The sequence below is a fragment of the Enterococcus sp. NPDC086594 genome, assembly GCF_044746145.1.
Lineage (GTDB): Bacteria > Bacillota > Bacilli > Lactobacillales > Enterococcaceae > Enterococcus_D > Enterococcus_D entomosocium.
In genome coordinates this window covers 1-57671 of sequence record NZ_JBIVBP010000015.1, presented here as the reverse complement: position 1 = coordinate 57671, position 57671 = coordinate 1, and the positions used below count along the sequence as shown (strand labels likewise).

General features: G+C 45.3%; 44 protein-coding genes and 1 riboswitch (1 of these 45 running past the window's edge). Of the genes, 36 read left to right on the top strand and 8 right to left on the bottom strand.

The features are described from left to right. The 5 genes from ACIPK1_RS15560 to thiT all read left to right on the top strand — a co-directional run. Window positions 1-333 carry the 3' end of a metal ABC transporter permease gene (locus ACIPK1_RS15560; protein WP_005230272.1) on the top strand. Its footprint begins 498 nt before the window's first position, so 333 of the gene's 831 nt are visible here — the last part of the coding sequence; its start codon lies beyond the left edge, outside the window; it ends in the stop codon at window positions 331-333. A gap of 151 nt (window positions 334-484) precedes the next feature. Next, window positions 485-1309, top strand: coding sequence for a pur operon repressor (purR, locus tag ACIPK1_RS15555; protein WP_008381701.1), 825 nt, complete (start codon window positions 485-487; stop codon window positions 1307-1309). 177 nt (window positions 1310-1486) lie between these two features. After that, on the top strand, window positions 1487-2860 hold the full coding sequence (gene glmU, locus ACIPK1_RS15550; RefSeq protein ID WP_034871957.1) for a bifunctional UDP-N-acetylglucosamine diphosphorylase/glucosamine-1-phosphate N-acetyltransferase GlmU: 1374 nt from the start codon (window positions 1487-1489) through the stop codon (window positions 2858-2860). 116 nt (window positions 2861-2976) lie between these two features. Then, a complete protein-coding gene (locus ACIPK1_RS15545) occupies window positions 2977-3951 on the top strand; it encodes a ribose-phosphate diphosphokinase (protein WP_008381705.1) in 975 nt (324 codons plus the stop codon). A 181-nt stretch (window positions 3952-4132) separates the two neighbouring features. Further along, a riboswitch (TPP riboswitch) is annotated at window positions 4133-4234 on the top strand. Window positions 4235-4286: 52 nt separating this feature from the next. Continuing rightward, window positions 4287-4859, top strand: coding sequence for an energy-coupled thiamine transporter ThiT (thiT, locus tag ACIPK1_RS15540; protein WP_008381706.1), 573 nt, complete (start codon window positions 4287-4289; stop codon window positions 4857-4859). A gap of 55 nt (window positions 4860-4914) precedes the next feature. Here thiT and ACIPK1_RS15535 read toward each other — a convergent pair whose 3' ends face one another. Further along, complete coding sequence (locus tag ACIPK1_RS15535; protein ID WP_005232973.1) at window positions 4915-5703, bottom strand: hypothetical protein; 789 nt, start codon at window positions 5701-5703, stop codon at window positions 4915-4917. Between the two features lie 231 nt (window positions 5704-5934). On the opposite strand from ACIPK1_RS15535, the gene ACIPK1_RS15530 reads away from it, so the two are divergent. The 18 genes from ACIPK1_RS15530 (at window position 5935) to gor (ending at window position 26001) form a co-directional block, all read left to right on the top strand. Next, the gene (locus tag ACIPK1_RS15530) at window positions 5935-6651 is read left to right on the top strand and encodes a class A sortase (RefSeq protein ID WP_194188618.1); all 717 of its coding nucleotides are present in this window, start codon (window positions 5935-5937) and stop codon (window positions 6649-6651) included. A gap of 75 nt (window positions 6652-6726) precedes the next feature. Further along, the gene (locus ACIPK1_RS15525) at window positions 6727-8391 is read left to right on the top strand and encodes a patatin-like phospholipase family protein (protein ID WP_301388512.1); all 1665 of its coding nucleotides are present in this window, start codon (window positions 6727-6729) and stop codon (window positions 8389-8391) included. Next, on the top strand, window positions 8384-8599 hold the full coding sequence (locus ACIPK1_RS15520) for a YdbC family protein (RefSeq protein ID WP_005230288.1): 216 nt from the start codon (window positions 8384-8386) through the stop codon (window positions 8597-8599). Before ACIPK1_RS15525 ends, ACIPK1_RS15520 begins: the two co-directional genes overlap by 8 nt. A 27-nt stretch (window positions 8600-8626) precedes the next feature. After that, entirely contained in the window at window positions 8627-9511 is an 885-nt protein-coding gene (locus ACIPK1_RS15515; protein ID WP_301388513.1) for a YicC/YloC family endoribonuclease, read from the top strand. Between the two features lie 13 nt (window positions 9512-9524). Then, window positions 9525-9806 carry a hypothetical protein gene (locus ACIPK1_RS15510; RefSeq protein WP_005230307.1) on the top strand — a complete coding sequence of 94 codons (282 nt, stop codon included), beginning with the start codon at window positions 9525-9527 and terminating at the stop codon, window positions 9804-9806. A gap of 124 nt (window positions 9807-9930) precedes the next feature. Continuing rightward, entirely contained in the window at window positions 9931-10545 is a 615-nt protein-coding gene (gene gmk, locus ACIPK1_RS15505) for a guanylate kinase (protein ID WP_005230308.1), read from the top strand. A 5-nt stretch (window positions 10546-10550) separates the two neighbouring features. Further along, window positions 10551-10856, top strand: coding sequence for a DNA-directed RNA polymerase subunit omega (gene rpoZ / locus ACIPK1_RS15500; RefSeq protein ID WP_005232977.1), 306 nt, complete (start codon window positions 10551-10553; stop codon window positions 10854-10856). A gap of 128 nt (window positions 10857-10984) precedes the next feature. Next, on the top strand, window positions 10985-13387 hold the full coding sequence (priA, locus tag ACIPK1_RS15495) for a primosomal protein N' (protein WP_400451288.1): 2403 nt from the start codon (window positions 10985-10987) through the stop codon (window positions 13385-13387). A 10-nt stretch (window positions 13388-13397) separates the two neighbouring features. Then, window positions 13398-13889 (top strand): peptide deformylase, encoded by a 492-nt coding sequence (gene def, locus ACIPK1_RS15490; RefSeq protein WP_005230314.1) that lies wholly within the window; start codon window positions 13398-13400, stop codon window positions 13887-13889. After that, window positions 13882-14835, top strand: a complete 954-nt coding sequence (gene fmt / locus ACIPK1_RS15485; RefSeq protein ID WP_042890360.1) for a methionyl-tRNA formyltransferase — start codon at window positions 13882-13884, stop codon at window positions 14833-14835. The genes def and fmt overlap by 8 nt, the downstream gene beginning before the upstream one ends. Next, a complete protein-coding gene (rsmB, locus tag ACIPK1_RS15480; protein ID WP_086332808.1) occupies window positions 14825-16183 on the top strand; it encodes a 16S rRNA (cytosine(967)-C(5))-methyltransferase RsmB in 1359 nt (452 codons plus the stop codon). Before fmt ends, rsmB begins: the two co-directional genes overlap by 11 nt. 14 nt (window positions 16184-16197) lie before the next feature. Further along, window positions 16198-16938: a Stp1/IreP family PP2C-type Ser/Thr phosphatase gene (locus tag ACIPK1_RS15475; protein WP_005230317.1), complete on the top strand. Its 741-nt coding sequence runs from the start codon at window positions 16198-16200 to the stop codon at window positions 16936-16938. Beyond that, the gene (gene pknB / locus ACIPK1_RS15470) at window positions 16935-18938 is read left to right on the top strand and encodes a Stk1 family PASTA domain-containing Ser/Thr kinase (RefSeq protein WP_005232981.1); all 2004 of its coding nucleotides are present in this window, start codon (window positions 16935-16937) and stop codon (window positions 18936-18938) included. Before ACIPK1_RS15475 ends, pknB begins: the two co-directional genes overlap by 4 nt. 223 nt (window positions 18939-19161) lie before the next feature. After that, on the top strand, window positions 19162-19629 hold the full coding sequence (locus tag ACIPK1_RS15465) for a CtsR family transcriptional regulator (protein WP_005230319.1): 468 nt from the start codon (window positions 19162-19164) through the stop codon (window positions 19627-19629). Window positions 19630-19634: 5 nt separating this feature from the next. Beyond that, complete coding sequence (locus ACIPK1_RS15460; RefSeq protein ID WP_008381720.1) at window positions 19635-22115, top strand: ATP-dependent Clp protease ATP-binding subunit; 2481 nt, start codon at window positions 19635-19637, stop codon at window positions 22113-22115. Between the two features lie 270 nt (window positions 22116-22385). Continuing rightward, the gene (locus ACIPK1_RS15455; protein WP_086298904.1) at window positions 22386-23306 is read left to right on the top strand and encodes a peptidase U32 family protein; all 921 of its coding nucleotides are present in this window, start codon (window positions 22386-22388) and stop codon (window positions 23304-23306) included. Between the two features lie 13 nt (window positions 23307-23319). Continuing rightward, entirely contained in the window at window positions 23320-24561 is a 1242-nt protein-coding gene (locus ACIPK1_RS15450; RefSeq protein ID WP_008381725.1) for a U32 family peptidase, read from the top strand. 93 nt (window positions 24562-24654) lie between these two features. Then, window positions 24655-26001, top strand: a complete 1347-nt coding sequence (gene gor, locus ACIPK1_RS15445) for a glutathione-disulfide reductase (protein WP_005232985.1) — start codon at window positions 24655-24657, stop codon at window positions 25999-26001. A gap of 163 nt (window positions 26002-26164) precedes the next feature. Here gor and ACIPK1_RS15440 read toward each other — a convergent pair whose 3' ends face one another. From ACIPK1_RS15440 to ACIPK1_RS15425, 4 genes are all read right to left on the bottom strand, one after another. Then, window positions 26165-27151, bottom strand: coding sequence for a polyprenyl synthetase family protein (locus ACIPK1_RS15440; protein ID WP_400451286.1), 987 nt, complete (start codon window positions 27149-27151; stop codon window positions 26165-26167). A gap of 11 nt (window positions 27152-27162) precedes the next feature. Continuing rightward, complete coding sequence (locus ACIPK1_RS15435) at window positions 27163-27723, bottom strand: Gx transporter family protein (RefSeq protein WP_005232987.1); 561 nt, start codon at window positions 27721-27723, stop codon at window positions 27163-27165. Window positions 27724-27733: 10 nt separating this feature from the next. Then, window positions 27734-28141: a NusG domain II-containing protein gene (locus ACIPK1_RS15430; protein WP_010748871.1), complete on the bottom strand. Its 408-nt coding sequence runs from the start codon at window positions 28139-28141 to the stop codon at window positions 27734-27736. A 206-nt stretch (window positions 28142-28347) separates the two neighbouring features. Beyond that, a complete protein-coding gene (locus ACIPK1_RS15425; protein WP_005230327.1) occupies window positions 28348-30288 on the bottom strand; it encodes an NAD(P)/FAD-dependent oxidoreductase in 1941 nt (646 codons plus the stop codon). A 270-nt stretch (window positions 30289-30558) separates the two neighbouring features. On the opposite strand from ACIPK1_RS15425, the gene pplA reads away from it, so the two are divergent. From pplA to menA, 3 genes are all read left to right on the top strand, one after another. Continuing rightward, entirely contained in the window at window positions 30559-31497 is a 939-nt protein-coding gene (gene pplA / locus ACIPK1_RS15420; RefSeq protein WP_400451285.1) for an extracellular electron transfer flavoprotein PplA, read from the top strand. A 262-nt stretch (window positions 31498-31759) separates the two neighbouring features. After that, the gene (locus ACIPK1_RS15415; protein WP_016612068.1) at window positions 31760-32836 is read left to right on the top strand and encodes an FAD:protein FMN transferase; all 1077 of its coding nucleotides are present in this window, start codon (window positions 31760-31762) and stop codon (window positions 32834-32836) included. Between the two features lie 12 nt (window positions 32837-32848). After that, window positions 32849-33802 carry a 1,4-dihydroxy-2-naphthoate polyprenyltransferase gene (gene menA / locus ACIPK1_RS15410; RefSeq protein WP_016612070.1) on the top strand — a complete coding sequence of 318 codons (954 nt, stop codon included), beginning with the start codon at window positions 32849-32851 and terminating at the stop codon, window positions 33800-33802. Window positions 33803-34080: 278 nt separating this feature from the next. Here the strand turns inward: menA and ACIPK1_RS15405 are convergent, their stop codons facing one another. Further along, a complete protein-coding gene (locus ACIPK1_RS15405) occupies window positions 34081-35043 on the bottom strand; it encodes a biotin--[acetyl-CoA-carboxylase] ligase (protein ID WP_008381744.1) in 963 nt (320 codons plus the stop codon). A 433-nt stretch (window positions 35044-35476) separates the two neighbouring features. Here ACIPK1_RS15405 and rpoB point away from each other — a divergent pair, with 433 nt between their 5' ends. The 8 genes from rpoB to ACIPK1_RS15365 all read left to right on the top strand — a co-directional run bounded on the left by rpoB (window position 35477) and on the right by ACIPK1_RS15365 (window position 48293). After that, window positions 35477-39094: a DNA-directed RNA polymerase subunit beta gene (gene rpoB / locus ACIPK1_RS15400; RefSeq protein WP_008381746.1), complete on the top strand. Its 3618-nt coding sequence runs from the start codon at window positions 35477-35479 to the stop codon at window positions 39092-39094. Window positions 39095-39181: 87 nt separating this feature from the next. Next, the gene (rpoC, locus tag ACIPK1_RS15395; RefSeq protein WP_034871965.1) at window positions 39182-42832 is read left to right on the top strand and encodes a DNA-directed RNA polymerase subunit beta'; all 3651 of its coding nucleotides are present in this window, start codon (window positions 39182-39184) and stop codon (window positions 42830-42832) included. Window positions 42833-43076: 244 nt separating this feature from the next. After that, window positions 43077-44543, top strand: coding sequence for a BglG family transcription antiterminator (locus ACIPK1_RS15390; RefSeq protein ID WP_400451284.1), 1467 nt, complete (start codon window positions 43077-43079; stop codon window positions 44541-44543). A gap of 2 nt (window positions 44544-44545) precedes the next feature. After that, a complete protein-coding gene (locus ACIPK1_RS15385) occupies window positions 44546-45043 on the top strand; it encodes a PTS sugar transporter subunit IIA (protein ID WP_400451283.1) in 498 nt (165 codons plus the stop codon). Between the two features lie 16 nt (window positions 45044-45059). Next, window positions 45060-45374 (top strand): PTS fructose transporter subunit IIB, encoded by a 315-nt coding sequence (locus tag ACIPK1_RS15380; RefSeq protein ID WP_087664456.1) that lies wholly within the window; start codon window positions 45060-45062, stop codon window positions 45372-45374. Window positions 45375-45420: 46 nt separating this feature from the next. Further along, window positions 45421-46500, top strand: a complete 1080-nt coding sequence (locus tag ACIPK1_RS15375) for a PTS fructose transporter subunit IIC (RefSeq protein WP_086332800.1) — start codon at window positions 45421-45423, stop codon at window positions 46498-46500. Window positions 46501-46517: 17 nt separating this feature from the next. After that, entirely contained in the window at window positions 46518-47372 is an 855-nt protein-coding gene (locus ACIPK1_RS15370; RefSeq protein ID WP_400451282.1) for a ketose-bisphosphate aldolase, read from the top strand. 21 nt (window positions 47373-47393) lie between these two features. After that, a complete protein-coding gene (locus tag ACIPK1_RS15365; protein WP_087664458.1) occupies window positions 47394-48293 on the top strand; it encodes a ketose-bisphosphate aldolase in 900 nt (299 codons plus the stop codon). Window positions 48294-48359: 66 nt separating this feature from the next. On the opposite strand, the gene ACIPK1_RS15360 is transcribed toward ACIPK1_RS15365, so the two are convergent. Continuing rightward, complete coding sequence (locus ACIPK1_RS15360; RefSeq protein ID WP_400451281.1) at window positions 48360-49775, bottom strand: helix-turn-helix domain-containing protein; 1416 nt, start codon at window positions 49773-49775, stop codon at window positions 48360-48362. 295 nt (window positions 49776-50070) lie between these two features. Between ACIPK1_RS15360 and ACIPK1_RS15355 the strand changes: the two genes are divergently transcribed. Next, on the top strand, window positions 50071-56262 hold the full coding sequence (locus ACIPK1_RS15355; RefSeq protein WP_400451280.1) for a Spy0128 family protein: 6192 nt from the start codon (window positions 50071-50073) through the stop codon (window positions 56260-56262). 81 nt (window positions 56263-56343) lie between these two features. Here the strand turns inward: ACIPK1_RS15355 and ACIPK1_RS15350 are convergent, their stop codons facing one another. Next, window positions 56344-57015 carry a prepilin peptidase gene (locus ACIPK1_RS15350; RefSeq protein WP_400451279.1) on the bottom strand — a complete coding sequence of 224 codons (672 nt, stop codon included), beginning with the start codon at window positions 57013-57015 and terminating at the stop codon, window positions 56344-56346. Between the two features lie 125 nt (window positions 57016-57140). On the opposite strand from ACIPK1_RS15350, the gene ACIPK1_RS15345 reads away from it, so the two are divergent. Then, a complete protein-coding gene (locus ACIPK1_RS15345) occupies window positions 57141-57629 on the top strand; it encodes a Dps family protein (protein WP_005230382.1) in 489 nt (162 codons plus the stop codon). The last annotated feature ends 42 nt before the right edge of the window (window positions 57630-57671 follow it).

The following is a 57671-nucleotide window of genomic DNA, read 5'->3' as shown; positions in this document are numbered from 1 at the left end:
GGCTTGCCTGTGCGAGTGATGTCGATGCTCTTTAATGTCTTGACGGGGGTGGCAATCGCCATGATGATCCCGATTGCGGGTGCATTGCTGATCTCTGCGATCATGGTTTTACCAGCTGCCATCAGTATGCGTTTAGGCAAAAGCTTCAACGCGGTGATTTTGATCAGTGTCGTGATCGGCATGATTGGGATGATGTCTGGTTTGACCAGTTCCTTTTATTTGGACACACCACCGGGAGCGACGATTACGCTGGTTTTTATCGCTCTTTTCTTAGTAATCAATTTGATCAAACGCATCGTGATCCTCGTGCAACGAAAACAACGCCTCAAATAAAGGGCTTTATGAAAAAGAAACGAAGAATTTTCGTTTCTTTTTTTTAAACTCTAATCAAAACCGAACGATATAAGCAATATTTCAGATAATGCTCGCATTTATCCCGAAAAAGCCTTATAATAAGGCGAATAAACTAAAGGAGTTGTCCGGTGTGAAAATACGTCGAAGTGAACGACTGATCGATATGACACATTACTTGTTGAATCATCCCCATGAATTGATTTCATTGTCCTTCTTTTCTAAACGATATGCCTCTGCAAAATCATCGATTAGCGAAGATTTATCTATTATCAAAAAGACCTTTAAAGAACGAGGAACAGGCATTCTTGATACCGTGCCAGGCGCTGCTGGCGGTGTTTTTTTTGTGCCTGAAATTTCTGAAGAAGAAGCATATGCGTACGTTGAAGGGCTGGCAAAACGCTTGTCTGAGCAAGACCGTTTGTTGCCTGGCGGCTATGTCTATCTATCTGACTTATTGGGCGAACCGGAATTGCTGCGCCAAGTCGGCCGCATCATCGCTTCCAAATATTTAGGCGAACAAATCGATGCGGTGATGACCGTTGCTACTAAAGGAGTTCCGATTGCTCAAGCAGTCTCTTACTACTTGAATGTTCCCTTCGTGATCGTGCGTCGTGATTCCAAGATCACTGAAGGCTCGACCGTGAGTGTCAATTATGTCTCTGGTTCTTCAGAGCGGATCGAAAAAATGGAATTATCCAAACGCAGCTTAAAGCGCGGCTCTAGAGTATTGGTGGTCGATGACTTTATGAAAGGCGGCGGCACGGTCAATGGAATGAAGAGCTTGATTGAAGAATTTGAGGCCGAATTAGTCGGTATTACGGTTTTTGCCGAAACGAAATTCAAAGGCAAGCGGGCCATCAGCGATTACAGCTCTCTGCTGTATGTTGAAGATGTCGATACCCAGACCAAAACGATCTCGGTAGTACCGGGAAATTATTTTGAGAAAAAAGCCTGATTTTTGTGGCTCTTAGACTGGCGCAAGCAGCTGTTTTTCGAACGGCGGCTGCCAGTCTTTTTTTGATTGGTCTAGGTGGGGATTCCTTAAATCGTTGAAATTTACAAGTACTTGGGCTAAACTGTTTATAGGAAATTCAATGAACAAAAATCGTTCAGATTGATAGGAGTGGAATACGTGGACGCACGTTTTGCAATAATTTTAGCGGCTGGAAAAGGCACGCGCATGAAATCGAAGTTATATAAAGTGTTACATCCGGTTTGCGGTAAGCCAATGGTGGAGCACATCATGAACCGAGTGGTGGAAACAAATCCTGAAGAGATCGTGACGATCGTTGGTCACGGGGCGGAAATGGTCAAGGAGCAACTGGGGGATCGCACCAATTACGCCTTACAAGCCGAACAATTAGGTACCGGTCACGCTGTCGTTCAAGCCGAATCATTTTTAAAGGGCAAAAAAGGCACGACCTTAGTAATTAGTGGGGATACGCCGTTATTGACGACGGAAACCTTGAATAACTTGTTCGATTACCATCAAGGGAAAAATGCATCGGCAACGATCTTGACGGCACAAGCGGCAGACCCAACGGGCTATGGCCGGATCGTACGGGATCATGTCGGCATCGTGGAAAAAATCGTCGAGCAAAAAGATGCGTCGACCGAAGAAGCACTGATCCAAGAAATCAATACAGGCACGTATTGCTTTGACAATGAATTGTTATTTGACGCCTTGGCAAAATTAGATACGGACAATGCTCAAGGGGAGTACTACTTGACTGATATTATCGAGATCTTAAAGGAAGACGGCAAAATCATCGCTGCTTATCAAACCGAAGATTTCCATGAATCTTTAGGAGTCAACGACCGCATCGCCTTAGCCGAAGCCAATCGCTTGATGCGCCAGCGGATCAACCGTCAACACATGCAAAACGGCGTGACCTTGATCGACCCGGCGACGACTTATATCGACGAAGGCGTTGTGATTGGTTCAGATACCTTGATCGAAGCCGGTGTGATCATCAAAGGGCAGACGACGATCGGAGAAGACTGTGTCATTACGGCAGCTTCTGAAATTGAAGACAGCAAGATCGGCAACCAAGTGACGATCAAGGCATCGACGATCGAGGAGAGCATCATTCATGATGGCGCCGATGTCGGTCCCAATGCCCACCTTCGCCCCAATGCGGAAATTTTGGCCCATGCCCATATCGGTAACTTTGTGGAAATCAAAAATGCGACGATTGGTGAAGGCACCAAAGTCGGACACTTGTCCTATGTCGGTGATGCAACCTTAGGCAAAAACATCAACGTCGGCTGCGGTGTAGTCTTTGTTAATTATGACGGCAAGAGCAAATTTAAAACGACTGTCGGGGACAATTGCTTTATCGGCTCCGGGTCTAATCTGGTTGCACCCTTGACCATCGAAGAGGAAACGATGATCGCTGCTGGCTCAACGATCACCAAAGATGTTCCTAAACACAGTATGGCGATTGCCCGCGCCCGTCAGGAAAATAAAGCGGATTACGCGAAAAAGTTACCTTATCTAAATTAGAAATAGCGAAATGACTTGATTTCTTAAGGAAAAATGACTACTATTTATTAGGAAGAAGATTCTAGTAAAAAGGAGTCATTTTTTTCTAGATGAACGCAAAGAAAGTGGAGGTTCTCATGTCAAATCATTATTTTGATCCAAGATTGAAGATTTTTTCTCTGAACTCAAATCGTCCTTTGGCGGAAAAAATCGCAGCTGCAGTAGGTGTTGAATTAGGTAAGTGTTCAGTCAAACAATTTAGCGATGGTGAAATCCAAGTGAATATTGAAGAAAGTATTCGTGGTGCCCACGTCTACGTGATTCAATCAACCAGCAGCCCTGTAAACGATAACCTAATGGAATTGCTGATCATGATCGATGCTTTGAAGCGCGCCAGTGCGAAGACGATCAATGTAGTAATGCCTTATTATGGTTATGCAAGACAAGACCGCAAAGCGCGATCAAGAGAACCAATCACCGCAAAACTTGTAGCAAACATGATCGAAAAAGCCGGTGCGAACCGTATGGTTACACTGGATTTGCATGCTTCACAGATTCAAGGGTTCTTTGATATCCCAGTTGACCACTTGATGGGTGCACCATTGATCGCCAACTACTTCTTGGAAAGAGGCATTCAAGGCGATGACGTCGTAGTCGTTTCACCAGACCACGGTGGCGTGACTCGTGCCCGCAAATTAGCTGAGTTTCTTAAGTCACCAATCGCGATCATCGACAAACGTCGTCCGAAAGCCAACGTAGCGGAAGTCATGAATATCATTGGTCATGTTGAAGGCAAAACTTGTGTCTTGATCGACGATATGATCGATACTGCTGGTACCATCACATTGGCTGCGAATGCGTTGAAACAAGCAGGTGCCAAAAGTGTTTACGCCTCATGTACTCACCCTGTCTTGTCAGGACCTGCCTTGGAACGAATCGAAGATTCGGCCATTGAGCATCTAGTTGTGACAGATTCGATTTACTTGCCAGAAGACCGTAAGTCGAAAAAAATCGATGAGATTAGTGTTGGTGCCTTGATGGGCGAAGCGATCAAACGAATCCATGAGAACAAACCAGTAAGTCCACTGTTTGAATCAAAATTATCAATTTAATCGTGCCTCATAAGCATGAGAACAACAGCCAATGGTCGGTCTTTAACCGCTCATTGGTTGTTTTTTTCTGAGGAGTTTCAGGATGTTTTTAGAAAAAACGATCGCAGTCATGTTTCTTTTCACCAATTTATGGTATTCTTGAAAGTGACTTGCGAAACGCAAGCACAAAATAAAATAGAATCTAATCACAAAGGGGAGTCTGCAAAGGCTGAGAATGAGAGTACTCTAAACCCTTCGTACCTGTTTCGATCATGCGAACGTAGGAATTGTGACGAGTTGAAGTGTCTAACACTTCTCCTTTGTGAATTGTGATGATTCTAAAGGAGGAGTTTTTTTTGAAACGAAAAATGTCGCTGCAAGTGTGGACGGAAGGAACGATGATTGCTGCTATCGGGGTCGTCTTGTCGTATATCCCGATCCAGACAGCCAATTCCAGTATCGACTTGTCTCTAGGGCTCGTGCCCTTGGTCTTGTATTCGTATCGTCGCGGGGTGCTGCCGGGAATGACGGCGGGATTTATGTGGGGCTTGCTGAATATTTTGATTGGTAGCGCCATGCGTAACTTTATCACCGTTCCACAGATCATCTTTGAATATCCCTTTGCCTTTGCTTTTGGCGGGATGGGCGGCTTGTTTGCTAATAAAATCCAGCAAGCGATCCGTCAAAACAGCAAAACCGTTACGTGGTATGTCGTCTTAGGGGGCATCGTGGCGGTGATTAGCCGTTGGTTTTGGCATTATTGGGCAGGGGTTTTTGTCTGGGGAATGTACGCACCAGAAGGACAAAGTCCGTATCTGTATTCCTTGATCTTCAATGGAACATCGGTCATCATCAATATCGTTTATGTGGGCGTTGTATTAGGTCTCTTAGTTAAGGCAGCCCCGAAATTATTTGTGCCTAAAGCTTAGTTTTAGAAATGGAACCATGAAAAAATGTCTTGATGCTCTTTGAAAAAGAGAAGCATCAAGACATTTTTTTGTCGAAAAAGCCAAAAGCCAAATCTTCTTGATCAATTTCCAACGACCAGTTTTTTTTGCTGGCTGAGTAGCGCAAAACTGCAATTTGATCTAACTCTTTTTGATTGACCAATGTGCTTTTCAAGCCAGCATCTTCTGACAGATAGATCGGAATCGTATAAGTTTTATCGATCAGTTGTTCTTGTGTCAGACAGAAGACGATGCCTTCTTGCATGATTCCCCGCAACTCTTTCAGCAAATTAAAATCGAGTTTTTCCACCGGTGTTGCTTTTTTAAAAAAGGAGAGGCGATCATTGATTTTTTCTAAGACGATGCGGGTGATCCGATCCGCCAAGATTCGGTAATACTCATCTAAGTAACGATAATAAACGCGGGAACGTGCATCTTTTAAGTCAAAGAAAACAAAGTTATTTTGCAGTTTGTAAAAGAAAGGGGAGTGGAGGTGTGTCTTCATGTGGCCAAAATATAACAATTCGGAGATCTCTAAAGGCGTCAATTCTTTGACCATCTCGTAATCATTAAAATCGATCCACTTCATTTCTTCGGCAATGCGACCTTTGTTGATTTGCTGAAAAAACAGTTGGACATCTTCCATTCCGCGTATCACTTTTAAGCCCGTATGACCGTCGAATTCGCCGAAATCACTGGAAGGATCAAGCAAGAGCAAATTCTTGGGCTGATGGACGATGCTCTTGTTAAAATCTTGGGGGGCAAGCCCGCGGGTCAAGACGGCATTGCTGGTTGTATCAATATGTACGTAAATCGTGTTAGACATGCCGATCGATCCCTCCTATATACTAAGTTCATTCTACAACAAAGCGCTGAAAATTGCTTGTATCTTTTCGTTTAAAGTTATATTACAAAATAACAGAAAAAACAATTTTTAAGTTCCCTTTTTCGACAAAAAAAGGCAAATCTTGTCTTTTCGTAAAAAAACTGGCCAAAATTGGCGTCTTTATGAGGATTTTGGTATGATAAAAGAAGAAACTAATGGAGACGAGAACCTATGAGAAAAAAGAAAAGCAGACTTTCGAATTGGCTGAGCAATCTCTTTTTGCTTGTGCTGTTATTGATTGGTTTAGCATTGATTTTTAATAATCAAATCAAAAATTATTTTATTAAACAAACAGGTGAAGCATACGCAGTCGGCACCATTGATCGTAGTGATGTGGAAAAAAACATGGAAGCGGAAGCGACCTTTGATTTTGATGCCGTGGAGCCGGCAAGTTCAGAAGCAGTCTTACGGGCGCAGCTGAGCAACAAAGCTTTGCCAGTGATCGGCGGCGTGGCGGTTCCCAGTGTTGGGATCAATCTGCCGATTTTTAAAGGCTTGGCCAACGAGGCCTTGCTGTATGGTGCTGGTACGTTAAGTCCCACCCAAAAAATGGGGGAAGGCAATTACGCGTTAGCTAGCCATCGCGCTCAATCGCCAGAGCTCCTGTTTACACCATTGGATGATGTCGCGATCGGGGCGGCTATCTATGTGACCGATCTGGAAAATATTTACACGTATACTGCGACTTCTTCTGTGCGGGTCGACCCGACCGATGTTTATTTGCTTGACGAAGTAGAAGGCCGCAAAATGATCACGCTGATCACCTGTGGGGAAATGGGCGGTGTCACCCGTCGTGTGATCCAAGGTGATCTGGAATCTGTAACGCCTGTCGACGAAGCAACGGATGAGATGTTGGCAGCATTCAACATGGCACAACGAACATTTTAATCAAAAGAATAGCTCGAGTGGTACGGCAGCTGGCGTGTCATTCGTCTATTCTTTTTTGCTTAAGGAGGCGTCTTGATGAAAGAGAAAAAACTGACTTCGATCGATTTTCTTGCACAAAGGGCAGGGTTTCAAGAAAGCCGACTCGTCTTTTCCTTTTTTGAGTCGCACTCAAAAGCGCGACGAGCCTTTCTTGCCGACATGGCGCAGCAGGGCTGGCAGATCGACAGCCGTTATGGCCGCTTTTACCTTGCCGGGCAGTTTGATTTTGACCAAAAGACACTGACCATCACCAATCTGCTGGTGGAAGCGGCCGCCGAGTTTACTTGGAAACAACTGCTGGCCGTGACAGAAAGCTTCGCCCGCAGTCGCTTTGTAGCAGCCGTCTTGTGGCAGCTTCCTCATCGGCCCCCCTTGGCTGAGTGGTTTATCCAGCAAGGGTATCAGGTGGTCCCTCAAGGGTATCAAAGAGCGCTATCTTATCAGACGGCGCTGGTTTTAGGCGGTGGCGGTGCTCATGGGGCGTATCAAATCGGGGTTTGGCAAGCGCTGCAAGAACGGGGCATCACCTTTGAATGGATCACGGGAACTTCCGTCGGTGCGTTGAATGGTGCCTTGATTTTAATGAACGATGTGGAAGCGGCCGTCGATTTATGGGCAAATATCTCCAGCGAGCAAGTATTGCACTATCCGCTTGCTTCGGTACGAGCCCAAACACTGCGGGATTTGATGAATCAAGCCAACTCGCTGGTCCGTGAAGCGGTCAAAAGCAACGGCGCCAGTACCGAACCCTTGGCAAAGCTTTTGCAAAAGACCTTTGATCAAGAAAAATTCAGCCAAACTGCTTGTCGTTTGCTGATCTGTACGACTCGTCTGCCAAATTTCAAGGAGACGGTTTATGCCTTTGATCCATCAGCAGTAGAAGAAAACCTGCATTGGTTATTGGCATCAGCCTCATTTTATCCAGCGATGCAGGCGCAAAAAATCAATGATGCCTATTATATCGATGGCGGCTATCGCAATAACCTGCCCATCGATGTCGCTCTACAGCAAGGGGCAACGGAATGTATCACCGTGGATGTCCAAGGACCCGGCATCAATAAAAGGACGGTTTTGACGGAAGAAACTGCGCAACTTTCGTTAGGGTCTCCTTGGTCCTTAGGCAGCTTTTTGGTTTTTGATGCCCAGCGTTCGCTGGATAATATGACCTTGGGCTATTTGGAAACCTTGAAAGTGTTCGGCAAATACCAAGGCCATTGGTATACCTTTGAAAAGACGGTTGATTTTCAGCCGTTATGGCGGGGCTTTTTGAAAGAGCTACGCCAGACAGACCCGTTGCTTTATCAGGAACTAAAGAAAAAAGAATTTTGGAAAAAAATGCGTAAATTCTATCAACAGGATGTGCCATTTGAGCAGTGGGGGCGTATACTGATAGAGTGTACCGCGAAAGTATTGTATCTAGCGCCTACGGTGATTTATGAGCAGGAAACGATTCTAACGGCTTTAGCTGAGAAAATTGCGCTAAAGGCAGTGGAAGAAGCCGATGCCTGGTCGATCACCGAGTGGCTGAGTTATTATCGCGACCGTTTTTTTGTCTTGTCCGAGCAAAACCGCTTTTTCTTTTTTTATCGGACGCAGCAATTGAATTTGCCCGCCCTTCAGCAGATTCGCCGGCGTTACCCGCTGACTGCTTTGATGGCAGCGTATAGTCACTATCTTTTGAAAGGAGCAGAAAATGGATAAATTTTCGTATGAAATCGTCGAAGAGATCGCCGTGCTTTCGGAAAATCAAAGAGGCTGGCGCAAAGAATTGAATTTGGTGAGCTGGAATGGGCGTCCGCCAAAATTTGATCTGAGAGATTGGGGTCCAGAGCATGAGAAGATGGGCAAAGGCGTGACCTTATCCAATGAAGAATTTGCAGAACTTAAAAAAGCCCTGCTTTCCATGTAAGAAAGCAAAACGGTGAGGAGTGATCAAATGAAAAGTATGACTGGTTTTGGCAAAGGCAGTGCAGAAACGCCAGATGTGCAGATCGAAATTGAGATCAAAAGTGTCAATCAGCGCTTTTTGGACCTGCAGCTGCGAATGCCCAAACAATTGAATCCTCTAGAAGGTGCTTTACGGCAGTCGATCAAGCAGACCCTCCAGCGGGGGCGGATCGAACTGTATGTGACGTTAAAAGAAAAAACCGCAAATACGAAACAGATCGAGATCCAATGGGACTTGCTGGAACGTTTCATGAAGGAGATCGATACCGAAGCCAAAGACCGTTTTGACCTAGCAGAGCTGCCCAAAGCAGCATTGCTGGAACAATTCCTGCTCCATGAGGCTTTTCTAACGATCTCTGATCAAGAGCCAGAAGAAAGCACCTTGGCCGATGGCGTGATGGAAGCATTAGATCAAGCGCTGGCAGCGATCGATCAAAGCCGCTGGGTGGAAGGGCAAGGTATTCTGCAGATCTTGCAAGAAAACCAGCGACAGCTGCAGGAAAAGCTGACAGAACTCAAACAATTCGTGGCCCTCTATGAGGCGGACTACCAAGAACGCTTTGAAAAGAAACTGACTGCTTATTTAGGGGAAGAAGTCGATCGCGATCGTTTACTGACAGAGTTGGCGATTTTATTAGAACGCGGCGATATCCACGAAGAACTGGATCGTTTAAGTATCCATTTAACGACGATGACGGAGCTGCTGGCAGCTGAGACGCCGATAGGTCGAGAGCTGGATTTCTTGATCCAAGAGATGAACCGAGAAGTCAATACGATTGGCTCAAAATCAAGTCCGATCCAAATCAAAAACAGTGTCGTCCAAATGAAGACGATCATTGAGAAAATCAGAGAACAAGTTCAAAACATCGAGTAGGAGGAATGAACCAATGAAATATTACGATATCACCTTTCACGAACTGAGCGGAAAAAATGTCATCAAGCGCAGTATTCCCTCTGATAAAGAGAATTTCTCTGCGTGGGAAGATGCCTGCGTAGCCATCGAGCCGGATTTTCTTCATCTACTAGTTGATGGCGTAGCTGTTTCTTTAAATCGTCGGTACATCGTACGTATCGATTGCCAAGAAGTGACGGATCCGACCGAAAAAGCGATCACTGCCAAAGACGAATTAGCAGGGGTCATCAATACCTTAAGCAACATGGGCTTTTAAGAAAGCAGCCGAAGTGTAGACTAGCAATTTCATGAAATTCCCATTATAATAAAGTAGTTCTTGAAAGTTGCTGAAAAAAAGTGCAAAATAGACGTTAAGCAAATGTCAGTGAAAGGACGTCATTATGTCAGAGCGAGGATTACTTATAGTTTTATCAGGACCTTCCGGAGTAGGGAAAGGGACCGTGCGCAAAGCAATTTTTGAGAGTGACGACAACGATTTTCAATATTCCGTTTCAATGACCACTCGTCAAAAACGCGAGGGGGAAGTGGAAGGGGTCGATTACTATTTCCGCACGCGGGAAGAATTTGAAGCCTTGATCGAAGCCGGTGAAATGCTGGAATACGCCGAATATGTCGGCAATTATTATGGCACCCCATTATCTTATGTCCAACAAACATTGGATCAAGGAAAAGATGTGTTTTTAGAGATCGAAGTGCAAGGGGCAAAACAAGTAAAAGACAAAGTTCCCGATGGTGTGTTTATTTTTCTGACGCCACCTGATCTGGCAGAATTACGCTCTCGTATTACAGGAAGAGGAACCGACTCTGCCGAAGTGATCGATGAACGGATGCGTGTCGCCCGTGAAGAAATCGAAATGATGGCTTTGTATGATTATGCCGTTGTCAATGATGAAGTACCTAAGGCAGTCCAACGAATTCGCGAAATTATTTCGAGTGAACATTTTCGCGTTGACCGAGTGATCGGAACCTATATCAAAATGTTAGAGGAGCTGTAAGAAAAATGATGTTAAAACCTTCAATCGATTCTTTGTTGGATCGTGTCAATTCAAAATATTCATTAGTAATCTTAGCAAGCAAACGGGCGCATGAACTTGATGCCGGTGCGCAAGCAACGCTAGAAAACTTTGATTCAGTGAAAAGTGTGGGTCAAGCACTTGAAGAAATCGAAGCGGAATTAGTCGTTAATGATCCGCATCCAGAAATCAAACGGGCCCGTTTGAAAATGGAACAAGAAGAGCGCAAAGCGCAAAAAGACCAAGAACAAAAAGAATTAGAAGCGCGTATCCGCGACGAACAAAAGCTATAGACAAAAGCAAGCTAGAGCACGCCTGTGTTCTGGCTTTTTCTTTTGAATGGCGATGGTTAAATTTTTGTAAGGGGTACAGACAAACCCCAGCCCATTTAGTAAAATAGAACCTAAAAGGAGGAGAAGAGATGGCGTACATAGCAGAAGTGATCGTGGATGTTCCCACGATGCAGACCGATCAGCCTTTTACTTATCTGATCCCATCAGAATTACAAGCCGCCATTGAGACAGGAATGCGGGTCGAAGTGCCATTTGGCAAAGGCGACCGCCATATCCAAGGGTTCGTCGTCGGGCTTTCAGAAGTTGCCGAACCGCAACAGACCTTAAAACCAATCGTTCGTTTGTTGGATTTGTCGCCTGTCGTCAATGAAGAACTTCTCCAATTAGCCGACTACATGAAGGAAACGACCTTTGCCTTTAAGATTACTTGCTTGCAGACGATGCTGCCTAGTGTGATGAAAGCCGAGTACCAAAAGCAGATCGTTTTACTCGAAGGAAATCATCCCATCAAAGAATATTTTCCCGAAGACGGCATCCTCAGCTGGCAAGCTGCCGAAAGTGCAGGGCTGCTGCCGCAGTTGAAGCCTTTGCGGGAAGCCGCAGTAGTTGAACTGCAGTACCTCGTGAAAAATAAAAACAAAGCGAAAATGACCCGTTATATTGAACGCAAGATCGAGCCAGCAGAAATCCCCGCCGTCCAGCAACAGCTGCGCAAAGGGGCCAAACGCAAGCTGGAAATCTTACAGATTTTGACAGAGGAAGCCCGCTTGCCGGTTTCCTTTTTTACCGAACAAGGGATTTCCACCGCGGCTTTGAACCAAGCGCAAGAAGCTGGCTGGCTGACCTTTACGGAAGTTGAAGCCTACCGTGATCCTTACAAAGACCGTCAATTTCAAAAAACGGTCCCCCTTGAATTAAATGAAGAACAGGCAGCTGCAGTAGCGCAAATCACTGCTTGTGCGGATAACCAAGAGGCGCAGACTTTTTTACTGGAAGGGATCACCGGCAGTGGAAAAACAGAAGTCTATCTGCAAGCGATCGCCCAATTGCTGAAACAAGGCAAAACCGCGATCATGCTCGTACCGGAGATCGCTTTGACCCCGCAAATGGTCGAACGCTTTAAAAGCCGTCTCGGCGACGCAGTGGCTGTTTTACACAGCGGCTTGTCCCAAGGTGAAAAATACGATGAATGGCGTAAGATCGAACGTGGGGAGGCGCAGGTGGTGGTTGGCGCCCGCTCGGCGATTTTTGCTCCGTTGAAAAACATCGGGGTCATCATCGTCGATGAGGAGCACGAAGCTTCCTACAAGCAAGATGAAGCCCCTCGTTATCATGCGAGAGATTTAGCGATTTGGCGCAGCCAGTACCATCACTGTCCAGTGGTGTTAGGCAGTGCGACGCCGTCATTAGAATCTCGTGCTCGGGCCCAAAAAGAAGTCTACCGCTTATTGAAATTGAATCAGCGGGCAAAAACCAGTGCGCAATTACCGCAGATCGAAGTCGTGGATATGCGTACCGAATTTGCCAATAAAAAGTATCAAACTTTTTCTCGTCCGTTACAGGAAAAAATCACAGACCGCTTGGCCCGGAAAGAACAGATCGTCTTGCTGCTGAATCGGCGCGGCTACTCTTCCTTCGTGATGTGCCGCGATTGTGGGTATGTTTTGCCTTGCCCAAATTGCGACATCTCCTTGACGCTCCATATGGATACCAAAACGATGCGCTGTCATTATTGCGGACATGAAGAACACATCCCCCATCGTTGCCCCAACTGTAATGCAGACAAGATTCGTTATTACGGAACGGGCACGCAAAAAGTGGAAGAAGAGTTGAAGGAACTGTTTCCCGAAGCGCGGGTTTTACGGATGGATGTCGATACCACCCGCAAAAAAGGCGCCCACGAAAAAATCTTGACCTTGTTTGGGGAGAAAAAAGCGGATATTTTGTTTGGGACCCAAATGATCGCCAAAGGCTTGGATTTTCCTGATATCACACTGGTAGGGGTCTTGAATGCCGATACCGCCTTGAACTTGCCAGATTTTCGTTCGAGTGAACGGACGTTCCAGCTGCTGACTCAGGTCAGTGGTCGGGCAGGTCGGGCGGAAAAAACCGGCGAAGTGGTGATCCAAACATTCAACCCTGAGCACTATGCCATCCAGTTGGCGCAGTCGCAAGACTACGAAGATTTCTATCAAAAAGAGATGTGGATGCGGCACCAAAGCGGTTATCCACCGTATTATTTCACCGTCAAAATCACCTGCAGCCATCCCGAAGAGCAAGTCGCCGCTCAGAAGATGTTTGCGATCGCGCGGGATCTGCAGCAGGAGCTGTCACCGCGAAGTATTTTGTTGGGTCCGGCACCAAGTGCGATTTTGCGGGTGAAAAACCGTTATTACTACCAATTGATCATTAAATACAAAAATGAACCGCAGCTAACTGCTTTGTTGACCCGTCTGTTGGATCAAAGTCAAATCGATCAGCGCAAAGGATTGTACGTATCGATTGACCAAGAGCCGTTGAATTTTATTTAGAGGAGAAAATATGCGTTATCCTATTATTATCACCCCCGATGAACGTCTTCGTCGGCAAGCAAAACCCGTCAAAGTAATTACCGATGAGCTCGTTCAGCTACTAGACGACCTTTATGAAACGATGGTCGCCCATGACGGGATCGGTATTGCCGCACCGCAAGTCGGCAAAAACCTGCAAGTGGCGATCGTGGAAGTCGAAGAAGACGATCGCTTTGAAATGATCAACCCTGAGATCATCGCTTCTTCTGGTGAATCCCTTGATGTGGAAGGCTGCTTGAGTATTCCCCACACCTTTGGGACCGTCAAACGAGCAGACGAGATCACTGTCCGCTATTTCGATCGAGAAGGAGAAGAAATGGAAGTGGAAGCATTCGGCTACTTGGCGCGTGCGATGCAGCATGAGATCGATCATTTAAATGGCGTGCTGTTTGTCGACAAGCTCGTCGAGCGCATTCCTGAAGAAGACTTAGAAAAGTATATGGAGGAACATGAAAATGACTAAAATCGTCTTTATGGGTACCCCGGCGTTTTCCGTCCCAATTTTAGAAGGCTTGCTTGAAGCCGGCTATGAAGTGGCAGCAGTCGTGACCCAGCCGGATCGTCCCGTCGGTCGCAAAAAAACCATCACTCCGACACCCGTCAAAGAAGCGGCGTTGAAGCATGGCTTGTTGGTTTTACAACCAGAAAAAATCAGTGGGTCACCAGAAATGGAGCAAATTCAAGCTTTAGCACCTGATCTGCTGATCACGGCAGCTTTCGGCCAATTTTTACCTAGTGCTTTACTAGAAGTACCGAAGTATGGCGCTATCAACGTTCATGCGTCCCTACTACCGAAATATCGGGGCGGAGCACCTGTGCATTATGCCATCATGGAAGGCGAGCAAGAAACGGGTGTAACCATCATGGAAATGATCAAAAAAATGGATGCTGGCGGTATTTTTGCTCAAGCTCATTTGCCCATCACGGCCCAAGATGATGTGGGGACGATGTTTGATAAGTTGAGCCTATTAGGCAAAGACTTGCTGCTGGAAACTGTGCCGAAAATCTTGTCGGGAGAGCTGCAGCCTGTCCCGCAAGAAGAAGCAAAAGTCACCTTTTCACCAAATATCAGCCGTGAACAAGAAGCCATCGACTGGCAGAAAACGGCGGTGCAAATCGATGCCCAAGTCCGAGGCATGCGACCATGGCCGATCGCCTTTACGACACAAAATGGCAACCGCTGGAAACTTTGGCAAGTAACACCGCTGGAGCAAACGACGACAGCCGAACCAGGAACGATCATTGAACGGACGAAAAAAACGTTGCTGATCGCTTGTGGGGAAGGCACGGTATTGGCTATCGATGAATTGCAGCCAGCTGGAAAAGGCCGACAAGACATTGCTGCATTCTTAAACGGCAGTGGACAACAGATTCAAAAAGGGGATCAGGTAGGTACCTATGAAGCGTAATCTTGGAGACATACAATATACAGTGCGTTTTGTGGCACTAGAAGCGTTGTTGCGAATCGAAAAAGGCGGTGCTTATTCCAATCTACTGCTGCGGGAATTGATGAATCAAGGGCGTTTAAATGACAAAGACGGTCGCTTATTGACTGAATTGGTGTACGGCACCATCAGTCGTCAGCTTTTATTGGATTATTATTTGGACCGGTTTATTAAAAATGCCCGCAAAGTCGATCCATGGGTCAAAACGCTGCTGCGGCTTTCCTTGTATCAGATGCTGTATCTCGATAAAGTACCCGCCCATGCCATCATTCATGAAGCCGTGGATATCGCGAAAGCCAAAGGCAATCCGGGAACCGGTAAATTCGTCAATGGCGTGCTGCGCACGATCCAACGACAAGGAGTGCCAGACTTGGCATTGATCAAAGACCCAATGGAACGTTTAGCAACGGAAATCAGTTTGCCCCTGTGGCTAACGAAGAAACTAGTCAAACAAATTGGGATCGAAGAAACCAGTGAGCTGGGCTATGCCTTATTTGAACCCAATCATGCCAGTGGTCGTATCGATCTGCAGCGCATCTCGCAAGCAGCAGCGATCGAACGGTTGCAAGAAGAAGGCATCGACGCACGACCAAGTGAGCTTTCCCCCTATGGGGTTGTGGCTGACAAAGGCTTTATGGCGGGCTCTTCCCTCTACAAAGAAGGCTTACTGACGATCCAAGATGAAAGTTCGATGCTGGTTGCCCCCGTTTTACAAGTAGCCCGGGACCATCAAGTATTGGATGCGTGCGCCGCACCAGGAGGCAAAACGACCCATATCGCTGCCTTCTTGTCTGCCGCAGAGGGCGGCAAAGTGACAGCACTGGATATCCATGCCCATAAAGTTAAGCTGATTCAGCAAAATGCCCAACGTTTAGGCGTAGAAGCAGTTGTGGAAACCCGCGTGATGGATGCCCGAGAGACGGCTCAAACCTTTGCCCCCGAACAATTTGATCGCATCTTAGTGGATGCCCCTTGTTCTGGATTAGGGTTGATGCGCCGTAAGCCGGACATCAAATATAGCAAGACGGAGGCCGATTTCCAACGCTTGCCGCGGATTCAGCGAGAGATTTTGGAAAGTGCCGCCCCAACCTTGAAAAAATCGGGTATAATGGTCTACAGCACATGTACGATTCTAGAGGAAGAAAATCAACAAGTCGTGGCAGCGTTTCTCGCTGACCATCCTGAATTTGAGCAAATGCCTCTTGCGGTAGGACCGCTGGCAGCCGAAGCTGTTCAAGAGGATATGTTGACGATCTATCCGCAAGATTTTATGACAGATGGCTTTTTTATCAGTTGTCTACGCAAAAAGTAACGAGGTGAAAGAAATTGGAGATTCGTTTTCAAACAGATGTCGGCAAACGTCGCAACACAAACCAAGATTTTGCAGCAACCTATGTAAATAAAGCCAATGTGACATTGGCCTTGCTTGCCGATGGCATGGGGGGCCACCGGGCCGGAGATGTCGCTAGCCGTCAAGCAGTCAGTGAGATTGGCACCGCTTGGGAACAGACAGAGCTGACAGACAGTGAAAAAACTGCCCAATGGTTGATCCAAAAAATCCAAGCAGAAAGCCAAGTGATTTTCCAAAAAGGACAAGAACAAGAAGAACTTAGCGGCATGGGCACCACGATCATTGCTGTGGCCTTATTAGGCGACCAGTTTACGATTGCCAATGTCGGGGACAGCCGTGCCTATCTTTTACGCAATCAAGTGCTGACCCAAATCACAGAGGACCATTCACTGGTCAATGAATTGGTGAAGTCAGGACAAATCACAGCAGAAATGGCCTTGAATCATCCTCGCAAAAACGTTTTGACCCGCTCGATCGGCATGCCAAGCGAAGTCGAAGTCGATGTGGCGATCCACTTTATTGCAGACGGGGATTATTTGCTGCTGTGTTCAGACGGATTGACCAACATGGTCTCAGATGAAGAGATCACAGCAACGATCCAAGAAACCCCTGTGCTGGAAGAAGCAGTGCAATCATTGATCGATCAAGCCAACGAACGCGGCGGTGTCGACAATATCACGGTATTATTGATTAAAGTTGGAGGAGAGCGCCCATGATCGAAATTGGGAAGAAGATAAACGGCCGATACAAAATCATCGGCAATATCGGCAGCGGCGGAATGGCAAATGTGTTTTTGGCGCATGACTTGATCTTAGACCGTGAAGTGGCAATCAAAGTGCTTCGTTTTGACTTCCAAAACGACCAAAGTGCGATTCGGCGCTTTCAACGAGAAGCATTGGCGGCGACTGAGCTGGTTCATCCCAACATCGTAACCGTTTATGATGTCGGCGAAGAAGACGGCATGCAGTTTTTGGTGATGGAATATGTCAAAGGGATGGATCTCAAGCGCTATATCCAAACGCACTATCCAGTACCTTATTTGCAGATCGTTGATATCATCCAACAAATCTTATCAGCGGTAGCGCTGGCCCATCAACACCGCATCATTCACCGGGACCTCAAGCCCCAGAATGTGCTGATCAATGAAGACGGCGTGGTGAAAATCACCGATTTTGGGATCGCGATCGCCCTATCAGAAACATCGATCACCCAAACTAACTCGATGCTAGGCTCGGTGCATTATCTTTCACCAGAACAAGCACGAGGCAGTATGGCGACCAATCAATCAGATATTTATGCGATTGGGATCATTCTCTATGAAATTTTAACCGGCAAAGTACCTTTTGATGGCGAATCAGCCGTAACGATCGCCTTGAAACATTTCCAAGATGAGATCCCTTCGATTCGGATCTATGACAAAAATGTTCCGCAATCGCTGGAAAACGTCGTATTGAAGGCGACCGCCAAAGAACCGGCGGATCGGTACAAAACTGCCGATGAAATGCGAGCGGATCTTGATACTGTATTGTCACCTGATCGACTCAATGAACCGAGATGGGAACCTCATGCCCTGATGGATGAAACGAGAGTGCTGACCCCTGTAGAAGCAGCCCAAGTTGAAACGCCGCCAGTGGAAGAACCCGTGGCAGAAACGGCTGCGGATCAAGCCGAAGAATCAGCGAAACCAAAAAAGAAAAAACGCAAACGCTGGCTGCTGCTGCCGGTCATTATGGTGATCGCACTGCTAGGCATAGGCAGTTACTTCCTATTCGGCGGTGGTCGGGGGGATGTAGCGATTCCTGAAGTCAACGGCCAGACAGAAGCGGCCGCTCGGGCCGAACTGGAAGCCGCTGGCTTGCAAGTGGCAGACGAGGTAGAAGAAATCGAAGACGATGAAGTCGAAGCAGGCAATGTCGTCAAGACCGATCCGCCAGAAGGCAATGAAGTCAAAAAGAATTCCGTCGTGACCCTCTACATCAGTAGCGGAACGAAGAAAATCACCCTTGATGACTATGAAGGTCGCTCCTTTGATGATGTCAAAAAAGAGTTGATCGATTTGGGCTTTGATGAAGACAGAATCAAAGAAGAGCTAGAGTCGTCAGATGATGTCGATGAAGGGGATATTATCAGTCAATCACCAGCAGCAGGGCGGGAAGTTTCCCCAGCAGAAGACGAAATCACCTTTAAGGTCAGCTCCGGACCAGATAGCTTCGCAATGGACAACTATTATGGCATGACAGAGGCAGATGCACGAGCAGCATTGACTTCTCGTGGTGTCGACCGATCACAGATCGAAGTGAACTATCAATCTAGCAGTCAACCATCAGGCACGATCATCGCCCAAGCACCCGCAACAGGTGAAACGGTGGTGACTTCCCAAACGACCATCACTTTGACGGTCAGCAGTGGGCAGGAAATGGTCAATGTACCAAGAATCGTTGGGAAAAGCCAAGCCGATGCAGAAGCAGACTTGAATGAAGCGGGATTGGACTCGACTTTTGAGGAAGAGGACGGCTATAATGACTCGGTACCAGCTGGACATGTTGTCCGTGTCTCTCCAGGTGCTGGAACCTCCGTCGAAGTTGGCTCTACTGTAACGGTCACGATCTCTAGAGGACCTGAACCAGATGATTCGTCCTCATCGACGCCAAGCAGTAGTTCAGATGATTCCTCTGATTCAAGCGCTACGAGTGAAAGTAGCTCAGAAAGTGATTAGAAACTAGCTAAAACCAAATACTTTAACCAAGCAGCCTTCGGGGACCAAAGAATTCTCTTTTTGTTCCCCGTCCAGCTGCTTGTTTTTGTTTCTAAACCTTATAGTGAGGCACAGGTGTCTTTAAAATTTCCTTTAGTCCTGCCATTTGTGCAAGCGTACATCTTTCCAAGGATTCAAAAATTGGGTATAATGAAGGTCAGAATTAGTCAAGGGAGGGAATGAATTGAGTCATCACAATACTTCCGATTTGATTGAAGCATATTTGAAGAAAATTCTTGAAGATAGTGAAACCATTGAGATTCGTCGCGCGGAAATGGCAAATTTGTTCAACTGCGTGCCCTCACAAATAAACTACGTGATCAATACCCGCTTCACCGTTCAAAGAGGCTATGCGGTTGAAAGCAAACGCGGCGGGGGCGGCTATATTCGGATCGAAAAAGTCAAAATCACGGACAGCCACCACTACTTAAAAGAAATGAATCAACTATTCGATGAAACCATCTCGGAAAAAGATGCGTATGCAATAATCCAGAAACTTTATGAGGAAGGAATCCTGTCCAAGCGAGAAGGCAACTTATTATTGACCGTCATCGCGAAAGCAGTTCTAGGACGTTCTCCTTATGAAAATAGAACACGAGCTGATTTGCTCCATGCAATTCTAGAACGATTAAGTTACGAAGACAGGAAGTGAAAGAGATGGATGAATTATTCACCCAACGCGCGAAAGCCGTTTTGGCTATCGCCCAAGAAGAAGCAAAATACTTTAAGCACCAAGCGGTAGGTTCTGAACATATTCTATTGGCACTGGTCATTGAACAAAACGGGATCGCCGGCAAAACGTTACGGGAAATGAATATCACAGAAAACGATATTCGTGAAGAAATCGAACATTTAACAGGGTACGGCACCGTTCGTCAATACCCAGAAAATGCCTATCTCGCGTATTCACCACGAGCAAAACATACATTTGCTTATGCAGGGGATGAAGCCAAGCGTTTAGGGGCACCGCAGATAGGTACCGAACATCTATTATTAGGCTTATTAAGAGACGAAGACATTTTGGCTTCACGGATCATGCTGAATCTCGGCTTGAGTCTCGCGAAAATGCGTCAGCTTTTGAAGAAAAAAATGGGCTTCAATGAAAGCAAAACGAACGGAAGTGCAGGTCGTCGTCGTCCAGCCCAAGCCAAAGCGCAGCAAGGAACACCAACCTTGGATTCCTTAGCCCGTGATTTGACCAAATTAGCCCGTGAAAAACGGTTGGATCCTGTTGTCGGTCGTGCCAAAGAAGTCAAACGCCTGATCCAGATCCTTAGCCGTCGGACCAAAAACAACCCTGTTCTCGTGGGGGAACCTGGTGTTGGGAAAACCGCGATCGCCGAAGGCTTAGCCCAAAAAATCATCAATGGGGAAGTCCCAGAAGACATGCAAAACAAGCGTTTGATGATGCTGGACATGGGGGCTTTAGTTGCCGGAACGAAATACCGGGGCGAATTTGAAGACCGAATGAAAAAAATCATTGATGAGATCTATCAAGATGGTCAAATCATCTTATTCATTGATGAATTGCATACACTAATTGGGGCCGGCGGAGCAGAAGGGGCGATTGATGCCTCGAATATTCTGAAACCAGCCTTAGCCCGTGGGGAATTGCAAACCATCGGTGCCACAACACTAGATGAGTACCAAAAATACATTGAAAAAGATTCTGCGTTAGAACGCCGTTTTGCCCGGGTGCAAGTCGACGAACCGACACCAGAAGAAGCGGAAGAAATTTTACGGGGCTTGCGTCCTCGTTATGAAGAACATCATGGGGTGGAAATTTCTGATGATGCGTTACACGCCGCTGTGCAACTGTCCGTGCGTTACATCAATTCGCGCCAATTACCAGATAAAGCCATCGATTTGATGGATGAATCAGCTGCCAAAGTGCGTTTAGACAAAACCGATGAAAGTTCAGAATTGGCAGATCTGCAAAACGAGATCGCCAACTTGATCGAAGAAAAAGAAGCCGCTATTCGTCAGCAAGATTTTGAAGCAGCAGCTCGTTTACGGATCAAGGAAAAGAAATTGACCCAACAGCTGACGGAAGTAGCGTTTATGGAAGTCAAAGAAGCATCAGGCTATGCCGATAGTGTTACTGCAGAAGATGTTGCCACGGTCGTTTCCCAATGGACCGGCGTACCTTTGCAGCAGATGGAGAAAAAAGAAAGCGAACGCTTGTTGGATCTTGAAAAGATCTTGCATCAACGGGTAGTTGGCCAAGAAGAAGCAGTCAAGGCAGTCGCTCGTTCGATCCGCCGCGCCCGCAGTGGGTTGAAAGATCCGAACCGTCCAATTGGTTCCTTCATGTTCTTAGGCCCGACCGGTGTCGGGAAAACCGAGCTTGCCAAAGCCTTAGCAGAAGCGATGTTTGGTAGTGAAGATGCCTTGGTTCGTGTCGATATGTCCGAATTTATGGAAAAATACAGCACGAGCCGTTTGATCGGTTCACCGCCAGGCTATGTCGGCTACGATGAAGGTGGGCAATTGACGGAAAAAATCCGTTCAAAACCATACTCCGTCATCTTATTGGACGAGGTGGAAAAAGCCCATCCCGATGTCTTCAATATCCTCTTGCAAGTGCTAGATGATGGTCATTTGACGGATGCCAAGGGTCGGAAGGTCGATTTCCGCAACACGATTTTGATCATGACCTCTAATATCGGTGCCCAACAAATCCGCGAAGAAAAAAGCGTTGGGTTTAATGTCACTGATTTAACGAAAGATCACCAAGCGATGCAAAAACGGATCTTAGAAGAGCTGAAAAAAGCCTTCCGTCCAGAGTTCTTGAACCGTGTGGATGAAACAGTGGTCTTCCAATCCTTAGGTGAAGGGGAGATCCACGAGATCGTGAAGATCATGAGCAAAGCGATCATCAAACGATTAGGCAACCAAGACATCCAATTGAAGATCACGCCATCTGCCATTGATGTGATCGGTAAAGCTGGTTTTGATCCAGAATATGGGGCACGGCCGATTCGTCGAGCCTTGCAAAAAGAAGTCGAAGACCGTTTAAGTGAAGCACTCCTATCAGGGCAAATTCATTTAGGTGACAAAGTGACGATCGGTGCTTCCAAAGGATCGATCACCCTCAATGTCAAAGAGGGACAAGCACGGGTCTTGCAACAAGTTTAAGTCGAGCCAATAACGGTAGTGGCGTTTCTATGGTCGAGCAATCGGCATCCATAGGAACGCCGCTTTTTTGTCTTGTTATGTCTAGTAGTGATCAAGAAGTCTCCACTGATTATGATTGATGATTCACAAAAAAAATATCCTTCTAAATAGCTTTATGACAACGGTTGATTAATGATCAAAGCGCTATTCGTGAAAAAAAGAGTAACGAGACCTCTTGGAAAGAATCCTGCTGTGTGATACTATGAATGAGTTGAAAAAAGGAGGAGTATTATGGTTGAGATTATCGCCACGGTGGAATCGATCGAGCAAGCACAGCAGCTGATCCCTTATGTTGATACATTGTTTTTTGGAGAAGAGACATTTGGGCTGCGCCTACCGGCCTCTTTTTCTCGTGAAGAGCAAATCAGACTGATCGACATGGCCCACGAAGCTGGAAAGAAAGTGACGATCGCGGTCAATGGCATCATGCACCCAGAAAAAATGAAGCTGATTCCAGAATACCTAGCATTTCTGAAGACCAATCAAGCCGATCAAATCGCTCTCGGAGATCCTGGGATCATTTACCGCATGAAGCAAAATCCAGAATGTGCCTTGCCATTTATCTATGCAGGGGAAACCTTAGTAACAAGCGCTCGTCAAATCAATTTTTGGGGACAAAAAGGGGCAAGGGCAGCCGTTTTAGCGCGAGAAGTTCCTTTCGAGGAAATGAAAATCATGGCCCCGCAACTAAATATTCCTGTGGAAGTATTGGTTTATGGTGCGACCTGCATTCACCAATCGAAGCGTCCGCTTTTACAAAATTATTATAACTATACCCAACAATCGGAAGAAAAGAACCACGATCGTGGGTTGTTTTTATCCGAACCGAAAAAAGAAGAAACCCACTATTCCATTTATGAAGATAGCCACGGTACGCACATTTTTGCCAATAACGACATTAATTTGCTGCTGCAGCTGGCGGAATTAGCCGAAACAGGCTTTCAAACCTGGAAGTTGGACGGAATCTATACACGAGGGGCAGCCTTTGTGGCAATTGCTAAACTGTTTGCCCAAGCCAAGACCCTTGTAGAAAGTGGGGAGTGGCAAGCAGAGCAAGCTGCTGTGCTCAGTGAACAAGTTGCCCAACTTCATCCGGCAGAACGTGGGTTAGACACTGGATTTTATGCCATCGATCCTGACGATATCAAGTAAGGAGCAAGAACAAATGACCGTTAAACAAGCATTGAAACGACCAGAAGTGTTAGCACCAGCTGGTACGTTAGAAAAATTAAAAACAGCGATCCACTATGGCGCTGACGCTGTCTATATCGGCGGCAATGCCTATGGCCTACGGAGTCGCGCGGGAAACTTTACCTATGAAGAAATGGCGGAAGGGGTAGCTTTTGCCAAAGCCCACAACGCAAAAGTTTATGTAGCAGCCAACATGGTGACTCATGAGGGCAATCAAGAAGGTGCAGGGGAGTTCTTTCGGGAATTGCGAGATGTCGGTATTTCGGCCGTGATTGTTTCTGATCCAGCTTTGATCCAGATCTGCGCAACAGAAGCGCCGGGTCTACCGATCCATTTGTCCACCCAAGCCAGTGCCACGAACTATGAAACGTTGGAATTTTGGCGAGAAGAAGGCCTAGAACGGGTCGTCCTCGCCCGGGAAGTGTCGATGGAGGAAGTCGCTGAAATCCGCAAAAATACCAGCGTGGAGATCGAAGCCTTTATTCATGGCGCCATGTGTATTTCGTATTCTGGCCGTTGTACTTTGTCCAATCATATGTCGATGCGAGACGCTAATCGCGGCGGCTGTTCGCAATCTTGCCGCTGGAAATATGATCTGTTTGACATGCCGTTTGCAACGGAACGAAACAGTTTGACCAAGAATGGGACAGTGGAAGAAGAATTCTCCATGAGTGCCGTGGATATGTCGATGATCGAACATATCCCTGATCTGATTGAAAACGGCGTGGATAGTTTCAAAATCGAAGGCCGCATGAAATCGATCCACTATGTTTCAACCGTGGCGAACGTTTATAAAGCAGCCGTGGACAGTTACATGGCCGATCCAGAGAACTATGTCTGCAAACAAGAATGGATCGATGAACTGTGGAAAGTTGCGCAGCGCGAGCTTGCGTCAGGCTTTTACTATGATACCCCGAGTGAAAATGAGCAGTTGTTTGGTCCACGTCGGAAAATTCCACAATATAAGTTTATTGGGGAAGTCATGGCATATGATCCGGCAACGAAAACAGCTACGATCCGGCAACGGAACCACTTTTCCGTCGGCGATGAAATCGAATTTTACGGTCCCGGATTCCATCACTTTCACCAAACCGTCGAAGTCATGTATAATGAAGACGGTGAATCCATCGATCGTGCACCAAATCCTATGATGCTGCTGACGATGCCGGTCAAAGAACCGGTGGAAGTCGGAGACATGATTCGGAAGAAAAAATAAGGTCTAGAGTTTCTCTCGGCTTTTTTTGTTGAATCAATCCAGCCAAAAAGGATCGATGAGAACATAGACAATCTTAAGGAGGAAACAACAAATATGGAAACATACGACTACATAGTAATTGGCGGCGGCAGCGGCGGGATCGCCTCAGCCAATCGAGCAGGAATGCACGGCGCCAAAGTATTATTGATCGAAGGCAATGAATTAGGCGGCACCTGTGTCAATGTCGGCTGTGTGCCGAAAAAAGTCATGTGGCAAGCCAGTGAGATGTTAGAAATGATCAAGCGGGACGCAACTAGCTACGGCATTTATCCACATGTGGATAAATTTAATTTTACCGAGCTTGTGGATAACCGTGAAAAATACATTGATTTTTTACACACAGCCTATCAAAAAGGCTTAGACAGCAACAATGTAGAAGTTATCCACGGTTATGCACAGTTTGTGGATAACCACACGGTTACCGTCAATGGGGAAAACTACCATGCAGCAAACATTTTGATTGCCACCGGTGGAAAACCTAGCGCGATGAATATTCCCGGCGGTGAGTACGCCATTGACTCGAATGGTTTTTTTGCGTTGCGAGAAGCACCAAAGCGTATGGTCGTCTTAGGGGCAGGCTACATCGCAGCCGAAATCAGCGGGGTTAGCCAACAGCTGGGCAGCCAAGTGGCTTGGGCGTACCGCAAAGAGCGGCCATTACGAACCTTTGACAAGATGCTTGCGGATAATCTCGTGGAGATGTACCAAGAATCAGGAATCGAAACTTATGCAGGCTACGTTGCCTCTCGTATCATTAAAGAAGGTGACGAGTATCTCGTTCACTTTGAAAATGGCGAAACCTTGACCGGCGATTGCGTCCTTTTTGCTGGTGGTCGCGTGCCGAATACGGATAAGTTAGGCCTAGAAAACACCGATGTCCAATTGGATGAAAAAGGGTTTATCATTGTGGACAAATATCAAAATACCACAGCTGACTCGATTTTTGCGGTGGGCGATGTCATTGGAAAATTGGATTTGACCCCCGTTGCGATTGCCGCTGGTCGTCGCTTGTCTGAACGCTTGTTCAACGGTCAAAGCGATGCGTACTTGGATTATAATTTAGTACCGACGGTCATCTTTACGCATCCACCGATTGCCACGATTGGTTTATCCGAAGAAGCAGCCTTGGAAAAATACGGCCAAGAGCAGATAAAGGTGTATCGTTCGCGCTTTACACCGATGTACTTTGCTTTAAATGAGTATCGCCAAAAGTGTGAGATGAAATTGGTGTGCTTAGGAGAAGAAGAAAAAATCATCGGTCTGCACGGCATCGGGATCGGTGTCGATGAAATGCTGCAAGGCTTCGCTGTAGCCATCAAAATGGGTGCTACAAAAGCAGACTTTGATCAAACCGTTGCCATTCATCCGACGGGGTCAGAAGAATTTGTGACGATGCGTTAAAAGAAAAAAAGCCTCAACGGACAGATGATTTGTCCGTTGAGGCTTTTTTTGCGTATAAAATTCTAGCTATCAACTAAAAAGTCCCCAAAAGTAGATCAGAAATCGAACCTTGGGGGCTTATTTCAGGATGATCCCAGCTGCTGGGTTTATCCTAGATCCTTGATCAGTTCTGACGCCCAAGGATCTGAGCAGTGATCTGGTAAAGATACGTTTTGGTTTCATCTTTGGTCTCAGGTAATTTCTGGATCGCCTGCAAAGCTTTTTTCGTATAGTCGGCTGCGAGTTTCTTGGCTTCCTCGATCCCAGCACTTTCTTGGACGATCCGATAGACTTCGTGGGTGTCGGTGTCCGTCATGGCGTCTTGTTTTTCCAGCAATGGGAGCAGCTGTTGGCGGTCACTTTTCAGTGCCATTAACAGCGGCAGGGAATAGACGCCTTGCCGAACATCTTCCAATACTGGTTTTCCTAAGGCAGTCGCATCTTGACTGTAATCCAAGACGTCATCCATGATTTGAAAGGCAAGGCCAATGGCTTCGCCGATCTCACGGGCTTGATTGGCAAAGCGCAAGGAAGTGCCGCTTTCGTAAGCCCCGATGAAGCAGCTTAAGGCAAACAATTCAGCGGTTTTGCCGCGAATGTTTTCTAAGTAATCCTCGACGGTGACGGACAAATCGTATCGTTTGCTCATTTGCCCTAATTCGCCGGCGAGGATTTTTTCCATACTACGGGAATTCATTTGCAAGCTTTTCATGGAGCTAGCATAATCCGCCATCAATTTGAAGCAGCAGACGAAGAGGTAATCACCAGCATAGACAGCGACATCGTTGCCAAATTCGGAACGAATGGTCGGCAGCTTGCGTCGGGTGTCCGCATGATCGACGATATCGTCGTGAATCAGCGAAGCAGTGTGGAGCATCTCGATCGAAGCCGCCAATGCGACGGCTTTTTCGCGATCTTTGTCACTGCCATAAGCAGAAAAGAGCAGCTGATAAGCAGGACGCAGCAGTTTCCCACCTGAATGGATCATGGACAGGATCGCTTGTTCGACCGCTTTGTTTTTTAGTTTTAATGATTTTTCCATCAATTGCAAGGAGGCAGATAAGTCAGCTTGCAGTGCTGGATACTCTTGCCACATGGAATGAAGTTTCATAATTAACTCCTTTATTCTGAATCCGAGCGCCATTTGACTTTGGTCTGGCGTTCATAATCAATTTGAAAACGGCGCAGTGTTTCAACACGACGCAGCAAGTAGTTGGCGGCGATCCCGATAGCGATCCCGGACAAGATCCCAAAGAAAGACAGGACCGGCAAGTAGAGCATCACGCTCCAGGATTGAGCGATCCATGAGGCGGTGATCAACTGTCCGACGTTGTGCAAGAAACCGCCAGCCGCACTAATGCCGATGATACTGACACGCTTAGGCCCCAACTGTTTCACCAAAGACATCCCAAAGTAGCTCAGTAAGGAACCACTCATACTATATAAGAAGGTCGAAACCGTTCCTCCTAGTAACGTCGTTAAAATCAGTCTTAGCCAAATCAAGAGAAAACTGTCTTTTTTCGGCATGGTGAACAAAGCAATAATGGTAATTAAATTTGCCAAACCTAGTTTCGCACCAGGCGCAAAGGCAAATGGATAAGGGATCATATTTTCAACTAAACCAATCACGACCCCTTGGGCGACCAGCAGTGAGATGAAAATTATTCGTTGTAATCGACTCATAAGCAAACGATCAATAGATTAGATCGTCGGTCTCACTCCCATCTGCGGCTTGGATTTCGATCACCAATTTATGAGGTAGACAGACGATGGTTTCCCCATTTTTACTGGCCCAGCCACGGCGCACACAAATCTGGTCGCCGCAATCAGCTTCCTTGATTCGGATCCGATCGCCTTCGATCTCCAGTAAATTGGTATCCCCGTCTTCATCTTCATAAAGATAGGTGTACGTTTTTTGACCTTCAACTAAGTCAAAACGTTTGATTTCTGTCCCATCGACCCGCAAGACGGCTTCTTTGTCCGCTGTTTGCGTCTGGCCAAAAATAAAAATCGGTAAAAAAGAGCTGAGGATCAAAACAAGTATGATGACGCCATCCCATGGTTTTAAATGGGCATCGCGGATAAATTCTTTTAGTTTCATCAAAAAAGACTCCTGTTCTTTCATGTGATGTGTCTCATTCTAGCATAAGAAGACAAGATTCTACTAGCTGAATCCTCAATAATCCACCGATTTCTGTGCAAGGACGATCAAGAAAAAGTTCTGTACTTGGAAAGAGACCAAGACACTGATTGAAAATCAGAATGTCTTAGTCTCATGAAGTCGTACAGGTATTCTATTTTGCTGGCTTATTTATTGCCATATAAGGAGCGAGGGGTACCGTACCACCATTTTCCAAGGGTACGTTGCAACCATGGGATTACCCAACGGTCTAAACCGACTGCGCGTCCTGAACCGTTCATCAAGGCAAATGCAACTGGAATGAACCAGATGTTTACCCAGTAGAACATACCAGACATACAGAAAGTCAACACTAAAACGATAGTCGTTGCGTTTACTAACCAAGTGAAGAGACCAGCCATCAATGCAAGAGCTAAAGCAATTTCAAAGAAGACCATGAATTTTTGGAAGAACATTGCAACGTCGTTGTTTGGCATAATAAATTGCATAACTTTTGTGAACCAGTCAGGTGATTTTTCGATCACGATCATTGGTTGTTCCCCGTAAGCATAGCTCAAACCGAAGTGTGCGGCTTGTGTCGCTGCATCGGCTGCTTCGCCGGCACCACTAGCGGCACTTGCTGCATCGGCTGCTTCACTAGCACCACTTGCTGCATCAGCGACTGTTTGATATTCCCAAGTCCAAGGGAATACGCTGTTGCCTTGGAACCAAGAACCTTCACCGAACCAAGTACCAGGTTTGAAGACTTCCCCATTCGTACCTAAAATTTTCTTGAAGGCTTCAACGAACCAGACAAGACCATAGAAAATACGAAGCGGAACACTCCACAAGACGTTACCGTAACGAGACGTGTGACCACGAGCGACTGTCCGGTCATCTTTGATGTGGAAGATTTCATGCATCAAGTATTGGAACATGTAGTAACCAGAACGAATATCAAAGAAGTATTTCAAGTTAACGATGTGTTTCATAATGATCGCTAAGAAACCGCTCAGGTGAATCTTATTGAATAAGTTCGCCACGCCCCATTTGGCACCGATCGAAACCATAAATCCTTGGTAGTTTCCTTTGAATTTATGTTTTTCGCCGCCTTTGATGGCTGAAACGATGTTCGTTGCTGCAGTGTGACCTGTTTGTTCAGCTGCTTGCACGATTTGTGGTGTTGGTGTATTCGGGAATTCTTCGAAGTAAACCAAGTCACCAATAATATAGATGTTTTTGTCTTCGTAGCCTTTTGCTTCCATGTACTCATTGGCAACTAGACGGAAACCACGGGCTGTTTCTAAACCGAAATCAGCAGCATCGCTAGTTCCTTTGACACCGGCAGTCCAGATCAATGTGTGGGTTGGGATCGTTGAACCATCTTTTAGTTTGATGTGGTCAGGTGCCACTTCAACGATTGGTGCATTCAAGACAAGATCAACATTGTTTTTCTTCAAGTAGCGTTCTGCTTTGGCTGCATCGTTACGATCAAGCATGTTCAAGATCGTTGGCATTGCTTCAACGACTTTCAAGCTGATTTCACTTGGGTCCAATTTATAATCGGAAGCTAAACGATCTTTCCAATCGATCAGTTCACCGATCATTTCGATCCCGGTAAATCCAGAACCACAAACGACAAAGGTCAACATTGCTTTGCGTAATGCTGCATCTGGTTCGATCGCTGCTTTTGCGACAGTTTTTTCAATGTGTTCGCGAATACGGACAGCATCGTCAAATGACCATAAAGTAAAGCCGTTTTCTTTAACGCCAGGTGTACCAAAGTCATTCGGTTCGCCACCCATCCCTAAAATCAAGTAGTCAAATGAATAGCTACCTAATTTTGTTTGGACGGTTTTATTTTCTTTATCGATCCCAGTTACTGTATCGGTTACTAAACGAACATTTTTCTTGCGTGAGAACAAGCGCTGCAAGTCATATTGAATTGCGGTAGGTTCTACACGTCCTCCAGCGACTTCATGCAGTTCAGTCATCATCGTATGATAAGAGTGACGGTCGATCAATGTTATCTCAACATCATTGTCTTTTTTCAATTTCTTTGCCATGTACTTCGTAGCAGAAACGCCTGCATAACCGGCACCGACAACGACAATGTTTTTCTTTGCCATTGCAAATCTCTCCTTAATAAAAATAATCTATGATAATAATTACACAATCGTTCCTATTATATAGACAAATGGTTCATTTGTCTAACGATTCTGATGAAAAAAACGCATATTTCCTGAAATTCGTGAAAACTTGCGAAAATCAAAAATTAAGTCCTTTTTCCGTAAAAAAGCGGAAAGGAAGCGGTTGACATATCGTAAATTTACTTTACAATGTTAGATGTATCACAAACTTTTTTGTGGGGAAAATAAACAAGTAAAAGGTGGATAATTATGAAAGCAAAGAAATTGATTGTAGGTATGGCGGTATTTTCATTCGCAGCAATATTGTTAGGGGGTTGCGGAGCGGACAACAACAATACAGCGTCTTCGTCAACTAGTGAAAGTACATCACAAACTTCTGCAAGCGATTCAGCATCAACAGAAAGTACAGAAGCGACCGTTGTTGCGGGCGAACCAATGCAAGATGGGACGTATCGTTTAGAAGAAAAGAACTACAAAAACGACTACCGTGTTACTTTTGAGATCACAGTCAAAGACGGCAAAATCGTTGAATCAAAATATGACAACGTGAATGCTGATGGCGAATCAAAAACAGAAAACACTGAATACAATGAAACGATGAAAGAAAAAGCAGGCATCAGTCCAGAAGAATTTATTCCTAAATTCAATGAAGAATTAGTTGCCGCACAAAGCCCTTCTTCAATCGAAGTAGTTTCTGGCGCGACTCATTCCTTTGATTCCTTCCAAAACTATGCACAACAATTGATCCAAGCGGCGCAAGCAGGCAACACGGATACCATTGAAATCGACAACGGTGCAGACTTGCAAGACGGAACCTATACATTAGAAGAAAAGAACTACTCAAACGGTTACCGCGTGGTCTTCTCAATGACTGTGGCTGACGGCAAAATCTCTGAATCAAACTACGACTACCTAAACGAAGCCGGCGAGTCGAAAAAAGATGATACAGAATACAATGAAAACATGGAAGCAAAATCTGGTACTGGTCCAGAAGAATTCATTCCAAACTTCAATGAAGCTTTTGTTTCTGCAGTCAATGCTGAAGATGGTTCTGTGGCAGACATGGACGTCGTTTCTGGTGCAACCCACAGCTTCCACAGCTTTGTTATCTATGCACAACAATTGTTGAATGCAGCTGAAAAAGGTGACCAAACAACCATTGAAGTCGATAACTTCGTTACTGAATAATCACAACTTTTTTGAATGAAGAGGACAGCATTCGCTTTGAGTGCTGTCTTTTTTTCGTGGGCAGCAAGGTCATAAAAGCAAGTTCGTGCAAAAGGAAGCAATCTGGCGGGAAGTTTTTTTTAAAAGAACTGTTTTTTACAAAGAAGAAAAAGTTCGATTAAGGATTCCTAAAATACGTTGCGGAATCACGGAATGCCCCTTTTCATTCTGCTAAAAAAAGGCTATTATATGAAGGTTGAAGACAATAGAAAAGAGGAAAATCATGAAAAAGAAAGTAACGTTTTTTCTGATGTTTGTTTTTTTAGGCACAATGTTGGCAGCTTGTGGCAGTAATCAGGAAGCAACGACGCTGCGGGAAGAACCATATTTTCAAGAAGAATTTTTATTAGGCACTTATACTCGAATCCGCATTTATGATGAAGGCAAAGAGGACGCTATGAAGCCAGCCTTTGACCGCATCAGAGAATTAGGCGATAAAATCACCATCAACCAAGCAGGATCAGAGATCGATGAAATCAATGCGCAAGCTGGCATCAAACCAGTGAAGGTTTCGGATGATATTTATTATTTGCTAAAAGAAGCTTACGATTACAGTGTGAGATCAGAAGGCGGCTTTAATATGGCCATCGGTGCCATCACCCAATTATGGCGAATCGGCTTTGATGATGCCCGCAAGCCAGAGCAATCTGAGATCGATGAAGCATTGAAACATATCAATTATGAACAAGTCGAGTTTAACGATGAAGATCAAACCGTTTATTTAAAAGACAAGGACATGATCCTTGACCTTGGGGCGATCGCTAAAGGCTATATCACGGACGAAGTCGTCAAAGTGTTGAAGGACAATGGCGTGACTTCCGCGATCGTCGATTTGGGCGGGAATGTCTATGTGTTAGGTCATAGTAACCGTGGCACAGATGAGCCATGGAATGTCGGAATCCAAGACCCGAACAAATCTCGCGGCTCGATTATCGGTAGTATCAAAGAAACCAATAAAACAGTGGTTACTTCAGGGATCTACGAACGCTACTTAGAAGTAGACGGCAAAACGTATCACCATATTTTTGATTCTGAGACTGGTTATCCTTACGATAGCGATGTAGCAAGTGTGACTGTGATCACCGACAAATCCATCGATGGTGACGGGTTGACTACGGTGGCGTTTGATAAAGGGGTCAAAGAAGGCTTGGCTTATATCGAACAGCATACCGAAAAGGGGACCGATGCGATCTTTATCACAAAAGAAGATAAAGTGTACGTAACAGACGGCATCAAAAATACCTTTGAGCTTTCAGAGGAATCAGGCTACACGATGGGTGATCGTGCTGATTTAGAATAGGAGGAGTGAAAGATGTCTCTTTCAGTGTTTTTAGAAGTAGTGGAGATCCGTACCAAAGTGGCCAGTGTCTTCCCCTTCATTATGGGTGTGTTGTTCTCGTTGGTGTATTTTCATGAATTTCATCCTTTGAATACCGCAATCTTTTTTCTGGGGATGTTGCTGTTTGATTTGACGACAACGTCCATCAACAATTATATGGATTTCAAAAAAGCCAAATCAGAAACCTACAAATACCAGCACAATGTGATCGGGCGAGAAAACATCTCAGAAGCTACTGTTCGCAATCTGATTTTTGCGATGTTGGCAGGAACCTTGTTAATTGGTCTTTACTTGTCGTTTGTCACTGGCTGGTTGCTGCTAGTGATGGGGTTGGTCGTTTGCTTTATCGGAGTCTTTTATACCTTTGGCCCCATTCCGTTATCGCGGATGCCTTTAGGCGAGGTGTTCAGCGGCGTAACGATGGGGTTAGGGATTTTTGCCATCACGATCTATATCAATACTATTGATCAAAAAGTGTTTTATCTGGCACTGGATTTTGCAAATGGGACCTTTGGTTTAGTTGGGAACCTCTGGGCCGTGTGTGCCATCGTGTTGGCATCCTTGCCATTGATTTTCACGATTGCTGACATCATGTTAGCCAATAACTTACGGGATCTGGAAGCCGATATCGAAAATCACCGCTACACACTGGTGTACTACATCGGTCGCGAAGCAGGTATCCGTCTGTTTCAAGGAATGATGCTAGCTTCCTACGCCGCTATTTTATTGGGCCTCTTGTTTGGTCTCTTCCAATGGCCGATTTTGCTCGTGTTTCTGACACTGCCAAAAATCCGCCAAAACTTGAAAGAACATCAAGCCAGCCTGCCGCACCCACGTAGCTTCGGCTATTCGATTAAAAACATGATTTTATTCAACAGCAGCTATGCCTTGGGCTTACTTTTGTGCCTGCTGTGGCAATTGCTGTAAAAGAAAAGATCGACCTGCTCTTGAAAGAGCAGGTCGATCTTTTTTATGTGGGGAATGAAAGAGCGCATAAAAACTGTAGAAAAGACATGATAAAAGAACAAGCATCCTACTTATTATGAAAAGATGAGGCTCGCTTTCTCTGCGGAATTGATCGTAGCAGTAAAGTTTGTTTGGGAGCTGCCTAGGTTGCTTTTTATTTAACCCCTCGGAATAAGCAGGTCTGTTTATGGAGTGTTTGTGTTTACGCTTGCTGTGACTGGTTACCTACGAAAGCAGCCTCAATACCGTTCCAAACTGATTTCTCCAGAAGAAAGCACCTTGCGCTCCGTCGCTGTTTCCACCACTAATTCACCGGTGTTGGTAATGTCTTTGGCGATCCCTTCATAGGTCACACCTTGTTGCGTAAATTGAACGGTGCGGCCCAAAACGAAGGATTTCTGCCGATAGCGGGCCATATAATTCATGTCAGGCAGTTGCGCTAACAATTGGAAGAACCGACGCCAAATTTCTTGGATCAACGCGGCCCGAGAAAAGGTTGGATACTCTTCACCAGGAAAGAGTGAGGTCGCTTTTTCCCGAATCTCTGCTGGAAACTGCTGTTGCGGAATTGAAAAACTGATGCCGATACCGATCACAACCGAAGTAATACGGCCTGTCTCAAAGTCACTGGTTGCTTCAGACAAAATACCGCAGATTTTTTTTCCATCTAAGTACAGATCGTTGACCCACTTAATGGCCGTTTCCTTCATTAGAAGGGCATCGATGGCTTCGGCAACTGCTACCGCCGCCAGAACGGTATATTGCGGCAATTCTTGAAACGCTTGGTTTGGTTTTAAAAGCAAGCTCATATAGATCCCTTGTTTTTTCGGTGAGAAAAACGGTCGTTCGAAGCGGCCATGACCGCCTGTTTGCGTTTCGGTCAAAAAAAGGGCGGGGGTTGCCAGACCACTATCCAAAGCGGCAATCTTGGCTTCTTTCATGGTGGATTCAACAGCTTCCTTGATTTGAATCGTGGGAATCATCGGCAAGGCTGCCGCAAGTGCTGCTTGATCGTATCGATCATCCGAGACAAAGCGATAGCCGTTGGCCAAGTGTTCGAAATGATAGCCTTCTTTCTCGAGTTCTTTAATGGCTTTCCAGACTGCTGTACGGGAGATCGACAAAGCTTGGGCTAGTTTCTCTCCAGATAGCACAGTATCTTCTTTTTGTAATAAGGTCAGTATTTTTTCTTTTGTCGTCATAAGGATATCCTTCCTAATGTTTCACGTGTAACGTTTTCGTTAGCATAGCAAGAAATCGGCAAAAAGCAAAGTAGTTTCTTACGAAAAACCGTCCACACCAGCCTTGTTTTTTTCTTTAGAAAATCTTAGGAAATGGGTGCGCCAGAAAAGCATTGTAACTTCCAATGAAAGCTTGACAGAGAAGTGCTTCATCTGTATAATAAGGAGTTGCAAAAACTATCTGAACGAAAAAAGCAGAAACGAAATATTGTCCGTTTCGGCTTAGGAATAAGGAAACAAAAGTAGAAAATGCCCAATGCATCCGTTCTATTTTTGGTTTTTTTTTGCCTAAAAGCCGCAAAAAATGCTTTCTGTAACCTATATTTAATATTTGTTACAGTTTTGTAAATAATCGGATAGCCTTTTTGAAAGACTTTATGAAGAGGTGAAGAGCTTGGCTGGACACGTAGTAAAATACGGAAAGCATCGCGAACGTAGAAGTTTCGCACGGATCAGTGAAGTATTAGAATTACCGAATTTGATTGAAATTCAAACCGACTCTTACCAATGGTTCCTAGATGAGGGCCTAAGAGAAATGTTTGAAGATATTTTGCCAATCGAAGGATTCAACGGTAACTTGTCCCTAGAATTTGTGGATTATGAATTGAAAGAACCAAAGTATACAGTAGAAGAAGCACGTGCCCATGATGCAAACTATTCGGCACCATTACATGTTACTTTGCGTTTGACGAACCGTGAAACCGGGGAAATCAAATCCCAAGAAGTATTCTTTGGTGATTTCCCATTAATGACTGAACAAGGAACCTTTATCATCAACGGGGCAGAACGGGTTATCGTTTCTCAGTTGGTCCGCTCTCCGGGTGTATATTTCCATGGCAAAGTCGATAAAAACGGCAAAGAAGGCTTTGGTTCAACTGTTATCCCTAACCGCGGTGCGTGGTTAGAAATGGAAACTGATGCCAAAGATATCTCATACGTACGGATTGACCGTACCCGTAAAATTCCTTTGACGGTCTTAGTCCGTGCCCTAGGGTTTGGTTCTGATGATACGATCTTTGAAATTTTCGGCGACAGTGAATCATTGCGTAACACGATCGAAAAAGACTTGCATAAAAACGCAAGCGATTCTCGTACCGAAGAAGGATTGAAAGATGTTTACGAACGTCTTCGTCCAGGCGAGCCAAAAACAGCAGACAGCTCACGCAGCTTGCTGAACGCACGTTTCTTCGATCCAAAACGTTACGACTTAGCAAATGTTGGTCGTTACAAAGTAAACAAAAAATTAGACTTGAAAACACGTCTATTGAACTTGACCTTAGCAGAAACCTTGGTTGACCCTGAAACAGGCGAGATCATTGTTGAAAAAGGCACTGTTTTGACTCACCAAGTCATGGAAACACTAGGCGCATTTATCGATAATGGCCTAAACAGTGTAACGTACTATCCATCAGAAGATGGGGTCGTTACCGAACCAATGACCGTCCAAGTCATCAAAGTCTTTTCACCAAAAGATCCAGAACAAGAAGTCAACGTGATCGGTAATGGCTATCCAGATACTGCCACACGTACCGTTCGTCCAGCAGACATCATTGCTTCAATGAGCTACTTCTTCAACTTGATGGAAGGCATCGGCAATGTCGATGATATCGACCACTTAGGAAATCGTCGGATTCGTTCTGTTGGTGAATTATTGCAAAACCAATTCCGGATCGGGCTTGCTCGGATGGAACGTGTCGTTCGTGAACGGATGTCGATCCAAGACACCGAAACCTTGACACCGCAACAATTGATCAATATTCGTCCAGTTGTCGCAAGTATCAAAGAATTCTTTGGTTCTTCTCAGTTGTCACAGTTCATGGACCAAACAAACCCACTGGGTGAGTTGACCCATAAACGTCGTCTATCTGCCTTAGGACCTGGTGGTTTGACCCGTGACCGTGCCGGCTATGAAGTCCGAGACGTTCACTATTCCCACTATGGCCGTATGTGTCCGATCGAAACGCCTGAGGGACCAAACATCGGGTTGATCAACAGCTTGGCCTCTTATGCCAAAGTCAACAAGTATGGCTTCATTGAAACACCATACCGTCGAGTTGACCGCGAAACAGGCCGTGTTACAGACAAAATCGATTACTTGACTGCCGATACCGAAGACCACTACGTTGTGGCCCAAGCAAACAGCTTGTTAAATGAAGACGGCTCTTTCGTAAACGACGTTGTTATGGCGCGTGCTACTTCTGAAAACTTGGAAGTATCGATCGATAAAGTCGACTACATGGACGTATCACCAAAACAAGTAGTCGCAGTCGCAACCGCATGTATTCCTTTCTTGGAAAACGATGACTCCAACCGTGCCTTGATGGGTGCCAACATGCAGCGGCAAGCTGTACCATTGATCAATCCGAAAGCACCTTGGGTTGGTACTGGTATGGAATACAAATCAGCACATGACTCAGGAGCTGCTTTGTTATGTAAACATGATGGAATCGTAGAATACGTGGATGCAGCCGAAGTGCGCGTTCGTCGTGACAATGGCGCATTAGACGTTTATTCTGTTACCAAATTCCGTCGTTCAAACTCAGGAACCAGCTACAACCAACGTCCATTAGTGGCACTTGGTGAAAAAGTGGAAAAAGGCGACATCTTAGCAGATGGCCCATCTATGGAACAAGGTGAAATGGCATTAGGACAAAACGTCTTAGTCGCATTCATGACTTGGGAAGGGTACAACTATGAAGATGCCATCATCATGAGCCGTCGTTTGGTGAAAGATGATGTTTACACTTCTGTCCATATTGAAGAATATGAATCAGAAGCCCGCGACACAAAATTAGGACCTGAAGAAATCACTCGCGAAATCCCGAACGTTGGGGAAGACGCGTTGAAAGACCTAGACGAAATGGGCATTATCCGCATTGGTGCGGAAGTCAAAGATGGCGATCTGCTTGTTGGGAAAGTCACTCCAAAAGGGGTAACGGAACTTTCAGCAGAAGAGCGTTTGTTGCACGCAATCTTTGGTGAAAAAGCCCGAGAAGTGCGTGACACTTCTCTACGCGTGCCTCACGGCGGCGGCGGAATCGTCCACGATGTCAAAATCTTTACCCGCGAAGCTGGCGATGAATTGTCACCAGGTGTGAACATGCTGGTTCGCGTTTATATCGTTCAAAAACGGAAAATCCATGAAGGGGATAAAATGGCCGGACGTCACGGAAACAAAGGGGTCGTTTCTCGCATTATGCCAGAAGAAGACATGCCTTTCTTACCAGATGGCACACCAGTCGATATCATGCTGAACCCATTAGGGGTACCTTCTCGGATGAACATTGGACAAGTATTAGAGTTACATTTAGGAATGGCTGCGCGTCAATTAGGCATTCACGTGGCAACACCAGTCTTTGATGGAGCCAGCGATGAAGATGTTTGGGCAACGGTTGCTGAAGCAGGAATGGCCAGCGATGCCAAAACAGTGCTTTACGACGGACGTACCGGCGAACCATTTGATGGCCGCATCTCCGTTGGTGTCATGTACATGATCAAATTGGCCCACATGGTCGATGATAAATTGCATGCCCGTTCCATTGGACCTTACTCATTGGTTACGCAACAACCATTGGGAGGAAAAGCCCAATTTGGTGGACAACGTTTCGGAGAGATGGAAGTTTGGGCACTGGAAGCATACGGTGCTGCTTACACCTTGCAAGAAATCTTGACCTACAAATCAGATGATGTGGTTGGTCGTGTGAAAACATACGAAGCGATCGTCAAAGGGGAACCAATTCCAAAACCAGGTGTACCAGAATCATTCCGCGTATTAGTAAAAGAATTGCAATCACTGGGTCTAGACATGCGTGTCCTAGATATCGATGATGCAGAGATCGAACTGCGTGATATGGATGATGACGATGATGATTTGATCACCGTTGATGCCTTAACAAAATTTGCGGAGCAACAAACAGCCCGTGAATTAGAACAAAAAGCACAAACAGAAGCTAAAAATGCCGCCGACGCGTTGAACCAACAAATCGAGACAGCAGAAGATCGCTTGCAATAATAGACGGCCCTCGCTATTTCCGCCACTAGCGGAAATAGCCCCCGTTCTATCGGATATGTCCATGAAATGAAATGGAGGGAACCTTTTTTGATCGATGTAAATAAATTCGAAAGTATGCAAATCGGTTTGGCTTCTCCTGAAAAAATCAGAAGCTGGTCTTATGGTGAAGTAAAAAAACCAGAAACCATTAACTACCGTACGTTAAAACCTGAACGCGAAGGGTTGTTTGACGAGCGTATTTTCGGTCCAACCAAAGACTGGGAATGTGCTTGCGGCAAATACAAACGGATCCGCTATAAAGGCATCGTTTGTGACCGTTGCGGCGTGGAAGTAACACGTTCAAAAGTGCGTCGTGAACGCATGGGACACATTGAACTAGCAGCACCAGTATCACACATTTGGTACTTCAAAGGCATTCCTTCACGGATGGGTCTTGTCTTAGACATGAGCCCACGTGCATTGGAAGAAATCATCTACTTTGCTTCATACGTAGTGATTGAACCAGGAAACACCAGCCTTGAGAAAAAACAACTATTGACTGAACGGGAATACCGTGAAAAACGTGACCAATACGGTCAAGAATTTTCAGCAGCAATGGGTGCCGAAGCCATCAAACAATTATTAGATGGCGTTGATCTTGAAGGCGAAGTTGCTGAATTAAAAGAAGAATTGAAAAACGCGACTGGTCAAAAACGGACCCGTGCGATCCGCCGTTTGGATATCTTAGAAGCATTCCGTGCTTCAGGAAACAAACCAAGCTGGATGGTCATGGACGTTATCCCAGTTATCCCGCCTGATTTGCGTCCAATGGTGCAATTAGAAGGTGGACGTTTTGCCACAAGTGACTTGAACGACTTGTATCGTCGTGTAATCAACCGTAACAACCGTTTGAAACGCTTGTTAGACTTGAATGCACCAAACATCATCGTTCAAAATGAAAAACGGATGCTGCAAGAAGCAGTCGATGCCTTGATCGATAACGGTCGTCGTGGCCGTCCAGTTGCAGGGCCAGGGAACCGCCCATTGAAATCTCTTTCTCACATGTTGAAAGGGAAACAAGGTCGTTTCCGTCAAAACTTGCTAGGAAAACGGGTCGACTACTCAGGTCGTTCAGTTATCGTCGTTGGTCCATTCCTTAAAATGTACCAATGTGGTCTGCCAAAAGAAATGGCGATCGAATTATTCAAACCATTCGTGATGCGGGAACTTGTTTCTCGTGAAATCGCGTCAAACATCAAAAATGCCAAACGCAAAATCGAACGTCAAGAAGACGAAGTTTGGGATGTCTTAGAAGATGTTATCAGAGAACATCCAGTGCTATTGAACCGGGCACCTACGCTTCACAGATTAGGTATCCAAGCATTTGAACCAGTCTTAGTTGAAGGCCGTGCCATTCGTTTGCACCCACTTGTTTGTGAAGCCTACAATGCCGATTTCGATGGAGACCAAATGGCCGTTCACGTACCATTGAACGAAGAAGCGCAAGCAGAAGCACGTATGCTGATGTTAGCAGCCCAAAACATTTTGAATCCAAAAGACGGAAAACCAGTTGTAACACCATCTCAGGATATGGTCCTAGGGAACTACTACTTGACGATGGAAGAAGAAGGCCGTGAAGGGGAAGGCATGATCTTCCGTGACATGGACGAAGCAGTTACGGCATGGCGCAATGGCTACGTGCATTTACACACACGGATCGCTATCAATCCAAACACTTTAGGGGACAAACCATTCACGTCTGAACAAAAACAACGCTTGATGGTAACAACGGTGGGTAAAGTGATCTTTAACTCGATCATGCCACCAGAATTCCCATTCTTGAACGAACCGACAGACTACAACTTGACGGTTCAAACACCAGACAAGTACTTTATTGAAGCTGGTACAGATGTGCCTGCCTTCATCAAAGAACAAGAGCTTGTTGGCCCATTCAAGAAGAAAAACTTAGGAAACATCATTTCAGAAGTCTTCAAACGTTTCCGCATCACTGAAACGTCACGCATGCTTGACCGCATGAAAGACTTAGGATACAGCCATTCAACAATGGCGGGTATCACCGTTGGTATCGCTGATATCATGAACTTGCACGAAAAACATGAAATCATCGACAATGCCCACAAACAAGTTGAAACGATCACGAAACAATTCCGTCGTGGATTGATTACCGATGACGAGCGTTATGAACGAGTTATTGGTGTTTGGAATGCAGCCAAAGATGAAATTCAGTTAAAACTGATGGAATCATTGGAAGCGAAAAACCCAATCTTCATGATGTCTGATTCCGGTGCCCGTGGTAACATCTCCAACTTTACTCAGCTTGCTGGGATGCGTGGATTGATGGCCGCGCCTAACGGACGAATCATGGAGTTGCCGATCATCTCAAACTTCCGTGAAGGTCTATCTGTCTTGGAAATGTTTATCTCGACCCATGGTGCCCGTAAAGGGATGACCGATACCGCCTTGAAAACAGCCGATTCCGGTTACTTGACACGTCGTCTCGTTGACGTTGCCCAAGATGTCATCATCCGTGAAGACGATTGTGGTACTGACCGTGGTTTAGACATTCAAGCAATTCGCGAAGGAAACGAAATCATCGAATCCTTAGAAGAACGTTTGATTGGACGTTACACACGTAAATCAGTGATCCATCCTGAAACTGGCGAAGTCCTTCTAGGGGTCAATGAATTGATCACTGAAGATTTAGCTAAAGCCATCGTGGACGCTGGTATCGAAACAGTATCCATTCGCTCTGTCTTTACATGTAACACCAAACATGGTGTATGTAAACATTGTTATGGCCGCAACTTAGCTACTGGTTCTGAAGTTGAAGTTGGGGAAGCAGTCGGTACCATCGCTGCCCAATCAATCGGTGAACCTGGTACTCAGTTGACCATGCGTACCTTCCATACCGGCGGGGTTGCCGGAGACGATATCACGCAAGGTCTCCCTCGTGTCCAAGAAATCTTTGAAGCCCGTAATCCGAAAGGACAAGCGGTCATTACCGAAGTTACCGGAGAAGTCATCGATATCTCAGAAGACCCTTCAACTCGGACCAAAGAAGTGACTATCAAAGGGGAAACCGATACGCGTACGTATACCGTTCCTTATACTGCCCGGATGAAAGTAGCAGAAGGCGACTTTATCCATCGTGGTGCGCCATTGACGGAAGGATCGATCGATCCAAAACAACTGTTACAAGTTCGCGATGTCTTGTCTGTTGAAAACTACCTATTACGAGAAGTTCAACGCGTTTACCGGATGCAAGGGGTAGAAATCGGCGACAAACATATCGAAGTAATGGTTCGTCAAATGCTGCGTAAAGTCCGCGTCATGGATCCAGGTGATTCAGGCATCTTGCCAGGAACATTGTTGGATATCGCCGACTTTAAAGACCGCAACTACGACACATTGGTAGCCGGCGGCGTTCCTGCAACTAGCCGTCCAGTCCTACTAGGGATCACGAAAGCATCCTTGGAAACCAACAGCTTCTTGTCTGCTGCGTCCTTCCAAGAAACCACTCGTGTGTTGACCGATGCAGCGATTCGCGGCAAGAAAGATCCACTTCTTGGATTGAAAGAAAATGTTATCATCGGTAAAATCATCCCAGCTGGTACTGGTATGCCTCGTTACCGTGAAATGGAACCAAAAGAAGTAACAGTTGCCAGCGAAAATGTCTACAGCATCTCAGACATCGAAGCACAAATGGCTGCTGAAGACGCATTGAACAGCCAAAACTAATCAATGCCCAGCACCTGATTGACTCAGTGTGACGGAAAAGCTTGTCATTCTTCGGAATGGCAAGCTTTTTTTGTTTAGCAAAAGGAAATATCATGAAAATGAATGCGCCCTTCTTTCATCCTAGAAAAGGGGCATTTGGGACGATTAATGAAAGCGTTATTTTTAAAATGTCCAAATCAGTGGACATCGATTAAGAAATACTCGAGCCAAAGAAGGCTATAGTAATGATACGGAGGGAGACAGTATGAAGCTGAGCAAGAGAGAAACACGTTTGATTGAGCAGTTTATGACACAAGGAATGAATTTGACCGCTAATGAACTAGCCACAGCTGCTAAGGTTTCAACAAAAACCATTTATCGGACGATCAAGCGGATCAATGAGGCTGCTGGTTCAGAAATCATTCGGTCTGAAATCGGCAAAGGATTTTGTTTGGATTATGAAGCGTATCTCAAAGGCACGATTGAAAATCAAGAAACGGATCAAAATGATGAGCCGCTTGAGCGGCGTCATGCGATTGCACTGCATGTATTGTTTAAATCACCAAAGCGATTAATGATCAAAGAGCTGTTCGCCCCTTACTATTTGAGTGAAGCAGTGATAAGTAGTGATATCAATCGTCTTGCGGAATATTTTCAGTACTTTGAACTCCAGTTGATCCGATCCGATAAGAGAATTGCAGTGATTGGTACCGAAAAAAATATCCGTCGCTGTGTCAATGATCTCTTTACGAAAACCCATGTGTGGAATGAAGAAATGGTCGCGCAAAAATATCCCATCAATGCCTTTGATATCAACTTTATTACCTCCATTCTTGAATTCATTGAGCGAAAACTCGCGAACAGTATTGCGTATCCTTACAATATGAATATTTTCTCGCATCTGTATATTCTGATTTTACGAATGAGAGAAGGAGAAATTGACCGCGAAGAGATAATTGAGGGGTTAGATGAGGAAGAACAGCATTTGATTGAACAGCACCAAGAGTTTTATCAAATTGCCCAACAAGTGATTGAAAAAATCAATGCCTTTCTCGTGACGGAGCTGCCAGAAAGTGAGGTATTTTATCTCTACCAGTATCTAGTGTCTTCCAGAGTGGAAAACAAACCCTTGGCAATGACCAATCTGACAAAAGATGCCAGCGAAATCACGGAGTTTTTTACTAAGCAGATGGAAAAAGCACTGGGTATCAAATTGAACCAGCAAACAGACAAGACCAATCTACTTTGCCATATCCAGCCGATGCTCTATCGGCTAAAGAATAAAATTATCGTGAAAAATGGGCTGCTGAATGACATTCAACTAGAGTACCCAAGGATTTTTGAGCAAGTGGCACAAGTCAGCAAGGAAGTGGAGCAAACCTATGGAACGAATCCCATATCGGAAGACGAGATTGGTTTCTTGGTTCTGTATTTTGTGAAATTTAAAGTCATTCGTCGGCGCAGACAGCGAGTCTTAATTATGTGCAGCAGCGGCGTAGGGACTTCTGAACTGCTGAAAGTCAAAGTCCAACGGGCATTTCCAGAGTTGGATATCGTGGATGTGCTTTCCGCTCGGATGTATCGAAAGCATGCGCAAGACTATCAGGATATCGATCTGATCTTAACCACCATTAATTTGCCAGTAGAAACGAAGGTGCCGACGATTTTAGTCAATTCGGTATTTACCAAACAGGATGAAAAGCGAGTCAAACAACTATTAGGAGAGATGTAAAGATGAAAAACGAAAGCCAAACGATCCAAGCGTTCAGCATCGCAGATGTAATCAATCCCAATCTTATCAAGATGGAAATGGAAGCGAATTCAAAAGAAGAAGCGATCACTGAACTGTCTGAACTTTTATATGAAAACCAGATAATTACCGATTTAGCAGGGTTCACCCAAGATGTCTTTGCCCGAGAAGCAGAAGGAATGACCGGTATCGGGCATGGATTGGCAATTCCTCACGGAAAGTCGGACAGTGTGAAAAAAACCTCTTTAGTGATCGGAAAAACCAAGCGTCCACTTGAATGGGAGTCCATCGATGAAGCGCCCGTTCAAGTAATTATCTTGTTTGCAGTCAAAAATACCGATGCCAATACGATGCATATCAAGCTGCTGCAAAAGGTAGCGATGCTACTAGCGGATGAATCGTTTATTGATTGTCTCGTTGCGTCAGGGAGCAAGGTTCAAATGATGGCCTTGCTTGCAAAAGATCCAATGGCAGAAAACTAAGAAAGGGGGAGAAGAGATGAAAATCGTTGGTGTAGCTGCTTGTACTTCAGGAATCGCTCATACGTATATCGCTAAGCAAAAAATCGAAACAGCTGCGAAAGAACTTGGTCATGAAGTCCATATCGAAACCCAAGGAACCATCGGGACGGAAAGTGAATTGACGGAAGCCGCTATTCAAGCAGCCGATGTTGTCATTATTGCGGCAGATATCAAAATCGGCGGCAGAGACCGCTTTGAAGGCAAGCGAATAGTAGAAATTCCAACTAGTATGGTGATCAAAGCGCCTAAGCGTTTGCTTGAAACAATTGAAGAAAAATTAAATCTGGGATGAATCAATAAATGTTCTGACAATTCAAATTTAAAGGGGGATGAAACAAATGATGAAACAGCTGCAGTTGAAAAAACATGCCTTAACCGCCATCTCGTATATGCTGCCGGTCGTTGTCACAGCCGGACTTTTGATCGCTATCGGAAATCTTGCCAACGGCACGGTCATTGAAAATTACGATGCTGCCTATACGATCCCGGATGCACTGGTCTCGCTGGGTGTTTTAGGGATGGGGCTGCTGGCGCCAGTGATCGCTGCCGCGATCGCCTATTCCATTGCTGATCGTCCAGGAATCGCTCCGGGTCTTTTTATGGGACTGATTGCCAATGCGATTGGCGCAGGCTTTCTAGGGGGAATGTTAGGAGGCTATCTCGCAGGTTATCTGGTCTTATTCTTAGTAAAAAACCTTAAAGTACCACGTTGGGCACAAGGTCTGATGCCAATGATGATCGTACCGGTCTTGTCGACACTGATCGTCGGTGCTTTGATGTTCTTCGTCATCGGTGTACCGATCGTGTGGGCTACGGAGGCGTTGACTACCTTCTTAACGAATCTGCAAGGCTCGGGGAATTTCTTATTTGGCGCGATTGTCGGTGGCATGGCTGCCTTTGATTTTGGCGGACCCGTCAACAAAGTTGCATCACTATTTGCTGATGGGCTATTACTGGAAGGCATTCAAGAACCCGAAGCCGTGAAAATTTTAGCCTCAATGGTGCCGCCCTTTGGTGTTACGATCTCTTGGGTCCTCTCTCGTCTCTTACGCCGGCCCAAATATTCTACGGAAGAAGAAGACAACATCAAGATCGCTTTTCCAATGGGCCTTTGTATGATTACAGAAGGAGTGATCCCGATCGCTGCCGTCGACCCGTTTCGCGTCATTTTTTCTTGTACGGTCGGAGCAGCCGTCGGCGGTGGTCTAAGCATGGTTTGGGGCGTCGGTTCACCAGTGCCATCTGGTGGGGTCTTCATCATTCCTGCCATGACGGATCCACTGAAATTTACCATCGCACTCCTGATTGGTTCTGCCATCACCGGTGTTTTGCTGTTTGCATTGAAAAAGGCACCCGTGGAAACGCCGATCATGGAAGAGGAAGAAGACATTGACTTTTCGTCGATTGAAATTTCCTAAAAAAAGGAGCGAAGAAGATGTATGTATCAATGAAAGAGATGCTGCAAAAAGCCAATCGAGAAAACTATGCGGTTATGGCGATCAATTGTTTCAACCTGGAAACCGCTAAAGCAGTGATCGATGCCGCTGCAGAATCACATGCACCCATCATCGTGGATTTGCTACAAGACCATTTAAAGACCCATCTAGATCATCGTTACTTAACCCAGCCGATCATTCGAATGGCGGAAAATGCCAATGTGGAGGTTGCCATCAATCTGGATCACGGACAGGATATCGCCTTCGTCAAACAATGTCTCCATGAAGGGTTCTCAAGCGTTATGATGGATGCCTCTATGCATCCTTTAGAAAAAAACATCGCCATCACCAAAGAGATCGTACAGTTTGCGCAAGCCTATAATGCCAGTGTCGAAGCAGAAGTTGGGGACATGGGAGCAGTGGCTGGGGATCAGTTTACCAACGATGGGATGTATACCGATCCAGAGGAAGCCATCCATTTTATTCGAGCAACCGGGGTCGACTGTCTCGCCCTTTCTTACGGCTCCAGTCATGGGGATTATCCAGCAGGATATCGCCCGGCATTTCGCTTTGACATCGTTCAAACAATCAAAGAAGCCACTGACCTACCGCTGGTTTTGCATGGCGGCTCGGGAGCCGGTAGAGAGAATATCTTACGTTCCGTGGCATTAGGAATCAATAAAATCAATGTAGGGGCTGATTTTATGAAAGCCCAAAGAAATGCCCTGCACCAACAGCTGGATGCTTGTCCGGAAAGCGATTATCCGACCCTGATCCACCAAACCATCGAAGCAGGAAAAGCAGTCGTCAAAGAGTATATCGAATTATCTGGATCAAAAAACAAATCACTTTAAAAAAGAATGGAGCACACTTATATGTTGATCAATATGAAACAATTACTGACCGTTGCCAAAGAAAATCAATTTGCCGTTGGTGCCTTTAACGTCGCAGACAGTAACTTTTTACGCGTCGTTATCGAAGCAGCGGAAGAAAACGATGCACCAGCCATCATTGCGGTCCACCCAACAGAATTGGCCTTTACAAAGGATGAATTTTTCCACTATGCAGTTTCCAGAGCGAAAAACAGTTCTGTGCCGATCGTGATCCATATGGATCATGGCGACAGTTTGGCAAGTATCATGCGGGCGATCCATTGCGGATTCAGCTCGGTGATGATCGATGGGTCATTGCTGCCTTTTGAAGAAAATATTGCTCTAACAAAACAGATTACCGAGATTTGCCATCCGATTGGGGTATCTGTCGAAGGCGAGCTAGGAACGATCGGCAATACCGGAACCTCCGTTGAAGGGGGCGTCTCCGAAGTGATTTATACTCGTCCTGAAGATGCACAAGAGTTCATTGAGAAGACAGGCATTGACACACTAGCAGTTGCGATTGGAACTGCTCACGGTATTTATCCGAAAGATATCAAACCGGAATTAAAAATGGATGTCTTGCAAGAAATCAAAGATCGTGTCGATATCCCATTAGTGTTGCATGGCGGATCGGCCAATCCCGATGAAGAAATCGCTCAGGCAGTGGCAATCGGTATCCAAAAAGTAAATATCTCCTCTGATTATAAATACGCCTTTTACAAAAAATGCCGTCAAATTTTAGCTGAAACAGAATTATGGGATCCAAATGCTATTTACCCAGAATGCATTGAGGCAGCTAAAGTAGTGGTTACGCAAAAAATGACCCTCTTCAATGCAATTGGGAAAGCAGCTTTGTATCGCCAGCAAAATATCCAGCCATGGCGTAGTGAACAAAACTAAACAGCAAACAAATAATGGAAACACCCTCGAAAATCGCTAAATTGCGGCTTTTCAAGGGTGTTTTTTTTATTGCGCATTCTTTTCTTGCAACATCCGAATCCCCTTTTCCTGAATCTGCCGAGCGATAAACGCCAAGTCATTCGAAGTCAGGTTGATGTCTGCATAATGAAACAAGTTTTTTCTGCAGGAGGGGGTCAGATTGCCGATGATCAAATCATACGTCTCGTCCAGTTTGGTCAGAGAAAACGAGTCCAGAGGATTTAAAATCGTGATTGTTAACTGATAAGGAATAAACTGTTGGATTTTCGTTTGGATAAATTCCGTATGGTAACTATTCGTATCATAAAACAAAGCTAAGCGAAAGCCAGCATTGGCATCGATGATTTCTTTAGCGAAATTTGGGAAAGATATATGGAAAATATAAATCAGGTAATTGATCGTACTTGGTCGAATGATCGGTAAATTTGAATGGGTCAAAAGGTGAACGATGTCTCGATTGACTGCCTGTTGGACCAAATCACAGTTGTTGACAAAACGAGCAAAGCGATCATCCAAGATGCAGTAAGGAACGTGCAAGTTGATCCCAAGAAAATAAGAAAAGACCACAGCGTCGAGTTTCTCTTCAAAGTTGGCTTCATGATAGTTGTACTTTTTAAATATATGTTTGGTCATTTGATAAAATTCTTGTTTGGTCTTGCGAAAGACGTCGGGGTCTTGACCAATGTGGGTCGTGACATAACCGACCATTTTCTCGACGTAGGCCCGACTGTAGCCGGTAAATTCGCTCAAATCGATTTTCTCTAAGAAATATTCGACGTGGTTTCCATTGGGGTTGGAGGCGTATAGGCGATCACGCTTCGTATTGACATAGATCACAAAAGCGATTTTTTTGATGTCGGAAAAATAAAGTTTTAAGGGCGTCGCAGCCGCCATGATACGGGCGATTTTCAAGAAATCCTGTTCTTGGTTGATGTTGGCATCCACAAATTCATACTGGTACTTCTCTAAGAAAAAAATCAGAAAAAACTGGCGAATGTTGTGTTCATTTCCTTTTAACTGGATAGGTTTAGTTGCGATGAAGAAATCATATGGTGCCAGAACCATGTTGATCCTCTTGATCAAACGAATGATCGACGATTTGCTTAAATTTAATTCTAGAGCCAACATATCATAACTAGTGAAACTTGATGAGAAGAGTAGTTCCAATAATTGAAATGCAGAAGAGCGAGTCAAAAACTGGCTGTATACGTCTAGCCGAGTAGCAAAGGGATGCAAGTGGAGGCGAACAGCTGAATAATCGTCAAATTGTAAGTCCAGAAACGAAAATTCATTGTCGATTTCCGCGATATAGGTTTTTGCTGCAGACATTGAAATGGAAAATTTTACTGCCAAATCGTGAAGACTCGTTCCCTGATCGTCTAATAAATACTCAATCAGCTGTAGTTTCTTTTGTGTCGTAGATGATAACAATTTCCGTAACATGATTGCCCCTGAGCCCCCTTTTAAGTAAATAGTATCACGTTTTTACATGTATTCAAAAAAATTGCGTGTTGTATTTTTTTTGAATACATCCCACCCCAAAATTTTGGGAAAATAGAAGTGTGGAATAGTAGTAATACGTTTGATACAAGTAGCAAAGACCAAAATTTTTGAATCATGGGGAGGAGGCAAAAAGCAGTTGTTTGTTGGGATATCTTGCTCACTGTTGAACAATGTTATTCGTCGAGCGTTTCCGAGATCAATTGAAAAAATTTAAATAAAAAAGGAATGAACAATTATGAAAAAACAATTTTCTATCTATATATGTTTGCTAGTCTTGCTTGGCTCCATTTTTTGTGAACCAACGATCATACTAGCAGAAGCAATCAACGCAACCGAAAGTACCGAAAGAACGACTGAAACGCTGGAAAGTACCGAGCCTGAGACGGGAACGATCGATACGGAAAAAGCACCTACGGATTCATCGACAGCGGGAGCAGTTCAGTCAGAAACGAGTCAAGCAGAAGAAGAACAAGCAACCGTCCCTAGTGAAAGTCAAGCAACCCAAGCATCTTCGACACTGAATCAAAACAGCATTCAACCCCGAGCACCAGATACTGAGGCGGAAACGGAAGCTTCTACTACCGCTGAGAATCTTAGTGCCAACCTAAACGAACGGGGAGTACAACTTTTTGACAATGTCCGAATTACTGACTTAAACGATCAACCCTTCACTGCCGAAAATCCACCGATGTATAACGGCAACATCAAAATTCATTTTGACTGGTCGTTAGCAGATACGGAAGAAATTCGCGCTGGCGATTATTATACGTATCAATTACCGGAATATTTTGCTATTCATAACACCGTTAACGGCGAATTGACCCGTTCTGGTGGGCAATCGATCGGAACCTTTACCTTAGCACTCGATGGCACGTTGACTGTTACTTTTAACGAAGCGGCACAAACACTTTCCAACCGCTCAGGGACTATCGATCTAATTACGGAATTAAGTGTGAGCACTGTCACCGAAGAAGTGACGATTCATACTGGGATCTACGATGAAGATGGTCATGAGATCATCATTACATTGCCTATTTATGAAGTCGACATCATTAAGACTGGTAACGTGACTTCCAGCGGTTCAGTGGTTTGGGAAATTATTTTTAACCAAACCAGTCGTGAATTGCATGATGTGGTGATCACCGATAAAATGCCTCAAGGTTTGTCTTATAGTACTTCGACAGGCTACTTGTACGATGAAGCCACCGAGGAGTGGGTTCGTACCGATGGCTTATATACCTTTAACAGCGTTAACAACACGTTTACCTTCAATCAAACGGTTAATCAACCGGTTCGAATCGTGATCAATAGTGCAGTCACCGATCCAACGGCTTCTTCTTTCAAAAACACGGCAACAATCAACGGCAGCGATTTTACAGAAAAAACTGCAGAAGCAACGGTTACTTACGATGAGCAATCGGAATACAAACGGTTCAAAGGCTATGATCAAGAAACGAAACGAGCATCATGGGAAATTTCCGTCACATTGGACAAAGACCAAGCCAGAGTTTTGGATCAGACCTATTCAGGAACGGATCCTGAAAAAGCCCTACATTTTTTTGTTCCAGAGACTTTGGTGATCACGGACAAAGATGGTAACTCTATCCCAGCAGAAGATTGGTCCTTTGATGGGACGTACCAGCTGGATAAAGAGGGGGAAATCGTCCGCTTTGGCATCACGTTTGCCAAAGCTGGTTACTACAAGATCCAATACGATACCCAGTTGTATGAATCTGTTCTAGCTGATACTCGTATTTACAACTACGCTTCGATCCGCGACAATCAAAATACCTCATTGACGGGCAGTGGGACAGTGACGCCAACCAAAACGATCGGTATCGTGAAAACAGCTGGCACCAAAGACTATGAAACGAAGACTGTCGCATGGAAAATTGATGCCAATACCAATCAGCAAAAAGTCAGTGACCTAATCATCGAAGACCGCTATCAATTGATCTCTGGCGCAAACAGCAGCGCACTGGCCTTGTTGGCGGATACGCTGGTAGTGACGGCAAGCGGAGTGACCGAGCCTTTAGAGCTCAATACCGACTATACGCTAGAGCTAATCACAGAAACGAAAACGCTAGCCGATGGCTCAACGAAGGAACTTGAGACTGGTTTTCGGATCAAGCTGCAAGGGGCGTACCAAACGACCTCGGCAACGATCACGGTTAATTTCAAAACTAGCTTCGATGTTTCACAGCAGATCGCATTAGGAAGTTCTAGCAGTCGTTTTAGTAATGCAGCGTTTGTCCATTATAAAGACGAAGCCGGCAATACGTTCACGGAAGCCTCTGAATCCAATACTTGGATGGATACCAACTGGTTAAAAAATGCCTTGAAATACGGCCTATTTATTGGTGAAGGGGAAGATGTCGCCAAAGCGATTACTGCCGTATTAGGTCGGAACTTAGGAACTATTTTTGATGAGCAGACCGCCTCTAGCGATCAAGTCTATTGGATGGGGCTATTCAATACGTACAAAGAAAAAATCAACAAAGATGCAATCATCACGGACCAGCTGCAAGAAGGCCAAACCTTGAAAGACTTGGCGCTTTACACGGTCACAGTAACTGGGTATACGACGCAAGTCAGAGCACTGAAAGAGCAATTGGTGCTAAACGAGGATTACAGTTACACTTATGACCCTGACTCGAAGACAGTTACGATCACCTTGCTGAAAGAAACGTCAGAAACACTGGCGGTCTTCTTGGCAACGGAAGCAGCGGAAGAAGTATTTACCTACAAAAATACTATTACATTGACGGACAATGACACAACGTTGACTGCCGATGGCCAAGCCGATAAGTCGGCGAAAACGGACTGGTTGATGAAAAACGGTAGTCAGAATGCCGACAACAATCGGTTAATCGATTGGGAAATCATGATCAACGCTGACAGTCGCAAAATCCACAATGCGGTGGTCACCGATACCATCAACTACAATCAACACACCTTTTTACGAGATGCCGACGATGCCGTGATCGTAGATGTGTATGAAGCGGTCTTAAACAATGGTACGTGGGAAAAAGGAGAAAAAGTCACCTTCACCAACGAAGACAATCCGAAAATCACCTCGGATGTGGTAGCAGGGACGCAATCGTTAGTGATCGCTTTTGAAGAAATGATTGATAACCCATACTTTATCGTTTATCAAACACAACTTGACCCCGGGATTTTGAACAATGAACGGGTGACCAACAATGTCAATTTGACGGGTAGTGAGATCGAGATTCACACAGTAACCAAAGAAATCACCATCAAATCGACAGATGGCAGCGGAACGTCTTCTGGGACGAACGGTTCCTTGACGATCGTGAAATACGATGCCGATGGCACCAAAGAACGAGGGATCGATGAAGAAGCGGTTTTCCAATTAAGCCGCAAAAATGCACAAAATACCTATGAAGTCATCTTGTCGAACCTGGTGGTCAAAAACAATCAGATCATGGAAAACGGCAACGCCATTGATCGGATCGACAATCTGCGTTACGGCGATTATATGATCCAAGAAATCACCGCACCGGAAGGATACGAACGAGATGCGACTCAGTACACCTTCACTATTTCTGATAAGCAAGTCAATTATGTCTTTGAACTAGCCAACAAGCGGGAAATCAAAGAAACGACCCACGCCTTGAATGTTCAGAAGCTGCTTGATGGGCGCGAGCTAAAAGACGGCGAATTTACGTTCCAACTAGTGGATGAAACTGGCTCTGTGATTTTAACACAAACTAATGATGGCAACGGTCAAGTTGCCTTTGACGCCATCACTTACAATGAGCCTGGCGAATACCATTACACGATTCGGGAAAAAGCCGGCGATGATCCAACCATCACCTATAGCGACAAAGAACTAAAGGTAACTGTGACCGTCACGGAAGAAGATAGCCAGTTGATTGCGAAAGCAGTCTATGAAGGCAATCAAGTCTTCGAAAATGACTATACGCCAAAAGCCGGTAGTGTCGTTTTGAATGCTGAGAAAGTGCTGATCGGTCGTGATTTGAAAGCAGAAGAATTTGACTTCGAATTAGTCAATGAAGCAGGAACTGTTCTTCAAACAAAAGCCAATGATGCCACTGGCAAGATCTACTTTGACGCGCTCCCTTACGAGGAAGCAGGTGAGTACCACTACACCATCCGTGAGAAAGCAGGAACTGACGGTACCATCACTTACGATGCAAAAGAACTAGCGGTAGTTGTGACCGTAACGGATGAAGACGGACAGTTGACCGCAGTGGCGGAATATGAAGGCAATCAAGTCTTTGAAAACGACTATACGCCAAAAGCCGGTAGTGTCGTACTAAGTGCCGAGAAAGTCTTAACGGGTCGTACCTTACAAGCAAATGAATTCGATTTTGAACTAGTCGATGATGCAGGCAATGTACTTCAAATAAAAGCCAATGATGCCACTGGCAAGATTTACTTTGACGCTCTTCCTTACGATAAAGCAGGTGAATACCGCTACACCATCCGTGAGAAAGCAGGAACTGATGATACCATCACCTACGATGCAAAAGAACTAGCGGTAGTTGTGACCGTGACGGATGAAGATGGACAGTTGACCGCAGTTGCCGAATACGAAGGCAATCAAGTCTTTGAAAACGACTATACGCCAAAAGCTGGCGAAGTGGTGCTGAATGCTGAGAAAGTATTGACGGGCCGCACGCTGGAAGCCAACGAGTTTGCCTTTGAGCTAGTCGGTGAAGCAGGTAACGTGTTGCAGACGAAAACCAATGACGCAACCGGACAAATCTACTTCGATGAATTAACGTATGACGAAGTCGGCGAATATCGTTACACGATTCGAGAAAAAGCTGACGCAGATAGTACCATTACCTATGACATGAAAGAAATTGGCGTTGTCGTGAAAGTCACCGATGAAGACGGGCAACTGGTGGCAAAAGCAACGTATGATGGCAATGCGATCTTTGAAAACGACTATCAACCAAAAGCTGGTAGTGTCGTACTGAGTGCCGAAAAAGTCTTGGTCGGTCGTACGCTACAAGCAAATGAATTCGATTTTGAACTAGTCGATGAAGCAGGAACTGTTCTTCAAACAAAAGCCAACGACGCAACTGGCAAGATCTACTTTGACGCGCTCCCTTACGAGGAAGCCGGTGAGTATCACTACACCATTCGTGAGAAAGCAGGAACTGACGGTACCATCACTTACGATGCAAAAGAACTAGCGGTAGTTGTGACCGTCACTGATGAAGACGGACAGTTGACCGCAGTGGCCGAATACGAAGGCAATCAAGTCTTTGAAAACGACTATCAACCAAAAGCTGGTAGTGTCGTACTGAGTGCCGAAAAAGTCTTGATCGGCCGCACGTTACAAGCAGACGAATTTGCCTTTGAACTAGTGGATGAAGATGGAACTGTTCTTCAAACAAAAGCCAATGATGTCACTGGCAAGATCTACTTTGACGCACTCCCTTATGAGGAAACAGGTGAGTACCACTATACCATCCGTGAGAAAGCAGGAATCGATGGCACGATTACGTACGATAGGAAAGAACTGGCGGTAGTTGTCACTGTAACGGATGAAGACGGACAGCTCACGGCAATTGCCAAATACGAAGGCAATCAAGTCTTTGAAAACAGCTATCAACCACAAGCAGGCAGTGTCGTACTAAGTGCCGAGAAAGTCTTAACTGGTCGTACGCTACAAGCAAATGAATTCGATTTTGAACTAGTCAATGAAGACGGAACTGTTCTTCAAACAAAAGCCAACGACGCCACTGGCAAGATCTACTTCGATGCTCTTGCATATGACAAAGCAGGTGAGTATCACTACACCATCCGTGAGAAAATAGACAGCGATGGCACCATCACTTACGATACAAAAGAGCTGGCGGTAGTTGTGACCGTGACGGATGAAGCTGGACAGCTCACGGCAGTTGCCGAATACGAAGGCGATCAAGTCTTCGAAAACAGCTACCAACCACAAGCAGGCAGTGTCGTACTAAGTGCGAAGAAAGTCTTGACGGGTAGAAACTTGCAAGCCAACGAATTCGCATTTGAATTAGTGGATGAAGCTGGAAAGGTTCTGCAAACCCAACACAATGACGCAAACGGAACGATTACCTTTGATGCATTGACGTATGACGATGCTGGGGAACATCGTTACACGATTCGTGAAAAAGCTGGCAACGACGCCACGATCATCTATGATGAAACCACCTATCAAGTAACGGTCACCGTCAAAGAACAAGCAGGAAAATTAGTAGCTGAAGCGGAGCAAACGGCAGAGATGGTATTCAACAACCATGTCAAAGAAGGCAAAACACCGAAGCCGGGAACTGACAACTTACCGAAAACCAATGACACTACGACCGCTGGTTGGGTCGTCCTTGGACTGTTGTTAGTAGTGATCGCAGTAGGCATCTACCTTGATCGCAAAAAACGGACGCCGTTATCATAGGCAGGGGAAGCAACAGAGCAGAAAGAGAAAGCGGGATGAGGCCAACTTGTCCCGCTTTTTCCTGTCCCGTTTTTCTTCACTTCAAAGAAAAAAAGCGTCAAAAGTATGAAACGCTAGGAAGCGAACAATCAGCAAACCCAGACTCAAGAAGGGGATGAAGGGCAACTGCGCCAATCGTTTCTTCCAAATGCCTTGATAGCTAAAAAAAGCGAGGAGCCCAAGACTACTGGCTACCAGTAAGAGGGCCAAAAGGGTCGTCGGCGTTAGCCAAATACTCCAGCCTGATAGCACTAAGAGATCGCCGCCGCCCATTTTTTCCTGCCAGACAAAATAGACCAGTGGAACCAGCAAGCCTAAAGACAGCCACTGAAGAGGAGCACCGCTTCTAAGCTGTGCCAGCGCGAGAAGCAGGTGGGCGGGGTACAGCAGTTGAGGGTAGACGCTATAGTCTATCAAGTCGGTCAAGCTGAGTAAAAAGGCACTGGTCAGCCAGACAAAGGTCAGGAAGCTTTCGGAATCATGAAAGGCAAGCCCGCAAAGTCCGCCATAGCACAAGCTGGCGATGGCCCAATAAAGCGGGGGTGAAAGCCATCTTGTAGGAAGGAGAAAAAACCAATGGTTATCCGAAACTTTGTTCACTTTCTGGTAGTGAGAACGAGAATCACTTTTTGGCAGATTCCAAAACAGGGCTTGCAAGAGCAAAAGCCAAAAGAAGCCGAGTAAAGCGCCTAAAAAAAACACGAAAATCGTCATTTTTCGTCCCCCCTTATAAAGAAATACGTAAGAGAGTGAGAAATTTTCTCAAATAGATGATTTTGTTGTACTTTTTATTTGTTTCGTATTATCCTTAAAATAGATAATTTAGAGGAGGAATCGTTATGAAATTTGAACAAACAAAAGAAGTATTAAACCAACTTGTTGCTGATTTAAGCCAAATGGCTATGGTCGTTCACCAAACACACTGGTACATGCGTGGACCTGGGTTTTTGACCTTGCATCCAATGATGGACGAATTCATGGATGATCTAAATGAGCAATTGGATGAAGTTTCTGAACGCTTGATTACATTAGACGGTTCACCATATTCAACTTTGCGTGAAATGGCAGAACACACTCAAATCCCTGATGAAGTCGGCAACTGGGACCGCACGATTCCAGAACGCTTAGCTACATTGGTGGAAGGCTACCGTTACTTAGCGGACTTATACCAAAAAGGGATCGAAGTATCTGGTGAAGAAGGCGACGATCCAACCCAAGATATCTTCATCGGCTTCAAAACAGCCATCGAAAAACGTATTTGGATGATCCAAGCGCACTTAGGCGAAGCGCCATTGATCGATCCAGCGAAATCTCGCGTACGTCATTAAGCAACAAAAAACCAGCGAAGAATTTTCTTCGCTGGTTTTTTT

Excerpts from the sequence above, each read along its gene's own strand:
- ACIPK1_RS15545 (WP_008381705.1), top strand. The coding sequence starts at position 2,977 with ATGTCAAATCATTATTTTGATCCAAGATTGAAGATTTTTTCTCTGAAC.
- ACIPK1_RS15535 (WP_005232973.1), bottom strand. The coding sequence starts at position 5,703 with ATGTCTAACACGATTTACGTACATATTGATACAACCAGCAATGCCGTC.
- ACIPK1_RS15530 (WP_194188618.1), top strand. The coding sequence starts at position 5,935 with ATGAGAAAAAAGAAAAGCAGACTTTCGAATTGGCTGAGCAATCTCTTT.
- ACIPK1_RS15525 (WP_301388512.1), top strand. The coding sequence starts at position 6,727 with ATGAAAGAGAAAAAACTGACTTCGATCGATTTTCTTGCACAAAGGGCA.
- ACIPK1_RS15520 (WP_005230288.1), top strand. The coding sequence starts at position 8,384 with ATGGATAAATTTTCGTATGAAATCGTCGAAGAGATCGCCGTGCTTTCG.
- ACIPK1_RS15515 (WP_301388513.1), top strand. The coding sequence starts at position 8,627 with ATGAAAAGTATGACTGGTTTTGGCAAAGGCAGTGCAGAAACGCCAGAT.
- ACIPK1_RS15510 (WP_005230307.1), top strand. The coding sequence starts at position 9,525 with ATGAAATATTACGATATCACCTTTCACGAACTGAGCGGAAAAAATGTC.
- gmk (WP_005230308.1), top strand. The coding sequence starts at position 9,931 with ATGTCAGAGCGAGGATTACTTATAGTTTTATCAGGACCTTCCGGAGTA.
- rpoZ (WP_005232977.1), top strand. The coding sequence starts at position 10,551 with ATGATGTTAAAACCTTCAATCGATTCTTTGTTGGATCGTGTCAATTCA.
- priA (WP_400451288.1), top strand. The coding sequence starts at position 10,985 with ATGGCGTACATAGCAGAAGTGATCGTGGATGTTCCCACGATGCAGACC.
- def (WP_005230314.1), top strand. The coding sequence starts at position 13,398 with ATGCGTTATCCTATTATTATCACCCCCGATGAACGTCTTCGTCGGCAA.
- fmt (WP_042890360.1), top strand. The coding sequence starts at position 13,882 with ATGACTAAAATCGTCTTTATGGGTACCCCGGCGTTTTCCGTCCCAATT.
- rsmB (WP_086332808.1), top strand. The coding sequence starts at position 14,825 with ATGAAGCGTAATCTTGGAGACATACAATATACAGTGCGTTTTGTGGCA.
- pknB (WP_005232981.1), top strand. The coding sequence starts at position 16,935 with ATGATCGAAATTGGGAAGAAGATAAACGGCCGATACAAAATCATCGGC.
- ACIPK1_RS15460 (WP_008381720.1), top strand. The coding sequence starts at position 19,635 with ATGGATGAATTATTCACCCAACGCGCGAAAGCCGTTTTGGCTATCGCC.
- ACIPK1_RS15455 (WP_086298904.1), top strand. The coding sequence starts at position 22,386 with ATGGTTGAGATTATCGCCACGGTGGAATCGATCGAGCAAGCACAGCAG.
- ACIPK1_RS15450 (WP_008381725.1), top strand. The coding sequence starts at position 23,320 with ATGACCGTTAAACAAGCATTGAAACGACCAGAAGTGTTAGCACCAGCT.
- gor (WP_005232985.1), top strand. The coding sequence starts at position 24,655 with ATGGAAACATACGACTACATAGTAATTGGCGGCGGCAGCGGCGGGATC.
- ACIPK1_RS15440 (WP_400451286.1), bottom strand. The coding sequence starts at position 27,151 with ATGAAACTTCATTCCATGTGGCAAGAGTATCCAGCACTGCAAGCTGAC.
- ACIPK1_RS15435 (WP_005232987.1), bottom strand. The coding sequence starts at position 27,723 with ATGAGTCGATTACAACGAATAATTTTCATCTCACTGCTGGTCGCCCAA.
- ACIPK1_RS15430 (WP_010748871.1), bottom strand. The coding sequence starts at position 28,141 with ATGAAACTAAAAGAATTTATCCGCGATGCCCATTTAAAACCATGGGAT.
- ACIPK1_RS15425 (WP_005230327.1), bottom strand. The coding sequence starts at position 30,288 with ATGGCAAAGAAAAACATTGTCGTTGTCGGTGCCGGTTATGCAGGCGTT.
- pplA (WP_400451285.1), top strand. The coding sequence starts at position 30,559 with ATGAAAGCAAAGAAATTGATTGTAGGTATGGCGGTATTTTCATTCGCA.
- ACIPK1_RS15415 (WP_016612068.1), top strand. The coding sequence starts at position 31,760 with ATGAAAAAGAAAGTAACGTTTTTTCTGATGTTTGTTTTTTTAGGCACA.
- menA (WP_016612070.1), top strand. The coding sequence starts at position 32,849 with ATGTCTCTTTCAGTGTTTTTAGAAGTAGTGGAGATCCGTACCAAAGTG.
- ACIPK1_RS15405 (WP_008381744.1), bottom strand. The coding sequence starts at position 35,043 with ATGACGACAAAAGAAAAAATACTGACCTTATTACAAAAAGAAGATACT.
- ACIPK1_RS15390 (WP_400451284.1), top strand. The coding sequence starts at position 43,077 with ATGAAGCTGAGCAAGAGAGAAACACGTTTGATTGAGCAGTTTATGACA.
- ACIPK1_RS15385 (WP_400451283.1), top strand. The coding sequence starts at position 44,546 with ATGAAAAACGAAAGCCAAACGATCCAAGCGTTCAGCATCGCAGATGTA.
- ACIPK1_RS15380 (WP_087664456.1), top strand. The coding sequence starts at position 45,060 with ATGAAAATCGTTGGTGTAGCTGCTTGTACTTCAGGAATCGCTCATACG.
- ACIPK1_RS15375 (WP_086332800.1), top strand. The coding sequence starts at position 45,421 with ATGATGAAACAGCTGCAGTTGAAAAAACATGCCTTAACCGCCATCTCG.
- ACIPK1_RS15370 (WP_400451282.1), top strand. The coding sequence starts at position 46,518 with ATGTATGTATCAATGAAAGAGATGCTGCAAAAAGCCAATCGAGAAAAC.
- ACIPK1_RS15365 (WP_087664458.1), top strand. The coding sequence starts at position 47,394 with ATGTTGATCAATATGAAACAATTACTGACCGTTGCCAAAGAAAATCAA.
- ACIPK1_RS15360 (WP_400451281.1), bottom strand. The coding sequence starts at position 49,775 with ATGTTACGGAAATTGTTATCATCTACGACACAAAAGAAACTACAGCTG.
- ACIPK1_RS15355 (WP_400451280.1), top strand. The coding sequence starts at position 50,071 with ATGAAAAAACAATTTTCTATCTATATATGTTTGCTAGTCTTGCTTGGC.
- ACIPK1_RS15350 (WP_400451279.1), bottom strand. The coding sequence starts at position 57,015 with ATGACGATTTTCGTGTTTTTTTTAGGCGCTTTACTCGGCTTCTTTTGG.
- ACIPK1_RS15345 (WP_005230382.1), top strand. The coding sequence starts at position 57,141 with ATGAAATTTGAACAAACAAAAGAAGTATTAAACCAACTTGTTGCTGAT.